This is a genomic window from Saccharopolyspora sp. 7B (assembly GCF_020177435.1).
GTDB lineage: Bacteria > Actinomycetota > Actinomycetes > Mycobacteriales > Pseudonocardiaceae > Saccharopolyspora_C > Saccharopolyspora_C gregorii.
On sequence record NZ_JAIUKC010000014.1, the window covers coordinates 1 to 57,133 of the forward strand.

Sequence of the window (57,133 nt, forward strand, 5' to 3'; positions counted from 1 at the left end):
CGCCCCCCCCCCCCCGGGCGGCGGCGCCTGGCGGCGGGCCGGGGGGGGGGCCCGCCCCCCCCCCCCCCCCCCCCCCCCCCCCCCCCCCCCCCCCCGCGGCGAGGTCACTGAACGACGTCGTCCACCGAGGGGGACTCGTTCCGGGACAGGTTGATGCCGAGGTTCGCCGCGGCACGCTCCAGGTCCTCGTCGTCTCCGTCGCGCATCTCGATGGCAGCACCGTCCGTGGAGAGCACCTCCACGTTCAAGCACAGCGACTGCAGCTCCTTGAGGAGCACCTTGAACGACTCCGGGATACCCGGGTCCGGGATGTTCTCGCCCTTGACGATCGCCTCGTACACCTTCACGCGGCCGATGACGTCGTCGGACTTGATCGTCAGCAGCTCCTGCAGGGTGTACGCGGCACCGTAGGCCTGCATGGCCCAGCACTCCATCTCACCGAAGCGCTGACCACCGAACTGCGCCTTACCGCCCAGCGGCTGCTGGGTGATCATCGAGTACGGGCCGGTCGACCGGGCGTGGATCTTGTCGTCCACCAGGTGCGACAGCTTCAGGATGTACATGTAGCCGAGGGCCACCGGGTACGGGTACGGCTCCCCGCTGCGGCCGTCGAACAGCTGCGCCTTGCCGTTGGCCTTGACCATCCGCTCACCGTCGCGGTTCGGCAGGGTGGAGCCGAGCAGGCCGGTGATCTCCTCCTCGCGGGCACCGTCGAAGACGGGGCTGGCGGTGTTGGTGCCGGCCTCCACCTCGTAGAGGTCCGCGGGCAGGCGCTTGGCCCAGTCCGGGTCGCCGTCGATGGACCAGCCCTGCGAGGCGATCCACCCGAGGTGGGTCTCCAGCACCTGACCGATGTTCATCCGTCGCGGCACACCGTGGGTGTTCAGGATGATGTCGACCGGGGTGCCGTCCTCGGTGAACGGCATGTCCTCGATCGGCAGGATCTTGCCGATGACGCCCTTGTTGCCGTGCCGGCCGGCGAGCTTGTCGCCGTCCTGGATCTTGCGCTTCTGCGCCACGTAGACGCGGACCAGCTCGTTGACGCCCGGGGGCAGCTCGTCGTCCTCGTCGCGGTTGAAGACGCGGACGCCGATGACCTTGCCGGTCTCGCCGTGCGGCACCTTCAGCGAGGTGTCGCGGACTTCGCGGGCCTTCTCGCCGAAGATCGCGCGCAGCAGCCGCTCCTCCGGGGTCAGCTCGGTCTCGCCCTTCGGCGTGACCTTGCCGACCAGGATGTCGCCGCCCTGCACCTCGGCACCGATGCGGATGATGCCGCGCTCGTCGAGGTCGGCCAGCACGTCCTCGGAGACGTTCGGGATGTCCCGGGTGATCTCCTCGGCACCGAGCTTGGTGTCGCGGGCGTCGACCTCGTGCTCCTCGATGTGGATCGAGGTGAGCACGTCGTCCTGCACCAGGCGCTGGGACAGGATGATCGCGTCTTCGTAGTTGTGCCCCTCCCACGGCATGATGGCCACGCGCAGGTTCTTGCCCAGCGCCATCTCGCCGTTCTGGGTGCACGGCCCGTCCGCGATGACCTGACCGACCTCGACGCGATCGCCTTCGTTCACGATCGGCTTCTGGTTGGTGCAGGTGCCGTGGTTCGAGCGGTTGAACTTCTGCAGCCGGTAGGTGTGCCGGGTGCCGTCGTCGGCCATCACCGTCACGTAGTCGGCGCAGATCTCCTCGATCACACCGGCCTTGTCGGCGGTCACCACGTCACCGGCGTCGACGGCGGCGCGGAGCTCCATGCCGGTGCCGACCAGCGGGGACTCGCTGCGCAGCAGCGGCACCGCCTGGCGCTGCATGTTCGCGCCCATCAGCGCGCGGTTCGCGTCGTCGTGCTCGAGGAACGGGATCATCGCGGTCGCGGCGGAGACCATCTGCCGCGGCGAGACGTCCATGTAGTCGATCTCGGTCGGGGCGAGGAGCTCGACCTCGCCGCCCTTCCGGCGACCCAGCACGCGGTCGTCGAGGAACACGCCGTCGTCGTCGATCGGCGCGTTGGCCTGCGCCTTGACGTAGCGGTCCTCTTCGTCGGCGGTCAGGTAGTCGATCTGGTCGGTGACCCGGCCGTCGACGACCTTGCGGTACGGCGTCTCGATGAAGCCGAACGGGTTGACCCGCGCGAACGTGGCCAGCGAGCCGATCAGGCCGATGTTCGGGCCTTCCGGCGTCTCGATCGGGCACATGCGGCCGTAGTGCGAGGGGTGGACGTCGCGGACCTCCATGCCCGCGCGCTCCCGGGACAGACCGCCCGGACCGAGCGCGGAGAGCCGACGCTTGTGCGTCAGGCCCGCGATCGGGTTGGTCTGGTCCATGAACTGCGACAGCTGCGAGGTGCCGAAGAACTCGCGGATCGCCGCCACCACGGGACGGATGTTGATCAGCGTCTGCGGCGTGATCGCCTCGACGTCCTGGGTGGTCATCCGCTCGCGGACGACGCGCTCCATGCGGGACAGGCCGACGCGGACCTGGTTCTGGATCAGCTCGCCGACGGTGCGCAGGCGGCGGTTGCCGAAGTGGTCGATGTCGTCGACCTCGACCGGCACCTCCAGGTCGCCCTCGCCCATCGAGGTCTCGCCCGCGTGCAGGCGGACCAGGTACTCGATGGTGGTGACGATGTCGTCCTCGGTGAGGACGCCGGAGTCGAACGGCAGCTCCAGGCCCAGCTTCTTGTTGACCTTGTAGCGGCCGACGCGGGCCAGGTCGTAGCGCTTCTCCTTGAAGAACAGGTTCTCCAGGAGGGTCTGCGCGCTCTCCTTGGTCGGCGGTTCGCCCGGGCGCAGCTTGCGGTAGATGTCGAGCAGCGCCTCGTCCTGACCGGCGGTGTGGTCCTTCTCCAGCGTCGCCATCAGCGTCTCGGAGAAGCCGAACCGCTCGCGGATCGCCTCCGCGCTCCAGCCCAGGGCCTTCAGCAGCACCGTCACCGGCTGGCGGCGCTTGCGGTCGATGCGGACACCGACGGTGTCGCGCTTGTCGACGTCGAACTCCAGCCACGCACCGCGGCTGGGAATGATCTTGACGCTGTAGACGTCCTTGTCCGTCGTCTTGTCGACCGAGCTGTCGAAGTAGACGCCGGGCGAGCGCACGAGCTGGGACACCACGACGCGCTCGGTGCCGTTGATGATGAAGGTGCCCTTGTCGGTCATGACCGGGAAGTCACCCATGAACACCGTCTGGCTCTTGATCTCGCCAGTGGTGTGGTTGGTGAACTCCGCCGTGACGAACAGCGGGGCCGCGTAGGTCATGTCCTTGTCCTTGCACTCGTCAACCGAGGCCTTGACCTCGTCGAAGCGCGGATCCGTGAAGGACAGGGACATCGATCCGGAGAAGTCCTCGATCGGGGAGATCTCGCTGAGGACTTCTTCCAGGCCACCGACAGGGCTTTCGTCGCCGGCGTCGACCCGGCGCTGGAACCAGGCCTCGTCGCCGACAAGCCATTCGAAGGACTGGACCTGCAGATCGAGCAGATCAGGTACTTCCAACGGTTCGCGGATGTTCGCGAACGAGACCCGCCTGGGTGCCCCAGCGATCCCCGACGTGTAGTTGGAAGCTGCAGAGACCTTGGTCGCGCGGGAGACTGCCAAGATGCGTCCTTCCGGGACTCTGAACTGGCTACAGCCGCGTCAGGAGGCGTTGGCAACCAGCTAACACGACTGTCAAGGGTGCAATGGCGCCCACGATCCTAGATCCCGTCATGGGGAGGGCGGAAAGAGGGCAGCGCAAAGTAGCAGTCTAGACGCTACGACGCCACCTGTCGAGGGGCCCGCCGACGAACCGTCCCGGAAGTCGTCTGCGGAGCCGCACCTCGCGAGGCCCTGCCCGTGTTGGGAACCAGAGTGAACCCGCCGCCGCCGACAGTCAAGAGATCACGCTCCGATCACCCTCGTGGCGCAAGACACGATCACTACACGTGATCGCCAACAGGCCCGTTCCGCCTGGTCAAGGCTTCACCGAGTGGTAGTTCAGGCGACTTTCCGCCAGGGTCGGCGCCCGCCGGAACCGACCGCTCCGATCGCGCACAGCACTCGGATTCACCGGTTTCCGCCACCGGGGAGCACCCCGGTTCGCCTATGATCCAGAAAGCCGCCGGCGTTGTCGGCCATCTCACGCCGCAGGCCTCCGCCCAGGTGTTCCAGCGGGGAGTGCGGCCGGGAAACGCCGCCCGGCTGACCTCGCAGGGGGTCGCGGTTCGTGCACGGAGCGGGTGCACCGGTCCTCGACTCCCCGCAGCGAACGCACGGGCTATTCGGTACCGGTGAACATCGGTACGGTGAAACGCCCCGCGACGCCGCGACGCTGGTAGTCGTGTGAGCATGCCACAGGAGAATCGGGATGAATGACGATGCGGGTCGGCCGGACGAACTCGCCGACGGGCGAGCGCGTTCGACCGGGGATCAGCAGCGCGCCGATGCCGGAGCGTCGTGGTTCAGCTCCGCGGAGGGCCAGGCCGCGGCGGACCGCTCCGGCGGCCAGGCCCGGCCCGGCGCCCCCGCGGACACCGCCCGAGCGACCGCGCAGGACCGCCCCAGCCCGCAGCAGCGGTACGCCGACGCCATCACCGCGATGAACGCCGTCATCTCCACCCTCGACTTCGAGCAGCTGCCCTGGGTGACCGAGGTGTTCCGCGCGACCGCGGGCGTGCTCGACGACCGCGATCCGGCGCGCGCGGGCGTGCTGAACAACCTCGGCAGCGCCGCCCAGCTGCGGTACTTGCAGAGCAAGCAGGTCGAGGACCTGGAGGACGCGGTCGGCTACTACCGGGACGCCTCGACCGGCGCGCACCAGGACGACCCCGACCTGGTGCTCTACCAGTGCAACCTGGCGCTGGCGCTGACCGAGCTCGCCGTCACCGGGGAGGACCCCGCGCACGCCGCGGAATCGGTGCGCGCGGCCCGGCTGGCCACCGAGCAGACGCCGCGGCGCGATCCGCGGCGGATCATGACCCTGGTCCGGCTGGCGAACGCATTGAAGACGCACGCGCGCCTCGCGGGCGACCCCCGCTCGGACGACGAGTCGATCGACGTGTTCCGGGAGGCGGCGCGGGCGGCCTCCCGCGGCGGGGGCACCGAGGCCGCGGAGCTGCGGATCAACCTGGGTGCCGCGCTGCTGCGCCGCTACCAGCGCAACGGCTCGGCGCAGGACCTGGACGAAGGCATCACGCACCTGCGGCGCGGGGCCGACGGGCTGGCCGACGGGGAGGCGCGCCGGGGAGCGCTGTGCCACCTGGCCAGCGCGTTGCGGCTGCGCTTCGAGCAGGCCGGGGACCTCGCCGACCTGGAGGCGGGCATCGGCGAGCTGATCGGCGTGCTGGGCGTGCTCAGCCCCGGGCACCCGCTGCTCGGGCGCGCTCTGGTGCTGCTGGCCGAATCGACCGCCGAGCACGTGGACAGCACCGGCGAGCCGGGCCCGCTGCGCCGCACGTTGCGCGCCTACGCGGTGAGCGCCCGCGGCATGGCGGCCGAGGACCCCGAGCGGTCGTTCGCGCTCGCCGGCTACGGGGCCTTGCTGCGCAGGCACTTCCTGCACGGCGCGGAGGCCGACGCGCTCGACACCGCGGTCGCCGCCGGGGAGGCGTCGGCCGAGGGATCGCTGGACGGCAAGGTGCTGCACTCGCTGGCGCTGACCCTGCTGACCCGCTACGAGAACACCGCGGACGAGGACGACCTGGACCGCGCCAAGCAGGTGTGCGACCAAGCGGCCACCGCGCCCGAGACCCCGCAGCACCTGGCGTGGGCGCAGCTCGGCGTGATCGCCGCGCACCGGTTCCGCCGCACCACCCGCACCGGCGAGTTGGAAGCCGCCGTGGAGTGGTTCGACCGCGCGCTGGAGGCGATGTCCGCCGACGCGCCGGAGCGGGCCGCCGTGGCCACCCACCTGGGCCGGGCCCTGCAGTCGCTGCACCAGCGCACCGGCAGGCGCCGGTTCTACCGCTGGGCGCGGCGGGTGCTCGCCGAGGCCGCCGCGCAGCCGTCCGCACCCGCCGATCAGCGGCTGCGGGCCGCGAGCCTGAACGGCAGGCTCGCCGCGGGTGCCCAGCGCTGGTCGGAGGCGGTGGAGTCATTCACCACGGCGGTGGAACTGCTGCCGCTGGTCACCCGGGCGAAGCGGGCGGTGGCCGCCCCCGCGATGCAGCAGCGGTGGGCGCGGATCGCCGCGGACGCGGCCGCGTGCGCGGTGGAGAACGGCGAACCGGAGCGCGCCGTGGAGCTGCTGGAACACGGCCACGCCGCGCTGCTGTCGGACTTCCTGCCCGCGGGCGGCGAGCTCGGTGCGCTGCACCGCGACCACCCGGAGCTCGCCGACGAAGCCGTCCGGCTTCGCCGGCTGCTGGACCGGCCACCGGGCGAGCCCGCGCTCACCGACCCGGCGGAGGGCGGCGCGCTGCGCGCCCGGCTGGTCGACGCATGGGAAGACCTGCTGCGCGAGGTGCGCTCCGATCCGGCGCACGCGAACCACCTGCGGTTGCGCCCGTTCGCCGACCTCGCCGGGGAGGGCGAGGAGGGCTCGGTGGTGCTGGTCAACCTGAGCCGGTACCGCTCGGACGCGCTGGTGCTGGTCGCGGGCCGGGTGCTGACCGTCCCGCTGCCGGGCGCGGGCCCGGAGGCGGCCGCCGAGCAGGCCAGGGCCGGGTTAGGCGTGACCGACCAGCGCGATCAGCGCGCGCTGCTGGAGGCGCTGGACTGGGCGTGGCACAACGTCACCCGCCCGGTGCTGGACCGGATGGGATACGTGCAGCCGCCGGCGGAGGGCCAGCGCTGGCCGCGGCTGTGGTGGTGCGTGCTGGGGCCGCTGGGCTTCCTGCCGCTGCACGCGGCCGCGGCGCGGGACGGGGCGAGCACCCTGGACCGGGTGGTGTCCTCGTACGCCCCGACGCTGGGCGCGTTGAACGAGACCCGGCACCGGCCGGTCCCGGACCAGGGCCGGGCGCTGGTGGCGGCGGACTCGCTGGAGCCGGGCGCGCGGGAGCTGCCCAGGGAGAACCAGATCCTCGCCCGTTACTGGCCGGACGCGGAGGTGCTGTCCCCGGCGACGACGTCGGCCACGGAGCTGCAGCAGCTGCTGCCCGGCGCGGCGTGGGTGCACGTGTGCGAACCGAGCGCCCAGTACCCGGCGCAGCCCGCGGCCGGACTGGTGCTGGACCGGGAACCGCCGCAGCGGGGGCTGGGGCTGGTCGAGATGGGCCAGCTGGGCCTGCACCAGACGGAGTTCGGCTACCTGGGCCGCTGCTCGACCTTCGTGGACGCCCCGTCGGCGGCGGCGGTGCCGCTGGCGACGGCCCTGGGCTTCGCGGGCTTCGCGCACGTCATCGGCTCGTTGTGGGAGGTCGACGAGGAGTGCGCGCTGGAGGTGCACTCGGAGGTCTACGAGGCGGTGTTCGGCGCGGAGGAGTTCGACACCGGCCGTTCCTCGCACGCCCTGCACGACGTGGCCCGGCGGCTGCGCGCCGAGTTCCCGGACATGCCGTCGCGCTGGTCGGCGCACCTGCACGTCGGGCCCTGATCGCGCTAGCCCAGACCGGCGGCCAGCCCAGATCGGCGAGCGCACCGGTGCGGGGCGCTCGCCGCGGGCGGTCAGTGCTGGCTGATGTTCGCGATCTTCCACTGGTCGCCGTGCCGCTCCGCGCTGATGACGACCTGCGCGGGCCCGACCGACGGTTCGCCGCCGATGTCGGTGCGGGTGGCGTTCTGGTCCACGAACAGCAGCACCTCGGCGCGGTCGCCTTCCAACCGGGTGACGCTGCTGGCCTTGACCGTGGTGGTGACGACCAGCTTCTGGATGGGCGCCTGCTGCTTGACGGTGGTGAACAGCTGCTCGTACTCACCGACGGCGCGGCCGACGAGCAGGTCCTTCGCCGCGCGCTCGGTCTTGCCGGTGTCGGCGAAGTCGTAGGAGAAGATCTTCTCGACGCCGTCGGTGATCTGCCCGTTCACCTCGCTGGTGCCTGCCTGGTCGGCGAGCGCCCGATTGCCGTAGAACGCGCCGTAGGCCTCGACGCCGAACCAGGTCGCGAGTCCGGCGAGCACGACGGTCACCGCGAGCAGGGCGGCGACGAGCCCGGTGTTCCGGCTCCGCTCGGCGTCGGCGCCGCCGTGCTCATCGGTGGGCTGGTCCGCTCCGGGCTCGGCCGCGCCGGACGGGTCGGCGGGTTCGGTGCCGGTCCGGTCGTCGGCGGGCAGGTCGGCGACGGCGTGGAAGCGCTGCTCGGTCCCGTCGGAGTCCGCTTCCCCGGAATCGTCCGGTTCGAGGGCGTCGCCGGTGCCTGCGGGCTCGCCCTCCGAGGCGGCCGTGGAGGACGCGGACCGAGCGGTCTCCTCGTCGGCGGCACCGGATTCCTGGTCAGCAGCAACGGAATCCTGGTCGTCGGCACCGTCCTGCTCGACCGCAGCAGCCCGGTCACCGGCGGCCTCCCGCCCGGCCTCCGCGGCGGACTCCCGTCCACCGGACGTCGAACCGTCCACATCGGACGATTCGGCACCCGCCGGCGTCGCCTCCTCCTCCGGCCGGTTCAACCCGATCCGCGAACCGGAGTTCTGCGAACCGGTGCGGTTGCGCTGACCGGCGACGCGCCGCCGCGACGTCGATCCGGGACGACGGGGATGGGGCACGGGAACCACTCCTAGTGCGTACGGGTTCGGCGGCTTGCTCGGGGGATCAGCCGACCGCGACGGGGCCGAGGACGCTGAGCTTCCAGTCCTGGCCCTCGCGGGTCAGTTCGGCCTGGTACCGGCTGCGCTTCTCGGCGGGCTGCTGGCCTTCCGGGGTGACGGTCACCTTCACCACCGCGATCATGCGGGCCTTGCCCGCGCGGTCGTTGAGCTCGGTGAGCCCGGCGGAGAGGACTTCCGCCTTGGTGACCGTCTTGGCCTGCGTGATGCTGTCGGCGTACTGCTGCCGCCCGCGCACCACGTCCTCGTGCAGCGGGCCGGTGGAGGACCGCTCCCACAGGTCGAGCCCGGGCTGCACGTCGCGGAAGTCCAGCGTGTTGAAGTTGATGATCGCCTGGGTGCCCGCCTGCAGCGCGTCGTCCCGTTCGGCCGCGTAGGCGGCGTTGCCGTTGCTGGCGGCGACGGCCCAGGTGATGCCGGTGACCAGGGCGGCCACCACGGCGACGGCCAGCGCGATTCCCGAGACCAGCACGGGCCACGGTCGTCTCGCGGTCGGGCGGTTCTCGGTCTCCGGGCCGGGTTCGGCCGCGTTCTCGGTCATCGGCTCACCTCGTTTCGCGGTGCCGTCGGGCTGGCTCACTGTCCGGGGGCGTTCTGAGCGCCGCGCACGTTGATCGGGCTGCCCGGCGGCTCCGCACAGTGTGCATCAGTGTTCAGCGGTGTCGGCGCCAGGTCGTTGCCCGCACGCTTCTGGGTCGCTTCGTAACCGGCCGTGCACGGCAGCGGGTCGAAGATGTTCAGCGCCAGCCCGAAGTGGGCGGTGCCGTCGCCGGGCACCACGCTGTAGCCGCCAGCGGAGACCATCGGGTAGGTGACCAGCAGCTGCTCGATCCCGTCGGTGTTCGCGGCGAGCAGGTCGGTGGTGCTGGTGAGGTTCCGCACCAGGGTGCCGAGCTGCGGCCCGGTCTCGTTGAGCAGCCCGCTGACCTGGCGCGCGGCGGGCGGCGCCTGCTTGATCAGGTTGCGGATGTCCGGGTCGGAGCTGCGCAGCTGCTCGGCCAGCAACCGCAGGTCGGAGCTGTAGGAGCGGATCGCGGAGCCCTGCTCGTTCTGGGTGGCGAGCACGGTGGTGCCGTCCTCCAGCAGCTTCCGGGTCTGCGGCAGGTGCTGCTGAGCTTCGGTGGTGAACTCGCGCGTGGTGTCGAGCACCCGCTGCAGGTTGCCGCCGTTGTTGCGGAACGCGGTGCCGAGCTCGTCGACGACGGTCCGCAGCGAGTCCGGGGGCACCGACTTGGAGAAGTCGTCCAGGTTGGTCATGAGCTCTTCGACCGGCAGCGGCGTGCTGGTGGCCTGCCGCTCGATGACCGACCCGTCCTTCAGGTACGGCCCGGAGCCGGTCCGGGGCCGCAGGTCGACGTACTGCTCGCCGACGGCGGACCGGTTGGTGACGACGGCGTCCACGTCCCGCGGGATGCGGTCGTGGCCCGCGTCGATGTCCAAGGGCACTTCGATGCCGTCGGAGGTCAGCTTCATCTCCCCGACGCGTCCGATGGGCACGCCCCGGTAGGTGACCTCGGCGTTGTCGAAGATGCCGCCGGAATCGGCGAGGTTCATGGTCACCACGTAGCCGCGGGGGCCGAGCAGCCGGTCCAGCCCGGCGTAGCGGGCGCCCGCGTAACCGATGCCGACGAACGCGATCACCACGAACGCGATGACCTGCAGGCGGGTTTTGCGCGTGAGCATCAGTCATCGCCTCCGAACAGGAAGTCGAGCAGCCCGCCGTCCTTCTCGTCCGGTTCGGTGCTCGGCTCGGTGGACGTCTCCGGGGGCGGCTGCGGGGCCGTGGTGCCGGGCTGGGGCTGCGGTTGCAGCGGCAGCGGCGGGGCGCCGGGCAGCTGGACCAGCGGCTGCCGGGAGCGGCCGATGTTGCCGAGGATGTTGGTGAGGTTGAGGTCCGCGTCGATGTACAGGTTGGTGTAGTCGCCCTTGATGCCCTGCACGGCGCCGTCGGTGAACGGGTAGGTCAGCAGGATCTCGAAGGACTTCGGCAGGTCGTCGCCCGCGGCTTCGAGCTGCGCGAGCGTCGGCTGCAGCGCCTGCAGGTTGTGCACCAGGTCGTCCTGGCTGCGGTTGACCACGTCGGTGGCGACCCCGGAGAGCTCGTCCAGCGACTGCAGCATGGTGACCAGCTGGGTCCGCTGGTCGTTGAGCACCTTCAGCCCGGGTTCGAGGTCGCGCAGCGCGGTGTCGATGTTGCCGCGCTGCGCGTCGAGGCTGGCGGAGAGCCGGTTGACGCTGTCCAGCGCGCGGGTGATGTCGTCGCGCTGCGCGTCGAGCCCGGCGACGAGTTCGTCGAGGTTTCCGAGCAGGCTGCGGGCGTCGGCCTCCCGCCCGTCGAGGGCGGTGTTGAGCTCGCGGGTGATGTTCTGCAGCTGGGCGACGCCGCCGCCGTTGAGCAGCAGGGACAGCGCACCGAGGACTTCTTCGACCTCGGGGTTGCGGCCGCTGCGGTCCAGACTGATCACGTCGCCGTTGATGAGCCGGCCCTGCGGTGCTTCCGGTGCGGGCGGCGCGGCGAGTTCGACGTACTTCTCGCCGAGCAGGCTGGACTGGCGGAGCCGGGCGATGGCGTTGCCGGGCAGCTTCACGTCCCGGTTGACCTCCAGAACGGCTTCGGCGTCCCAGGAGCCGTCGGCGAGCCCGATCGTGCTGACCCGCCCGACGGGCACGTCGTTGACCCGCACCCCGGCGTTGGGCACCAGGTCGAGCACGTCGTCGAAGCGCACCTTCACCCGGTAGGGCTTGTCGCCGAGGTCGGCGCCACCGGGCAGGGGTAAGCCGGAGACGCCGGTGAACCCGCAGCCGCTCACCAGCACGAGCGCGCTGGTGGCGAGGGCGAGGACCTTCCCGGCACGGCCGGCCGGGGTTGCACGGCCGATCACTGGCCACCTCCGGTGACGAGCGGGGTGCCGACGCCGCCGAGCGGCAGCGCCGGGTCGCCGGTGGCCGCGCCGTTCTGCTGCGCGGGCGGGTTGCCCTGCGCCTGCGAGAGCAGGTCGGCGATGCTGGTGAACGGCAGGATCCCGTCCAGCACCGGCTGGATCGCGTTGCACGCGTCGAGCACGTTGTCCGGCAGTTGCAGCGGGGTTCCGGCGGTGGGCTGGCGGACGAGCTTGCACACCCCCACCAGCGGCGGCTCGTTCAGCTCGTTGATGACCGCGCGGGTGTCGAGGGTCCCGGAGGCGGCGTTGTAGGAGTTCTGCAGGTTGCCCAGCGCCAGCGGCGCGTCCCGCAGCGATTCGGACAGGGCCGCCTTCTGGTTCACCAGCACTTGGGCGACGCCGTTGAGCTGGTCCACGTTGGACTTGAGCTGCCCGCGGTTCTCCCGCACGAACTGCTCGACCTTGCCGAGCGCGACGGCGAGTTCGGCGAAGGACGCGCCGAGGTCCTCCCGCTCCCCCGCCAGCAACGAGCTGACGTCCTGCATCTGGGTGTTGAACCGGCGCACCTGCTCGTCGTTGTCGTTGAGCATGGTGGTGAACCGCTGCAGGTTGTCGACGGTGGCGAACAGGTCCTTGCTGCTGCCGGAGAGCGTGCTGCCCGCCTGGCCGAGGTGCTGCAGCGTGTCGGCGAGCGCCTGGCCGTTGCCGTCGAGGTTGGCGGCACCGGTGTCGAGCAGCCGGGTCAGCGCCCCGTCCTTGTTCGCGCCGTCCGGCCCGAGCGCCGCGGTGATGTCGTTGAGGCTGCGGTACACCTCGTCGAGCTCGACGGGGGTGGCGGTGCGCTCCTTCGGGATGACGGCGCCGTCGGCTAGCTTCGGCCCTCCCTTGTAGACCGGGGCGAGCTGCACGTACCGGTCGCTGACGACGCTCGGCGAGACGAGCACCGCGTTCACCTCGGCGGGCACGTCCACGTCGCGGTCCAGCGACATGGTGACCTTCACGGTCTGCCCGTGCGGTTCGACCTGGTCGACGGTGCCCATCGGGACGCCGAGCATCCGCACGTCCCCACCGGGGTAGACGCCGACCGCGGCGGAGAAGTAGGCGGTGACGCGCTTCTCGTTCGCCCCGTAGAACAGCCACCACACGGCACCGGTGGCCAGCAGCGCCACCGCGCAGGCGATCGCGATCATGCTGGTGAGGGGTGGTTTCCGGGTGCTCATGGCTTGCAGCCCTCCGGGTTGATCGGGCCGACGCTGGGCGGCAGCAGACCGCAGATGTAGGTGTCGAACCAGCGGCCGGTGCCGAGCACGTTCGAGAACACCCGGGTGAACGGGCCGAACGCCTCGATGCTGCGGTCGAGGTTGTCCTGGTTGCGCTGCAGCATCTTGGTGACCTTGTCCAGCTGGGCCAGGGTCGGTCCGAGCTGCGCCTGGTTGTCGTCGACGAGTCCGCTCAGCTGGGCGGAGAGGGCCCGGGTGCCGTCGAGCAGCGAGCTGATCTGGTCGCGCCGCTCGCGGACCTCCTGCAGCAGCAGGTTCCCGTCGGCGAGCAGCTTCTCGAACTCGGCGTTGCGGTCGGCGACGGTGCGGGAGACGTTCGCGGTGTTCGCCAGCAGCTCCTTGAGCTGCTGGTCGCGGGAGGAGATGGTCTGCGACAGCGCGGACAGCCCGTTGAGCGCGCCGCGCACGTCGTCGGGGGTGTCGGAGAACGTGTCGGACAGCGTCTGGAAGCTCTCGGCGAGCTGCTCGGTGTCGATGCTGCCGACGGTGCGCTGCAGGCCGCTGAACGCCTCGATCACGTCGTAGGGAGCCATGGTCCGGTTCAGCGGGATCGGGTCCGAACCGGACTGCTCGCGGTCACCGCGCGGATCCAGCGCCAGGTACTTCTGCCCCAGCAAGGTCTTGATCTTGATGGCGGCGGTGGTGTTGTTCCCGATCCAGGTGTCCTTGACCCGGAACGAGACGGCCACGTGGTCGCCTTCGAGCTCGACGGAGCTGACGGTGCCGACCTTCACCCCGGCCACCCGGACCTCGTTGTCCGGCATCAGCCCGGCGGCCTCGCTGAAGTTCGCCTGGTAGCTGGTGCCGCTGATCAGCGGCAGCCGCTCGAAGTTCATCGCGATGACGAACCCGATCAGCAGCACCAGCAGGCCGGCGATGCCGATCTTCAGCGGATCGCGTTTCTGGAAAGACGTCATCCTTGGCACCTCGGCTGGGTCACGGGCATCAGCGGCAGCGGGATGTTGACGTCGCCGATGCCGACCTTCCCGGACAGCCCGCACAGGAAGAAGTTGAACCAGGCGCCGTGCGTACCGGTGCGCGTGATCGTCTCCAGCTTGTCGGGCATGTTCTGGAGGGTCCGCTCGGTGATGTCCTCGTTGTCGTTGAGGTTCTTGGACAGCTCGCCGAGCCCGGCGATGTCCTGCTGCAGCGGCGGTCGCGCCTCGGTCAGCAGGCCGGCGGTGGTGTTGGTGAGCCCGTCCAGCGCGCCCACCGCGTCCCCGATGGACTCGCGGTCCTCGGACAGCCCGGACACGACCTGCTGGAGCTGCACGATCAGGCCGGACAGCTGGTCGTCGCGGGCGTTGACGGTGCCGAGCACGTTGTTCAGGTTGGTGACGACCTCGCCGATCACCTGGTCCTTCGCGGCGAGCGTGGAGGTCAGCGACGCGGTGTGCGACAGCAGGCTCTGCACCGTGCCGCCCTCGCCCTGCAGGACCTGGATGATCTCGTAGGACAACTTGTTCACGTCGTCCGGCGACAGCGCCTGGAACAGCGGTTTGAACCCGCCGAGCAGCACCGTGAGGTCCAGCGCCGGTTTGGTCTGGGCGAGCGGGATGGTGCCGCCCGCGGGCAGGTAGTCGTTCGGCGCGCCCGCGCCCTGCTCCAGCGCCACGTAGCGCTGCCCCACCAGGTTCCGGTACTTGATCGTCGCCCGGACCGACTTGGGCAGCTTGCGCTCCGAGACGCTGAACTCGACCTCGGCGGTCCGCCGGTCCACCACCTGCACGTCCTCGACCTGGCCGACCTTGACGCCGGAGATGCGGACCTCGTCGCCCACGTTGAGGGCGGTCGCGTCGGTAAACCGGGCCTTGTAGTTCTCCGCGGACCGCAGGTCGTTGTTCGCGATGGTGATCACCAGGACCCCGGTCGCCAGCAACGTGACGAGCACGAAGATGCCGAACTTGACCAGGGGGCCGAAGACGCCGCGCGCGTTCACCGGTAGCTCACCTCCGCTCCGCGCAGGACCGGGCCCACCAGCAGCGAACCCCAGCCGGGCACGTTCTGGGCGGGCTCACCGATCGTGGGTGCCAGCACCGTCGAGACCATGTCCCGTTCGGCCGGCGAGTTCTGCACTCCGAGGTCGTCGGAGGCGGGCGCCGCCTGCGGCGTGGTGCTCGCGGGAGCACCGCCGCTGGGCAGCAGGCCGTCGTTGCCGGTGCGGGACGCCGGCGGCGGCACCGAACCGTCGTTGAGCGGGCCGTCCGGCGGGTACTGCGGGAAGGGCTTGGGGCCGTTCACGAAGTCGTAGCAGCGCGGGCCGCGCTTGTCGCCGTACACCGGCTCGTCCTGGTTCGGGACGTACTTGCCGCGGTTCGGCACGATCTCCAGCGTGATGTGCAGGCCCGGTTCCTCCGTGCCCACGCCGAACGCCTGGTCGATCAGCGGCACGTAGTCGGCCATGCCCTTGAGGAAGCAGGGGAACGCCGGGGAGTACTTCGCGAACACGTCCGCGGTGGGCCGCGCCGACTCGCCGAGCCGGATCAGGTCGTCGCCGTTGGCTTCGAGGAACCCGGTGGCGTCGTTCGACGTGGTCGTCAGCTGGGAGGTGAGTCTGCGCAGGTTCTCCTGCTGGTCCACCAACGTCCGCGAGGTCTGCGACAGATCACCCAGCGCCGCCAGCACGTCCGGCGCCGCCTGCTCGTAGGTCTCCGCCACCCCGACCAGCTGCCGCAGGTTCTCCTGCAACTGCGGCACCGACGGGTTCAACCCCGCCACGTACTCGTTCAACCGCGAGATCGTGTCCCCGATCGACTCACCACGACCGTCCAACGCCTGGCTCAACGAATTCAACGTCACCGCCAGATCGTCCGGGTGGATCGCCTCCAGCACCGGCATCGTGTCCGCCAGCACCGTCTCCAACTCCACCGACGCCCGCGTCCGATCCTGCGAGATCACATCACCCGAAGCCAACCGCACCGACGACGCCCGCTCCGGCACGTCCAACGACACGTACCGCTCCCCGAACAACGTCCGCGGCAACAACCGCGCCGACACGTTCGACGGCAACAACCGCGCCTTCTCCGGCTCCAACGCCAAGTGCAACTCCGCACCGCCGTCGACAGGCCGCACCTCGGAGACCCGGCCGATGATCATGCCGCGGGCTTTGACGTCCGAGTCCGGCATCAGCTGGTTCCCGGTGGACGCCGCCTTCAGCACCACGTTCACAGTGGACTCGAAGGCCCGCTGGTAGGTGGCGATCGAGAACGCCAGGAACAGCACGATGACCATCAGCAGCGCCAGGCCGAGCAGCCTGCGCCGCACCGTGAGCAGTGCCGTGCGAGTACTCATCCCGTGATCCGAACCGTCGTCGTGGTGCCCCAGATCGCGAGGCTGAGGAAGAAGTCGAGCAGGGCCGTCGTCACGATCGCGGTGCGCACCGCGCGCCCCACCGCGACGCCGACGCCCGCCGGACCGCCGCTGGCCCGGTAGCCGTAGTAGCAGTGCGTCATGATCACCACGACGCTGAAGACCAGCACCTTCCCGAAGGACCACAGCACGTCCTCCGGTGGGAGGAACAGGTTGAAGTAGTGGTCGTAGGTGCCCGCCGACTGCCCGTACAGCTGCACCGTCACCGTCCGCGCCGCCAGGTACGAGGTGAGCAGCCCCAGCACGTACAGCGGCACCACCGCCACGAACCCGGCCATCACCCGGGTCGTCACCAGGTACGGCAGGCTCGGCACGCCCATGACCTCCAGCGCGTCGATCTCGTCGGAGATCCGCATCGCGCCGAGCTGCGCGGTGAACCCGGACCCGACCGTCGCCGACAGCGCCAGCCCGGCGACCAGCGGCGCGATCTCGCGGGTGTTGAAGTAGGCCGAGACGAACCCGGCGAACGCCGAGGTGCCCAGCTGGTTCAGCGCCGCGTAGCCCTGCAGGCCCACCACGGTGCCGGTGAACAGCGTCATGCCGATCATCACGCCGACCGTGCCGCCGATCACCGCGAGCGCCCCGCTACCGAAGCTGACCTCGGTCAGCAGCCGCAGCGTCTCCTTGGCGTAGCGGGTGACGGACTTCGGGATCCAGCCCAGCGTCCGCAGGTAGAACGACATCTGGTCGCCCAGATCGTCGAGCATCTGAAGTGGCCGTCGAGCCACGCTCTTCACGCGCTGCGTCATCGTCGTCATGCCCGCTCACATCCCCTTGGGCGGCACGACCTGCAGGTAGATCGTGGTCAGAATGAAGTTCACCGCGAACAGCAGCAGGAAGGTGATCACCACGGCCTGGTTCACCGCGTCGCCCACGCCCTTCGGCCCGGGCGGCGGGTTCAACCCGCGGTAGGCCGCGACCACGCCCGCCAGGAAACCGAAGATCAAGGCCTTGAGCTCGCTGATCCACACGTCCGGCAGCTGCGCCAGCGCGTTGAAGCTCGCCATGTAGGCGCCGGGCGTACCGCCCTGCATGATCACGTTGAAGAAGTAGCCGCCGAGCACGCCGACGACGCTGACCATGCCGTTGAGCAGCACCGCCACCAGGATCGCCGCCAGCACCCGCGGCACCACCAGCCGCTGCACCACGGAGACGCCGAGCACCTCCATCGCGTCGATCTCGTCGCGGATCTTCCGCGAGCCGAGGTCGGCGCAGATCGCCGAACCACCGGCACCGGCGATCAGCAGCGCCGTCACGATCGGGCTGGCCTGCTGGATGATCGCCAGCACGCTCGCGCCACCGGTGAACGACTGGGCGCCGATCTGGCGGGTCAGCGAACCCAGCTGCAGCGCGATGACCGCGCCGAACGGGATCGCCACCAGCGCGGTGGGCAGGATGGTCACGCTGGCGATGAACCAGCACTGCTGGATGAACTCACGGAACTGGAACGGCCGGCTCGGGATGGACCGGACCACGTCCAGTCCCAGTGCGAACAACCGGCCCGTCTCGCGCAATGCTCCCGATCCCGGGAATGATCGTGCGCTGCTCGCCCGCGATCGCGTGGGCGGTGCGCTCACTGCTCACCACCTTTGCGGCGTCCGAACCAGCGGCGGCGCGCGCTCACCGGTTCGTCATCGGGCTGGAAACCGGACTGCAGCGGCGGTTCCCCGCGCGGGCGGGGCCGCGGCGAAGGGCGCGCCCCGTGTCCGGGTTGGGCGGGTCCGTGCGAACCCGGGGTCTGCTGCGGCCTGCCCTGCGGGGCGGGCGCCGGTTGCTGCGGGGCGGCGTGCCGGGTCGCGGGGTTCGGCGTCGTCGGGTTCGGCGTCGTCTGCTCGGCCGGTCCCTGCGGAGCCTGCTGCGCGGCCGCGGCGGGCTGCTGCGGTACCTGCGCGACCTCGCCCTGCGACAGGGTGCCGCTGCGCGCGCCCGCGGTCGCCGGGGCTCCTTCGCGGATCCCGTAGCGCTCCCGCTCCTGCGGGGTGAGGCTCTTGAAGATCTCCTGCTGCGCCGACGGGGTCAGCGAACCCAGGTTCGCCATCACCCGGTCCTGCCTGCGCCGCACCGCGGTGCGCTCCGGCAGGCCCGGCGTCGCCTCCAGCTGGGGCATGATGTGCGGGACGCCCTGCTCCCCGCGCAGCTCGGCGAGCTCGGCGGCCGCCTGGCCGGCGTCCTTCTCCTCGCTCATCCCGATCGGACCCTGCCTGCGGCCGTTGAGGAACTGCTCCACCACCGGTTCCGTCGAGGTCAGCAGCACCTCCCGCGGCCCGTACATCACCAGGTTGCGGCGGAACAGCATCCCGATGTTGTCCGGCACCGTGCGGGCCGTGTTGATGTCGTGCGTGACGATCAGGCAGGTCGCGTCGATCTGCGCGTTCAGGTCCACGATCAGCTGGTTCAGGTAGGCCGTGCGCACCGGGTCCAGGCCGGAGTCCGGCTCGTCGAACAGCAGGATCTCGGGATCGAGCACCAGCGCCCTGGCGAGCCCGGCGCGCTTGCGCATGCCGCCGGAGATCTCGCCCGGCAGCTTGGTCTCGGCACCGAGCAGGCCGACCATCTCCATCTTCTCCATCACGACCTGGCGCACCTCGGACTCGTTCTTCCGGGTGTGCTCGCGCAGCGGGAAGGCGATGTTGTCGTAGAGGTTCATCGAGCCGAACAAGGCGCCGTCCTGGAACAGCACGCCGAAAAGCTTCCGGATCTCGTAGAGGTCCTTCTCCGCGCAGTCGCAGACGTCGACGCCGTCGATCAGAACCTTGCCCTGCTCCGGCTTCAGCAGCCCCACCAAGGACTTCAGGAAGACCGACTTGCCGGTGCCCGACGGACCCAGCAGCACGCTGATCTCGCCGGTCGGCAGGGTCAGCGTCACGTCCCGCCAGATGGTCTGCGCGCCGAAGGACTTGGACAAGCCCTCGACCCTGACCTCGACACCCATCCGGCACCTCCGCGTTCCTTCGTTGGCCGCGTTACTCGCTGGCATCACTCCGCCAAGTGCAGTAGCGCACCCGAACGGGGAGCCTCGCATATGTGACTCGACTAACCGACGTCAGGAGCGTCACACCTATGCAACGAGCGAGACGCGCACAGGTTACTCACGAGTTCAGTTAGATTCCCAGAGCGCGGCGCAAATCGTTCCGAACTGTCCGGATCTGTGGTTTCGCAGACCGAAAAAATCAATGAAATGTGCACGGACCGCAAAAAGGCGGGCACCCGGGGTGGGTCCCCCCCTTCTCATGCCACTCGCGGAATGATCTTTTCAACGCGGGCCGGGCGGACGGGGAGATCCAGTGCACGGATCTCCCGCGACGATCGTTATCCGATCGATTCGCGGACCGCCCGGCGCCCTCCGCTGAGCATTCCGGTTCGCGGCGGAAGTGCATGCCGACCGTGACACCGCGTGAGCGGTGCCCGGCCGGCGGGAGATCACTTCAGGGTGATCTTGGCGCCGGACTCCTCCAGCTTGGCCTTGGCCTCGTTGGCCTTGTCCTTGTCGACCTTCTCCAGGAGGGCCTTCGGGGCGCCCTCGACGAGCTCCTTGGCCTCCTTCAGGCCCAGGCCGGAGACGACCTCGCGGACGACCTTGATGACCTGGATCTTCTTGTCGCCGGCGTCCTCGAGGACGACGTCGAACTCGTCCTGCTCCTCGACCTCGGCGGCAGCGCCACCGGCGGCCGGGGCGGCCACGGCCGCGACCGGGGCGGCGGCGGTGACGTCGAAGGTCTCCTCGAACTGCTTCACGAACTCGGAGAGCTCCAGCAGCGTCATTTCCTTGAAGACGTCCAGCAGCTCGTCGTTGCTCAGCTTGGCCATGACGGCGTTCCTTTCAGATCTGCGTCCGCCTCGGCGAACGGGTGCGATGTGCGGGCGGAATCCCGGCGCGCGCGCAGCGTTCCGGGCCGGGACGGATCAGGAGTCCGACTCGGCGCCCTTCTTCTCCTGCAGCGCGGCGGCCAGGCGCGCGACCTGGGACGCCGGAGCGGCGAACAGGCCTGCGGTCTGGTTCAGCTTGCCCTTCAGCGCGCCGGCCAGCTTGGACAGCGTGACCTCGCGCGAGTCCAGGTCGGCGATCCGCTCGACCTCGGAAACCGAGATCGCGCGGCCGTCCATGTAGCCGCCCTTGATCACCAGGGCCTGGTTGTCCTTGGCGAAATCGCGGAGCGCCTTCGCCGCGTCCACCGGCTCGCCCTCGATGAAGGCGATCGCGGTGGGGCCGACGAACAGGTCGTCGAGGCCTTCGACCCCGGACTGCTCGGCGGCCCGCTTGACGAGCGTGTTCTTCGCGACCCGGTAGGTCGTGCCCTCGCCCAGGGCGGTGCGCAGCTGCCCCAGCTGCGCCATGGACAGCCCGCGGTACTCGGTCACCACGGTGGTGGTCGCGGTGTTGAACCGCGAAGCGATCTCTTCGACCGCGTCGACCTTCTCCGGCTTTGCCATGTCGCCTCCTCTCTTCGATCGACTCGGAATCCCGCGAAAGCGGATTCGTAGCCGGTTGACGATCCCGAGGAGACGAAAAACGCCCCGGCGCAGCAGGCACGGGGCGGAAACTCAGCACCGGCGCGCATGCGCGCTCAGGTGCGGCCACGTCCTCCTGCGCGGGCCGCCCGCATCGCAACGGGACCTTCGTTTCCGCGCATCGCGAGCGACGCGTGGAAAGACCAGCGGTCTTGGGTGGAACTGCGACCAGAGTACTGCACCCCCGCGGCAGCTCGGACGGCACCCCCGCAGGTGGGCGGCCCGACGCAACCGCCGCGGCGCGGGACGATCACCACCCTTGCCCGGCACGGCAAGATGTCATTCGTGGCCGACCCGAACGAGTCGCACCGCGACGACCGAACCCCCCGCCCGGACGCGACCCCCGAAGTGGTGGACGCCGAACTCGTGCCGGATCCGCCGCGCACCCCGCCGGTGAGCGCGCCCGCACCCGACGACGAGCAGGCCCGGCAGTACGAGCAGTACCAGCGGTTCCTGGAGTTCCAGCGGTTCCAGGAGTGGCAGCGCGGGCAGGACGGCACCGGCGGGGGGGCCCCCCCCCCGCCCCCCCCGCCCGCCGCGCCGCCCCAGCCGCAGGGCAGGCCGTGGTGGAAGAAGGCGCTGGTCCTGCTGTGGTCGCTGCTGCGGCCGCTGCTCGGGAGGCTGCTGTTCCTGCTCGTGACGGTGGCGCTGGTCGTGCTGCTGCTGTTCTGGCTGCTGTCCAAGCTGCTCGGTGGCGTCACCGGCGGTGGCGGAGGAGGCGGTGGGACCGGCGGCGCTCCCCCGGACGCCGCGCCCGTCACCCCGCCGTCGCCACAACGCGTCGTCCGCGCCTTCTACGGCTACGTCGCGCACCAGCCGGAGCAGGTCTGCGCCCTGTTCACCCCCGAAGGCGGGAGCGCCTTCGCCTACTACTCGCAGACCGCCGACTGCGCCGCCGCCGCGGTCGCGGCGCACGAGAAGGTCACCGAACCGAACTCGTTCAGCAGCCCGCGCTTCACCAACGACGTCATCCAGGAGAGCGAGGGCACGGCCGTCGTCGACTCCTGCGCGCTGAGCGTGTCCGGTGGCCCGCCGCTCGGGAAGTTCAGCATGTCCCGCCAGCCCAACGGCGGCTGGCAGATCGACAACTACGAACCCGCCGCCTGCTCCTGAGAATGCGAAAGCGGGGCGCCCCCCGGAAGGGGACGGCCCGCTCGCAGCGGAAGTCCGCGTCAGGCAGGAGCCTCGGTGAGGTTCCGGGTCAAGCTCGGGTCCACCGGGATGCCCGGGCCCATCGTCGTCGTGAAGGTGACCTTCTTGACGTAGCGGCCCTTGGAGGTGGACGGCTTGGCACGCAGGATCTCGTCCAGCGCGGCCGCGTAGTTCTCCACCAGCTGCGTGGTGTCGAACGAGGCCTTGCCGATGATCAGGTGCAGGTTGGCCTGCTTGTCCACCCGGAAGCTGATCTTGCCGCCCTTGATCTCGGAGACGGCCTTCGTGACGTTCGGGGTGACGGTGCCGGTCTTCGGGTTCGGCATGAGGCCGCGCGGCCCGAGGACTCGCGCGATCTTGCCGACCTTCGCCATCTGGTCCGGGGTGGCGATCGCCGCGTCGAAGTCGAGCCAGCCGCCCTGGATGCGCTCGATGAGGTCTTCGGAGCCGACCGCGTCCGCGCCGGCGGCCTCGGCCTCGGCGGCCTTGTCCCCGGTGGCGAACACGATGACCCGGACGGTCTTGCCAGTGCCGTGCGGCAGGTTCACGGTCCCGCGGACCATCTGGTCGGCCTTGCGCGGGTCGACGCCCAGACGCAGGGCCACCTCGACGGTGGGGTCCATCTTGACCTTGGCGGTCTTCTTGGCCAGCTCGACGGCCTCCAGCGGCGCGTACAGCCGCGCGCGGTCGACCAGCTCGGCGGCCTGCTGATATGCCTTGCTGCGCTTAGTCATTCTCTGTCCTTAACGGTGGATCAGTCGTGGTCGCGTAGGGCTGCGCGAGCCCTCCCACACGTGCCGGTTCGTCAGCCTTCGACGGTGAGACCCATCGACCGGGCGGTGCCGGCGATGATCTTCGAGGCCTGGTCGAGGTCCTTGGCGTTGAGGTCGACCATCTTGGTCTGCGCGATCTCGCGGATCTGGTCCGCGGTGACCTTGCCGACCTTCGACTTGTGCGGCTCGCCGCTGCCCTTCTGCACACCCGCGGCCTTCAGCAGCAGCTTCGCCGCCGGCGGGGTCTTCAGGTTGAAGGTGAAGGAGCGGTCTTCGAACACGGAGATCTCGACCGGCACCACGTCGCCGCGCTGGCTTTCCGTGGCGGCGTTGTAGGCCTTGCAGAACTCCATGATGTTCACGCCGTGCTGGCCCAGCGCCGGGCCGACGGGCGGAGCCGGGTTGGCCTGGCCTGCCGAGATTTGCAGCTTGATGATCGCTGCGAGCTTCTTCTTCTTGGGCGGCATCTCTAGCTTCCTAGTGTCTTCGGTGTCCGTTCGCCCGACCCGAGGACGGGCCGGGCACGGGCGGGGACCACGACGGTGGCATCGCCCGTTCCCGCGGCAGGTCCTGCCAGAGCCTGCCGCAGCCGCCGGAATCCCCTCGTCGGCCCGTCGCCGGGCTTCCGGGGAACCGGTCAGATCTTGGAAACCTGGTTGAACGACAGCTCGACCGGCGTCTCCCGGCCGAAGATCGACACCAGCACCTTGAGCTTCTGGTTGTCGGCGTTGACCTCGCTGATCGTCGCGGGCAGCGTGGCGAACGGGCCGTCCATGACGGTGATCGACTCGCCGACCTCGAAGTCCACCTCGACCGAGGGCTTCGCGGACGCGGCGGGCTGGGCGGCCTTCTTGCCCTGCTCCGGCTTCGCTTCCTTCTCCGCCTGCGGCGCGAGGAACTTCAGCACGTCGTTGATGCCCAGCGGCGAAGGCTGCGAGGTCGCACCGATGAACCCGGTGACACCCGGGGTGTTGCGGACCGCGCTCCACGAGGCGTCGTTGAGCTCCATGCGAACCAGGATGTAGCCGGGCAGCACCTTGCGCTGCACCAGCTTGCGCTGGCCGTTCTTGATCTCGGTGACCTCTTCGGTGGGCACCTCGACCTGGAAGATGTAGTCCTCGACGTCCAGCGTCTGGGCGCGGGTCTCCAGGTTCGTCTTGACCTTGTTCTCGTAGCCGGCGTACGAGTGCACGACGTACCACTCGCCCGGAGCGCGGCGCAGCGCGGCGCGCAGCTCCTCGACCGGGTCGGCCTCGGCCTCTTCCTCGGCTTCGGCTTCCTCGGCCTCGGCGCTCTCCGCTTCGGCTTCGGTGCTCTCGGCGCCGTCGTCCTCGGTGGACTCCGCGGACTCGGCCGCTTCGTCGGTCGCCGCGTCGTCCGCCGAGGCCTCCTCGTCGGCGCCGGTGGTCGAACCGGTGTCCTCGCCGGAGTCGGCGCCGCGAGCGGAGTCGACGTCGTCGGCCACCGCCGACTCCTCGGCCTCGGCCGGCGCACCGGTCCGGCCGGTCAACTCCTGGTCCTCGTGGGAGGTCCCGTCTCCTGAGGTCACAGTGGGTCTCGCTTCCTCTCGTGCGTTATGCGCCGGGTCGATGGCGCGACAGCGGCCCGCTGTTCGCCGCGGGCCGTGGCGCTCAGCCGAACAACCAGAGCACGCCCTTGGCGAACAGCACGTCCAGGCCGGCGACGAACGCCACCAGAATGCTGACGAACACGAGCACCACGAGCGTGTAGGTGATCAGTGCCCGGCGTGTCGGCCAGATGACCTTGCGCAGCTCGGCGACGACCTCGCGCAGGAAGCGCCACACCTTGCGGAACGGCGAGACCCGACCCTTCCGGCCGTCTCGCGACGGAGTCGGCCGACCCTTCGACTCAGTTGTGCGGGTGGCACCGGAGTCCGGCCCGCCCGCACCGCCCTGCCGGGCGGAAGCGCGGGAGGCGCGACGCTCGCGTCGTGCGGCGGCGCTGGAGGGCTGAGCGGCATCCTGCTGCTCGTCCGGCCCCTGCTCGCGGTCGTCGCTCACGCCTGCTTCCTCCGCTCACCGTGTGCATCGACGCAGGGGTGACAGGACTCGAACCTGCAACCTGCGGTTTTGGAGACCGCTGCTCTGCCAATTGAGCTACACCCCTTCGCGACCGTCGGCCGCGTCGGAACACACCATACGCCAGCCCCGAAACCGGCCTACGCCGAGTTCGGGTGCGGGTGTACCGGCATCCCAAGACGGGAAGTGTACGGGATCGCTCCGCGCCTCCTGCACGGGCGGTCCGACAACGGCGAACGCCGAGGCGGGGAGCGTGCCGCCCCGGTTCGCGCTCTGCGAAGATGTTCCCATGTCAGCACCACTGGACCAGTCCGAGTCAGGCACCTCGAAGCGGCGCGTCTCCGCCCGCGTCGGCGGCATCAGCGAGTCCGCGACGCTCGCGGTCGACTCGAAGGCGAAAGCGCTCAAGGCGGCCGGGCGGCCCGTCATCGGCTTCGGCGCCGGCGAGCCCGACTTCCCCACCCCGCAGCCCGTCGTGGACGCCGCGATCGCGGCCTGCGCCGACCCGCGCAACCACCGCTACAGCCCCGCCGCGGGCCTGCCGGAACTGCGGGAGGCGATCGCGGCGAAGACCCTGCGCGACTCCGGGCTGACCGTCGACCCCAGCCAGGTGCTGGTCACCAACGGCGGCAAGCAGGCCGTCTACCAGGCGTTCGCCACGCTGCTCGACCCGGGCGACGAGGTGCTGCTGCCCGCTCCCTACTGGACGACCTATCCGGAGGCGATCGAGCTCGCCGGGGGCGTGCCGGTCGTGGTGCCCACCGACGACACCACCGGGTTCCTCGCGAGCGTCGAGCAGCTGGAGGCCGCTCGGACCTCGCGCACCAAGGTCCTGCTGTTCAACTCCCCGTCCAACCCCACCGGTGCCGTGTACCCGCCGGAGCAGGTCCGGGCCATCGGCGAGTGGGCGGTGCGCAACGGGATCTGGGTCATCACGGACGAGATCTACGAGCACCTGGTCTACGGCGATGCCGAGCACGTCTCGATCGCCGCGCAGGTCCCGGAGCTCGCCGACACCTGCGTGATCCTCAACGGCGTCGCGAAGACCTACGCGATGACCGGCTGGCGGGTCGGCTGGATGATCGGCCCGAAGGACGTGATCAAGGCGGCCGCGAACCTGCAGTCGCACCTGTCGTCGAACGTGGCGAACGTGTCGCAGCGGGCCGCGCTGGCGGCGGTGAGCGGATCGCTGGACGCCGTCGCCGACATGCGCGCCGCGTTCGACCGGCGCCGCCGCACCATCGTCGAGATGCTCTCGGCGATCCCGGGCGTGACCTGCCCGGAGCCCGAGGGCGCCTTCTACGCGTACCCGTCGGTGCAGGAGCTGCTGGGCAAGGAGATCCGCGGCGCCCGCCCGAAGACCAGCGCGGAGCTCGCCGAGCTCGTGCTGGAGCAGGCCGAGGTCGCCGTGGTGCCCGGGGAGGCCTTCGGCACCCCCGGCTACTTCCGGCTGTCCTACGCGCTCGGCGACGAGGACCTCGTGGCCGGCGTGCAGCGCGTCGCCGACCTGCTCGGCGAGGCGAAGTGAGCCGGGCCGCGCCCATGACGCCGCTCGGAGCCGATCAGCCGCTATTCCGGCAGCCGCACGACGGCGTTGGCGCCGCCGAGGACCGACTGGTCGTCGCTGCGGGCCGTGATGAGCACCTTCGCGGTGCCGTCCTCGTTCACCGCGGACACCTTGCCGCTCAGCTCCACCCGTGCCCCGACCCCGTCGTCCGGGACCACCACGGGGCGGGTGAACCGCACCGAGCAGTCCACGATCGCCGCCGGGTCGCCGGTCCACTCCGACACCAGCCGGCCGGCCAGCGCCATCGTGAACATCCCGTGCGCGATCACGTCGGGCAGGCCCACCTCGGTGGCGAACCGCTCGTTCCAGTGGATCCGGTTGAAGTCCCCGGACGCGCCCGCGTACCGCACCAGGTCCTCGCGGGTCACCGCGACGCTCAGCGCGGGCAGCTCGTCGCCCTTAAACACCTCGGACAGCCGCACCGTCATGCCTGTTCCCCCTGCTCCGCCGTACCGCGCGCCACCAGCGTCGAGATCGCCGTGCACACCGGTTCGCCGTCCGCGGTGGCGATCTCGGCGCGCACCGTGAGGAAGTCGTTGCCCGCGCGGGCCTTGATGTCGTCCACGACCACGGAGGTGCGCAGCACATCCCCGGCCCGGATCGGGCGGTGGTGGGTGAAGCGCTGGTTGCCGTGCACGACCTTGCTGTAGTCCAGCCCGAGCGCGGAGTCGGCCACCACCGCGTCGTGCGCGCGCATCGAGAGGATCACCGCGAACGTCGGCGGGGCGATCACGTCCGGATGTCCGGCGGCCTGCGCGGCCGCGGCGTCGCGGTGCAGCGGCGAGGAGTCCTTGATGGCGTCGGCGAACTCGCGGATCTTCTCGCGGCCGACCTCGTAGGGCTCCGTGGGCGGGTATTCACGTCCGATGAATGACTGGTCTAGCGGCACCAGCGCAGGCTACCGACCGCACCACCGGACTCCGGCACCAGACGCGAAGAACCCGCCGCGGCCAGCAGGCCGGGCGGGTTCTCCGAGTCCGTCGGGAGCGCTGTGGTCAGCGAGTCTCCTTGTGGGTGCGGTGCGTACCGCAGTGGGGGCAGAACTTCTTCATCGCCAAGCGGTCCGGGTCGTTGCGCCGGTTCTTGTTGGTGATGTAGTTGCGGTTCTTGCACTCCTCGCAGGCCAAGGTGATCTTGGGGCGAACGTCGGTGGCGGCCACGGAGGTGCCCTTCCTCTCTCGTACTGCGTCCTAGGAGGCTCGCTCGACAGGCGTGGGCGAACCGAAGTGGTAGCGGTGGCCGGACTTGAACCGACGACACAGCGATTATGAGCCGCTTGCTCTACCGACTGAGCTACACCGCCGAGGACAACCTGACAGGTTCTTCACCGAGGTTACCTCATGCAAAACAGCCGCAGCACCCAGATACCCGAGCACCGCGACTGTTTTCCGAGCCCCAATACGGAATCGAACCGTAGACCTTCTCCTTACCATGGAGACGCTCTGCCGACTGAGCTATTGGGGCATGTCCTTGCGGAGCGATTAGAACTCTACACACCCGCCGAACCGGCCTTGCGACGGGGGTCCTCTTTCGGGGTAGTCCCAGCTCAGCGGGCACTTCTCGACCGCAGGAGCCGGGATCCGGCCACCGCGGACGATCAGTGCACCAGTGTGAGCACCGTCTCGGACTTGGCGCCGCGGGCCTTCACCGTCCGGGCCTGCAGCCACGCCTCCAGCCGGTCCTCCGGCAGCGGCCGCGAGATCAAGTAGCCCTGCGCGATGTCGCAGCGCATCCCGACGAGCTGGTCCCGGGCGGCGTCGTCCTCCACGCCCTCGGCGACCACGACCAGGTCCAGCGAGTGCCCGAGTTCCACGATGGTGCGCACCACGGCCATGTCGCTGAGATCGGTGCCCATGCCGAGCACGAAGCTCTTGTCGATCTTCACCTCGTCGACGGGCAACGTCCGCAGGTACGCCAGCGAGGAGTAGCCGGTGCCGAAGTCGTCCACGGCCAGCACCACGCCGAGCGCGTGCAGCCGCCGCAACACCGGCATGGAGCGCTCCGGCTCCTCCATCACGGAGGACTCGGTGAGCTCGAAGGTGAGCAGTTCCGGCGGCACGTCGTGGCGGCGCAGCGCCTCCGCGACCCGGTCCGGGAAGGACTCGTCGTTGAGGTTGCGCACGGACAGGTTCACCGCGACCGACATCCGCAGGTCCCGGTCCATCCACTCCCGCACCTTGATCAGCGCGCGTTCCATCACGAAGGACGTCAGCGCGTCGACCAACCCGGTGGCCTCGACCACCGGCACGAACTCGTCCGGGTCGAGCCGGCCGTACTCCGGGTGCCACCAGCGCACCAGCGCTTCGGCGCCGACGACCTGCCTGCCGGGCAGCGCGACCTTCGGCTGGTAGTGCACTTCGACCTGGCCGGTGTCCAGCGCCTGCCGGAACTGGGTGACCAGCTGGAAGCGGCGCAGGAACACCTGGCCCATGGCCGGGGCGTAGCCGCGGACCACGTCCTTGGCGTTGCGCGCCGCGCGCACCGCCACGTCGGCGTGCTGCAGCAGCGTGTCGATGTCGTTCTCGGCCTCCGCATCGGCCGGAGCCGAGGAGGAGAAGCCCGCGACGCCGCCCGCCTCCACGACGAGCCGGTCCAGCGGGTACGACTCCCCGATGACCTCGCAGAGCCGGGTACCGACCGCGTGCGCCTGCTCCTCGGTGTGGTCGATGAGCAGCACCGAGAACGAGTTGGCCTCCAACCGGGCCAGCGGCACCTCCGGCCCGAGCTCGCCGAGCATCCGCTGCCCGGCGGCGACCACGATCCGGTCGCCCCAGGTGTAGCCGAGCGCTTCGCTGACCGTGGTCAGCAGGTCCAGGTCCACCCGCAGCACCACCGCGGTCCGCCCGGCGCGCAACTCCTCTGCCGCCATCTCGCGGAAGCCCGCGCGGTTCAGCAGCCCGGTGAGCAGGTCGTGGTAGGCGTCGTGGCGCAACCGCGCCAGCAGCCGCCGGTTGTCCATCGCGGTCGCCAGGTGGCTGGCGAGGGTGTGCAGCAACCGCACGTCGGCGCGACCGAACCCGCGCCACCGGCTGACCCGGTCGTGCGCCTCCACCGCGCCGAGCAGCTGGTTCGCGCCGCGCAGCGGCACCACCAGCGATTCGTAGGCGCCGCGCATCCGCAGCGCGCGGCGCACCTCGTCGGGCGCTTCGAGGGTGCGGAAGGACCGCACGTGGCTGCCCGGCAGCTGCAGCAGCGGGTCGTCGCGCAGCGCGTGCGGCCCCGCGATCCGGGCGGCTTCGGGGAGCGGTTCGCCCGCGACGAGGGTGCTCACCTCGCCGCGCGGGTCCAGCCGCAGGCGCAGCACCACGCGGGTGGCGTTGAGCTGTTCGCGGATGCGTTCCGCGACCGGTTCCCATTCGGTGACGGAGGTGGTGTCGTCCTCCGGTTCGGAGGGGTTGCGCACGGCGGCCTGGCCGGATCTGGCGACGCTGAGACTCACGTCGCTCAGCGCCTCCAGGTCGCGCTGCTCGCGCAGCAGCCCGGAGTAGGCGCGGTAGAGCCCGACGACGGCGACCGCGACCAGCGCCACCAGCAGCCAACCCCAGCGGGTGCTCTTGGCGACCTCGTAACCGATCAGTCCGACCGAGGTGTTGAGCAGGCCGACCGCGAGGGTGCGCACGGACAACCGCCCGGCGGCGCTGACCCGCATCGCCCCGCCGAGCACGTGCAGCGCGGCGAGCGCGAAGGCGCAGCTGATCAGCGGAGAGGTGAGGGTGCCGACGACCGGGCCGAACCAGTCCGGGGCGGTCTCCGGCAGGGAGCGCTGCACGGCCGTGGCGACCGCGAAGGGGACCGCGATCTCCAGGCACAGCACGCCCGCGTTGTAGACGACGTGGGTGGCGGCGCGCCGCCCGACCTGGGCGCCGAGCCCCGCGAGCAGGTTGGCCGCCAGCACCACTTCGAACGGCGCGGTCAGCAGGCCGAGGATCAGCGGGATCTCGGTGAAGGAGATGGTCCAGCCGACGCGCTTGACGTCGACGTCGATGGTGAGCTGCTCGGCGACGAGGAAGCCGATGGCCAGCAGCGGCCCGATGTAGAGCAGGCTGGCGTCGTAGCGGAACTCCAGCGCGGAGGACGTCAGACCGGAGACGAGCAGTCCGACCAGGAGCGTGACCGCGGAGAACGCGGTGAACACCCGCCGACGCGCCGGATCGACCTCGGCCCGCACCGGCGGACGCGGGGTGTCCAGCGTCGCCTCCGGATCGAGGGTGTGGTGACTCTCGATCATCCACCCTCCTCCTGCCCGGCGACACGAATGTCGCACCGGATTGCCGAGCCGATCGTGACTCACGACGGGCACGGTTGGCCAGGGCCGAGCGGCCCGCCGAGCGCCGTCAAGATCCGTTTTCCGGGCGACCGGCGCGCGGTGCGCGCTCGGACCACCTGCGCAGACATCGAACTGACCAGCGGCTTCGACCAGTACCATCCTGGCCGCTGCGGTGCCGCCACGTCCCGACGACCCGGCAGCGGGCGATGTGAAAAAGGCCGCAGCAACCGATCAGTGACCATGCGGAGAGTATCCACGAAACACGGGGAGTGACCGCAGTTCCGTCAATCGGAGCAACGGTCAGGTCAAGCCTAGTTCGTCTACGTAATCACGGACCGCTCGATCGAGATCAGCCAGCCCCGATTCCTCGGTCGGCAGGTGTCCCGCCCCGTTCAGCTCGGCGAACCGCCCCCGCGCGCCGAGCCGGTCGAAGAACTCCTGGGACAACCGCGGCGGGCTCCACCGGTCTTCGGCCGGGTGCGCCAGCAGCACCGGCGGACCCGCGTAGTCCTCCGGCTCCACCGCGGGCGCGGCGACGAGGTAGCTGCGCAGGAAGCCCAGCGACATCCAGTTCCCGCCCGCGAGCGGGTCGGCCCAGATGGCGTGCGCGAACTGGGCGTGGTTCGACATCGCGGCGATGTTCACCAGCCACCGCACCGGAGCCCACGCTGGAGGCAGCGGCATCGGCACCGAACCGGGCAGCAGCCCGAGGAGTCCGGACCACCGGCCCACCTCGGGCGTGGTCGCCAGCATGCGGCGCACCTCGTCGCGACGCGGATCCGCGAGCCCCGTCACCAGCACTCCGGCGACCGAACCACCGGCTCCCGCGCGCGCCGCCACGTCGTAGGCCAACCGCCCAGCCGATCCCACACCCATCAGGACCACGGGCCGCTGGTCCGTTCGCCGCTCGGCCGCGACCAGGTCGGTGACGCACCGCAGCCAACCGGCGTAGGTGACGTTGCGCAGTCCGCTGGAGGTCAGGCCGAACCCCGGCAGGTCGGGCGCGAGGAACTCCAGGTCGGCGAGCGCGGGCAGCCGCCCGTAGGGCGTGAGCATCCGCCCGTAGCCGCCGATCCCGTGCAGCGCGATGACCTTCGCCGGCGCGTCCAGGCGCGCGATCCGGTCCAGGTGCACGCGTCTGCCGCGCCAGGACCACCACTCCTCGACCGGCATGCCCGGGGCCGGTGCCTCGGGCTGCACCGCCGTGTTCGGCAGTGCCTCGGCCGGCAGGCCCCGGCCGGCCAGGCGTCGGCTCGCCGAGCCGCGCGGTTCCGCGTCCGGCTCGGGTTCCAGGCTGAGCCCGCTGGGGAAGAACTCCTGGTAGCGGAGCCAGTGCCGGTGCTCCGCGTAGCTGGGACCGACCGCGGTGTCGGATCCTGGTTCGGAAACTGCTCGCACACCACGAAGGTACGGAGTGGGCTCCACGATGCGCATCGGCCACGAGCAGGCTCGCCACTGGTTCCGGGAGTCCCGGGTGGCCCGGCTGGCGACCGCCGACCCGGCGGGCCTGCCGCACCTCGTCCCGGTCACGTTCGCGGTCGACGGCGACCTGCTGGTCACCGCCGTCGACCACAAGCCGAAGTCGACGACCTCCCTGCGGCGCCTGCGCAACATCGAGCGGAATCCGCAGGTCGCCCTGCTGGTGGACCACTACGCCGAGGACTGGGAGCGGCTGTGGTGGGCACGGGCCGACGGGCTCGCCGAACTCGCCGAGGCGGAACAGCACCCGCACCTGGTGGCGGCGCTCGCGGCGAAGTACGAGCAGTACCGGCAGCGACCACCGCACCTGACGTTGATCGTCGTGCGGGTGTCGCGGTGGAGCGGCTGGCGTGCGGCTGGTGATCGCTCTCACGGCTGAACCCCTCCTGTCGTCGGTTCCTCGCCTCGCCAGGTCGGGTGGCGAGTCCCGTCGGACTGCTCGTGGCGGTGGTGCGGGGCCCGCTGTCGGCCCGCTGGTTCGGCTCGGCCCCTCGGGCCTGTGGCCTCCGGGCCGATTCCCCGGGGCCGGCTTTTCGGATCTGGGTGGAGAGACCTGCGTGCCCGGCTATCGGGCGCGCTCGGCCCTGAGATCTCAGGTCCGGGTGGCCGGCCGCGGGAAGTCGGATTCGGATGTTCGGTTCCTGCGGATCACTCGGCGGCCCCCAGCAGGTAGAACGTCCGCCCCTGGTTGTCGGTGCAGGTCGCGAGCCGTCCGTAGGGCATGTCCGCGGGCTCCTCCGCGTTCCCGCCGTGCGCCCGCACCTCGGCGAGCGTGGCGTCCAGGTCGTCCGCGCGGAAGCACAGCGTCACCTCGCCGGTGTCGCTGCCGTGCATCCCCGCCATCGGCTGCACGTCCTCGATCTGCCAGCCGTCCTCGACGTTGCCGGGACCGAACCGCCAGCCGAGGACGGCGCCGTAGAACTCCTTCGCGAGCGCGGTGTCCGGCGTGGCGATGGTGATGTAGTCGATGTCCCCGTGCCGCGGTGGCCGCGGCGCCGCCGGTTCGGAGCTCACCTCGGCCCGCCCGGGTGGGGTCATGATCATCCACCGGTGGCCGAACGGGTCGTCGAACCGGCCGGAGCGGCCGTAGGGGTGCTCCTCGACGTCGCCCACCACGGTCGCGCCGTGCTCCCGCGCGCGCTGCACGACGGCGTCCACGTCGGGAACCTCGACGTGCAGGGTCGTGCTGGCGCCGCCGCGGTGCACCGGCGCGAGCATGTCGATCTCGGGGAACTCGTCGGCCAGGAACAGCGCGCTGCCACCGACGTCGAGCTCCACGTGCCCGAGCCTGCCGTCGGCCATCGCGTACGGCTCGGCGCGCAGCCGGGCACCCAGCACCGCGCCGTACCAGTCGATCGCCCGCTGCGCGTCCGACACGGCGAGGTACGGCGTCAACGTCATGGCCACCCGGTCGGACAGGTCCACCCGCTGCTCGCGGGCGGCGCCGGTGCGGGTGGATTCGGTGTCGGTCATGGTCACTCCTCGGTCGTCGAGCAGCGCGCGCTCCAGCCGGTCCCGCAGTCGTCCGGCGAACTGCGGAGACGGCTCGGCGGGCACGATCGGCTCGCGAAGAGCGTCGAACGGGTCGGTCATCGCCGTCGCCCTCCTCCGGTGCCCGATGCGTCGCTGGTTGCTTCGTACTCGCGGCGGAATGCCGCTCTGGCCCGGACCAGCAGCGCCTCGGTGGCGTGCACGGTCCGGTCGAGGTGCTCGGCGACCTCGGGCACGGGCAGCCCGTCGAGGTAGCGCAGCGTCAACGCCGCGCGATGGTGCTCGCCCAACCTCGCCAGCACCTCCCGTGCCCGCAACACGTCCAACCGGACGTCCCACAGGTCCTCGTCGTCCCGTGGTTCCTGCTGTTCCAGCCGTTCCAGCCCGCGTCGTTCCCGGCCGATCGCGCGCCAGTGGTCGGCGAGCTTGTGCCGGGCGATGCCGACCAGCCACGCCACCGTGGGGGGACTCCCCGACCGTTTCCGGGCGGCCTGCACCGCCGCGAGGAACGTGTCCGCGGTCAGGTCCTCGCTCAACGCGTGATCCCCGGAACGACCGAGCAGGTAGCCGTACACGTGCGGCAGCGCCTCGTCGTACATCTCGAGCAACGCCGCCGCCGGGTCCGGTTGCACCTGCGGTCGCTTCACATCCCCATAGTCGTTCGGGAGCGCGGTGCTCCGACGCCCTCGACCGCCCTCCGTTCGGGTGATGCGAGGTCGGCACCGCGCAGGGCGGGCTCGACCGCGACCTCTAACCTGCGGTGCGTGTCGGAAGAGCTGGTCCCCTCCCCCGAGCTGTCCCGCCTCGCGGCGGCGCTGGCCGTCCTCGACGAGCACGCCGAGCTCAACCACCGCTACCGGCGGCTGATCACCGATTCCCGGAGCGCGCTGAGCGCCCCGCTGCTCCGAACCACCCAGGCGCGCGGCATCGGCAAGAAGCTCCTGGTGCTGGTGAAGGCGGCCGGACCCGGGTTCCCCGACACCCTCGCCGCGGCGGACCGCACCGCCCTGGAGGACGGGCTGGCGCAGGCGGACGAACTCGTCTTCCACACCTGACCGCGCCCCGGCCGCTCAGGCGAGTTCGACGTCCTCGATGCCGGCGAGCGGCCTGAGCAGCGCATCGACCGATCGGGTCCGGACCGATCGCCCCTCCCGGGCGGCGCGGGCCCGGTCTCCCGCGCCGACGGTGCGGCCTGTGCTCGTCGATCCCCGCTTGACCGGGGACGAACACCAGCCGGTTCGCCTTGATCGCCAGCGAGATGCGGTACGGCTCGTACCGGTCGAGGTCGTGCGTCGCGCGGTGCATCGAAGTCAGGCCACCGACCAGCTCGAACGGTGGGCCGCGACTACCGGGGTGGGACCGCGAGCGGCGCGGGGGCACCGCGCACGACCACTCCGAATCAGAGCCCCGGCGCGCCGGTCCGGTGCCGCGGGACGAGCTCGACCACCACGCGTGATCGCGTCCCGGGGTGGGCACCCTCCGGCGGAGACCGGCGGAAGGAGACCCATGAACGCACCGGAACCGACCACCGAGCAGATCACCGCCTGGCGCAACCTGCTGGACGCGTTCGCCCAGGTCAGCGCGTCCTGGGACGCCGCGGTCGCGATCGACCGGGACGCGGGGCCCGACGAGGGCCCGACGAGCTCGGTGCCGGAACCGCTGCACGCGTCGTTCGCCCGCGCGGCGGCGGAGACCTCGGACGTGCTCACCGGGATCGCCGAAGCGCTCGCCGAGCACGAGGAAGGCGGGACGTTCGCGGAGGTGGCGCGGACGCAGCGCGCCGCGCGCGACGCCTGGTCGTCGGCCCACTCGTCCAGCAGCGGCTGACCGGATCAGCGCCCGGCGAAGCGGCCCGTCACCTCGACCAGCACGTCCGCCACGGCACCGCGCCCGCCGTGCCCCTGGTCGTCGACCAGGCGCAGTTCCGCGTCGGTCCGCACCTGCGCCAGGTGTCACGCGGTGTCCGGCGGCGTGCTCACGTCGCTCCGGCCGTGCACCAGCGCCCCCGGGATCCTGTTGAGCCGCACCGCGTTCCGCAGCAGTTCACCGTCCGCGAACCACGCGTCGTGCCGCCAGTAGTGCGTGACCAGCCGCGCGAACGCGAGCCGGAACTCCGGGTCGGCGTAGCGAGGATCGGGGCGGGCGTGGCCCACCGCCACGTGCGCTTCCTCCCAGCGGCACCAGTCCAGCGCGGCCCTCGCCCGCACGGTGGGGTCCGGGTCGTGCAGCGACCGGCTGTAGGCGTCGACGAGCCTGCCGTCCCGGTCGGCCGCGGGGACGCCGGCGCGGAACCGCTCCCACTGCTCGGGGAACACGCGCCGCATGTCCTGCGTGATCCACTCGACTTCGCGGTGCGTGGTGGTGCCGACGCTGAACAGCACGAGTTCGGTGACCCGCTCCGGGTGCAGTTCCGCGTACGCGAGCCCCAGCGTGGAACCCCACGCCCCTCCGAAGACCATCCACCGGTCGACACCGAGGTGGCGGCGCAGCAGTTCGACGTCCGCCACCAAAGATTCGCTCTGTCGTTCGCACCGGCCGACCGCGCATACTTCCCGTTGCTCACCGTCTCAGCAGAGGAGGTTCCGGTGCACCCGGAACGGCAGTCCGCGCCCGACCTGTCCGGCATCACCGGTAGCCCGGACACGAGCGGTCCGAACGCGGCCCGGATGTACGACTACTACCTGGGCGGCTCGGCGAACTTCGCGGTGGACCGCGCCACGGCCGACGAGCAGATCGCGGTGCTGCCGAGCGTGGCCTCCACCGCGCGCGCGAACCGCGCCTTCCTCGGCCGAGCCGTGCGGATGTGCCTGGAATCCGGCGTGAACCAGTTCCTCGACCTGGGATCCGGCGTGCCCACCGTCGGCAACGTGCACGAGATCGCCCACCAGATCGACCCGGAAGCCCGCATCGCCTACGTGGACCGGGAACCGATCGCGGTGGCGCACAGCCGCCGGTTGCTGCGCGGCGACGAACGGGTGTCCGTCACCCAGGCCGACCTGACCGAACCCGAGAAAGTGCTGTCTGCGCCCGGCGTGGCGAACCTGCTGGACTTCAGCAAGCCGGTCGCGGTCCTCGCGATCAGCGTGCTGCACTTCGTGCGCGACGACCAGGACCCGGCGGGAATCCTCGCCACCTACCGCGACGCCTGCGTCCCCGGCAGCTTCCTGGCCATCTCGCACACCACCGCCGAAAGCCTCGCTCGGTCCACTGTGGACGAAGGATTGGCGATCTACCAGCGCACCTCCACCCCGGTTTTCCCGCGCCCCATCGCGGAAGCCCCCGGGCTGCTGGGGGGATACGAGGTCCTGGAACCGGGCGCCACGCTCGTCACGAACTGGCGGCCGGACTCCGAACCCGACCCGGCATCACCCGTCGCCAACACCTGGGCCGTCGTCGGCATCCTGCGATGAGCGGCAGGAAGGCGCCCGTCTGACATCTCCCTTCGGAGGTGGAACACCCCCGCACGTCACGATTCCACTTGACTCCACTCCCCACGGAGCCCTGTCGGATCACGACCTGAGCCGGTACGGAGTTTCACGCCCTACGGGCGGACGCGAAGTGCCTCAGCCGCGACGGACAAGCCGCACGTGACGGTTTCGGAGCGGCTCGACTGCCAGAGAACGCCCAAACCCAGCCGACGCGGGGTCGTCGTCAGGCGACCGGACAACGCAGAACGGCCCGGTAACCCTGTTCTTGCAGGTCACCGGGCCGTTGTGGCTGGTGTGCCAGGTGGAGGATTCGAACCTCCGAAGCTTGCGCGGCCGATTTGCAGAGTGGCGCCTGTAAAGCTCTGACGTGCGGAGACTTTGTGGCGCGGGTCAATGTGACCATTGATTGACCGGGTGCTCCATCATGCGTCCACGCGAAGACCGATCCCATTTCATGTCGCCACTCAGAGGTGACCGCGTGAACTCACTCGCCCTGTGTCAGGCAGGGAGCCGCCACGTAGTGGATCCCGCCGAAATATTCGATCGGCCACCAGACATTGTTGGGTACGGCATGCCCGCAGACTGGGCCGAAGGTATCGCCGTGCACGCCCTGCTGCGGCATCACAACCCGGTCTCCCCTGTTCAGCTTGCCGGTCACCGGAGCGCCGAGGCTGGGAGCACTGCGGACGTTCACATTGTCATCGACCGCCACGTACCAGCCACCGTACGCGTGCGCCTGTGACGCGGGAGCCGTTGCCTCTTCGGGCGCAGCGGCTTGCGCTGTCGACCCGATCAGGCCGACCGTCCCGGCCACCGCGCAAGTCAGGATCGCCATCCGGGCCCTCTTGCCCGTTGTTCCAGTCATGTCATCCCCCAGCTGAACTTTGATGATCTGTGCAGGTCCGCCCACCGGATCAAGGTCAATGCGGAGATGATCCTACGGAAAACACGGCTGTCTCGGTGGTGGTTCGGGAAGTTCGGGCACGGTCTGGGCAAAGACGGCTCTGACGGACAACCCGTTGGAAGCGGTCAAGGGGAAGCGGCCTACCGCGCGTCTCCGCCAGGTCGATTCGCAGTCGGTGGCGAATCCGGTGCAGGCTCGAACGCTGCTGTCCTGCGGGTGTACGCGAAGTGCCTCGACGGGGGCGAGCAAGCCGCCCGGGATCGAGTCGGCGCAGCCCTCGGGCCGTGGCCAGGGATTGGCCAGAACTAGCCGTACAGAGCCGGTAGGGACCGTACACAGCCGGACAGCAGCAAACGGCCCGGTGACCCTGTTCTTGCAGGTCACCGGGCCGTTTCGGCTGGTGTGCCAGGTGGAGGATTCGAACCTCCGAAGCTTGCGCGGCTGATTTACAGTCAGCTCCCTTTGGCCGCTCGGGCAACCTGGCGTCGCTAGCCGGCTCGCGCTGGCTTGCGGGAACAAGGATACAGACTCGCGGCGACCGCTTCCCGAGGGGGTGGGGCCGGTAGCGTGTCCGGGCGACAGGGCCCGTTTCAACAGGAGGTGCGCGAGGTGGCAGACCCGTCGTTCGACGTGGTGAGCAAGGTGGACCGGCAGGAAGTGGACAACGCGCTGAACCAGGCGGCGAAGGAGCTCGCCAACCGGTTCGACTTCCGCGGCACCGGCACGAAGATCCAGTGGTCCGGCCAGGAGGGGATCGTGCTGGAGTCCGAGACCGAGGAGCGGTGCCGGGCCGCGATCGAGGTCTTCAAGGAGAAGCTGATCAAGCGGGGCATCTCGCTGAAGGCCTTCGACGTGGGTGAGCCCGCCAGCTCGGGGCAGATCTACCGGGTCAGCGGCAAGGTGGTGCAGGGCATCGAGCAGGACGTCGCGAAGAAGATCTCGAAGAAGATCCGCGACGAGGGCCCGAAGGGCGTGCAGGCGCAGATTCAGGGCGACCAGCTGCGGATCTCCGGCAAGAAGAAGGACGACCTGCAGAACGTCATCCAGCTGCTGAAGGCCACCGACTTCGACGTGGCGCTGCAGTTCGAGAACTTCCGCTGATCGTCGGACGCCCCGACGCGGACCGGCGCGGCCGGGCCGGGTGCCATCACGGGGAGGCAGCACCCGGTCCGGGATGTCGGAACGCACCCGCAGCACCGCCCACGATCGCCGCAGTCGCCCGAACGGGGGCGACGCGGGCATCGGGGCGACCGGGCCGCGGAGAAGACGATCCAGGAAGGTTCAGCGCCCGGCGGCCCAGGAGGCCCATCACCTGGCCCGCCCAGCGCGATGCGGCAGTGCGGCGGCCCACTGCCGCCGGGAAACCGCACGGATCCCCGAATCCGGTCGACTACCGTGGGGACCGACCCACGGGCTCTGGAGGGATGCCGGGTGAGAGGAATCGTGCTCGCAGGAGGCAGCGGCACCCGGCTGCACCCGCTGACGCAGGGCGTGTCCAAGCAGCTGCTCCCCGTCTACGACAAGCCGATGGTGTACTACCCGCTGTCGGTGCTGATGCTCGCCGGGATCCGGGACGTGCTGCTGATCTCCACCCCGGTGGACCTGCCGCTGTTCCAGCGCCTGCTCGGGGACGGCTCGCAGCTCGGGTTGAACATCGAGTACGCGGAGCAACCGCAGCCGAACGGGCTCGCCGAGGCGTTCGTGATCGGCGCCGACTTCATCGGCGGCGACCCGGTGGCGCTGGTGCTGGGGGACAACATCTTCTACGGCCAGGGCTTCTCGCGAGTGCTGCAGCAGTCCACCCGGGACCTGCACGGCTGCACGCTGTTCGGCTACCCGGTCCGCGACCCGCACCGCTACGGGGTGGGCGAGGTCGACGCGGACGGCAAGCTCGTCTCCATCGTGGAGAAGCCGGAGCGGCCGCGGTCGAACAAGGCCATCACCGGCCTGTACTTCTACGACAACGACGTGGTGGAGATCGCCCGCGGCCTGGCGCCCTCACCCCGCGGCGAGCTGGAGATCACCGACGTCAACATGGCCTACCTGCGGCAGGGTCGCGCCCACCTCACCGAGCTGGGGCGCGGCTACGCGTGGCTGGACACGGGCACGCACGACTCGCTGCTGGAGGCCGGGCAGTTCGTGCAGGTGCTGGAGCACCGGCAGGGCGTCCGGATCGCCTGCCTGGAGGAGATCGCGCTGCGGATGGGGTTCATCTCCGCCGACCAGTGCCATGCGCTCGGCAGCAAACTCGCGAAGTCCGCCTACGGCGAGTACGTCATGGAGGTCGCCCGCGCGGGGGGCGCCGGGACCTGACGCGTCAGGGCAGCAGCCTGCGGCCGGCCATCCCTTCGAGCCGCTGCACCCGATCGCTGATCGGCGGGTGGGTGGAGAACAGGCGGGCCATCCGCTCCCCCGGCCGGAACGGGTTCGCGATCATCAGGTGGGACTGCGAGACCAGCTGCGGTTCGGGGGCGAGCGGCGCCTGCTGGGTGCCGCGCTCCAGCTTGCGCAGCGCGGAGGCGAGCGCCAGCGGGTCGCCGGTGAGCTCCGCGCCGGAGGCATCGGCCTGGTACTCGCGGGACCGGCTCACCGCCATCTGCACCACCGCGGCCGCGACCGGCCCCAGCAGCGCGATCAGCAGCATCGCGACCGGGCTCGGCCGGTCCTCGTCGCGCCCGCCGAACATGCCGAACAGCATGCCGAAGTTCGCCAGGAAGGTGACCACGCTGGCCAACGCCCCGGCCACGCTGGAGATCAGGATGTCCCGGTTGTACACGTGGGACAGCTCGTGCCCGAGCACGGCGCGCAGCTCGCGCTCGTCGAGCAGTTCGAGGATGCCGGTCGTGCAGCAGACCGCGGCGTTGCGCGGGTTGCGGCCGGTGGCGAACGCGTTCGGCGCCCGGGTGGGGCTGATGTAGAGCGCGGGCATCGGCTGCCGCGCGGAGGTCGCCAGCTCCCGCACGATGCGGTACATCGCGGGCTGCTCCGCCTCCGAGACGGGTCGTGCGTGCATGGAACGCAACGCCAGCTTTGCCGAATTGAAATAGGCGTAGCCGTTCATGCCGAGCGCCACGACCAGCGCCACGACCAGGCCCAGCCGGCCGAACAAGGAGCCCACCAGAAGGACCAGGGCGCTCATCCCGCCCAGCAGCAGCGCGGTCTTGAGTCCGTTGAAGTGCCCACCCACCGCGCTGTGCCCTCCGTGCCTGTCGCCGCTCACCGCTCGTTCGCCTCCGGACCTTCCTGGGATCGCCCCCGACCTGCGGAATCGTTGCGCCGTCCCGGTCGGGATCCACTGGGAAAACGCGCGGCGCGCGGGTGAAGTTCCGCTGCCGCGGAGTGCCGCGCACCACCCGAGAGGTCCAGACCGGTTCGACCGTTGTGCAACGATGACCTGCACAGTTTGGATCAGTGTGCACGGGACCGGGACGCCGAGATCGTTTCGGCCTAGCATGACCCGCGCCACCGAAAGAACAACTTTCCCGCACAGGGGGTGGCGGGAGAGCGGAAAGGATCCAAGATGTTCGCCAAACTGCGCAGGCGCCGCGGGAACACCGGCGCCGCACCACGGCCCGGCGCCGGGAACGCCGGCTACCTGCCGGAAACCCCCCTCGATGGCGGCGTCATCAGCTGCCAGGTGCACGACGATATGGGCAAGCTGCTGCCGGGCGCCACGGTCACCATCACCGACCGGCTGAACCAGCAGATCGCACAGGCCGACACGGACAGCTACGGCTCGTTCCTCGCAACGGTGCAACCGGGCATGCACAAGATCTCGATCAACGCGGGTGGCTTCAAGCGCAAGAGCGCTCGCATCGAGGTCCGCGTCAACCAGCACACCTCGCTCGGCGGCGTGCGGCTGGAGTCGGACAACTCGCTGGCGCTGCCGCAGCCCGGCACCTGGACCTTCGACCCCACCCACACCGAGATCCACTTCGTCGCGCAGCACGTCGGCATGTCGAAGATCCGCGGCCGGTTCAACTCCTTCGAAGGCCAGATCCAGGTCGCGCGGCGCTTCGAGGACTCCCGGATCGACGTCGTCATCGACGCGGACAGCATCGACACCGGCGTCAACATGCGGGACACCCACCTGAAGTCCGCGGACTTCCTCGACGTGGAGAACTACCCGAAGCTGTACTTCAGCAGCACCAAGTTCCACCAGGTCCGCGGCGACCGCTGGCTCATCGACGGCGCGTTCACGCTCCGCGGCACCAGCAGCAACGTGCAGCTCGACACCGCCTACCTCGGGCAGCGGACCTGGCAGGGCCCCGGGTTCGAGAGCGACCGGCGGGCCGCCTGCCGCGCCACCACCACGCTGCGCCGCGAGGACTACGCGGTGAACTGGCAGGCCACCCTCGCCAAGGGCATCGCCGTCGTCGGTCCGACCATCGAGATCGAACTCGGCGTGCAGGCAGTGCTGGAGCAGTGATCGTTCCGCGCCGGCGGTTGCGGGGAACCGTCGGCGCCCCCGTCCGCGCGGCCGGTCAGCCGTGCAGCTCCATCGTGCAGCACTTCGGTCCGCCACCGGACTTGCGCAGCTCCGAGACGTCCACGTGGATCGGCTCGTAACCGCGGTCGCGCAGCTTCGCGGCCAAGCCCGTCGCCTCCAGCGGCAGCACCACGTGCCGCCCGTCGGACACGCCGTTCAGCCCCAGGCACTCCGCGTCGGCGGCGTCCGCGACCACCGCGTCCGGGAACAGCCGCTCCAGCACCCGCCGCGAACCCGCCGAGAACGCCTCCGGGTAGTAGGCGATCTGCGGGTGCTCACCCTGCGAGAGCACGAACAGCGCCGTGTCCAGGTGGTAGAAGCGGGCGTCGACCAGGCGCAACGACACCACCGGCACGCCCAGCGCCTCCTGCGCCTCCGCGTGCGCCTCCGGGTCGGTGCGGAAGCCGGTGCCCGCCAGCAGCAGGCCGCCGGTCCACGCGAAGTCGCCCTCCGCCTCGTTGATCCGCGACGGCATCACGATCTCGCGGTACCCGTTCCCGGCGAACCAGCGGCGGAAGTGCTCGGCCTCCGCGGCGCGCTGCTCGGCGCGGAACCGGGATCCCAGCACCCGGCCGCCGATGACCGTGCCCGAGTTCGCCGCGAACACCATGTCCGGCAGCCCCGGCTGCGCGGGCACCACCGACACCGAGTGGCCCAGCCGCTCGTAGGTGCGCTTCAGCTCCTCCCACTGGCGCAGCGCGAGCTCGACGTCCACCGGGCGGTCCGGGTCCATCCACGGGTTGATCACGTACTCCACGGCGAAGTGCTCCGGCGGGCACATCACGTAGTCGCGCGGCGTCGGCGTGCGGGATCCGGTCCGGGTCTCGGCGCGCGGATCCACAAGGGCGGTCGTCATGATACGAAATCTAATCCCGCCTCCGGCGACCTTCAACAACGCTCCATTGCGCGAAATGCGGCAGTATGTTGCGCATGGACACCTTGGATCAGCGAATCGTTTCGCAGCTGGTGACGGACGCCCGCGCGAGCTACGCCGAGATCGGCGCCGTGGTGGGTCTGTCCGCGCCCGCGGTGAAGCGGCGGGTGGACAAGCTGCTGGACCAGGGCGTGCTGCGCGGCTTCACCGCAGTCGTGGACCCCGAGGCGCTGGGCTGGGGGACCGAGGCCTTCGTCGAAGTGCACTGCCACGGGAACGTGCCGACCCACCGCATCCGCAGCGGGCTCGAACCGCTGCCCGAAGTCGTCGCCGCCTACACGGTGTCCGGGCCCGCGGACGCGATCGTGCACCTGCGGGCCGCCGACATCCACCACCTGGAGACGGCGCTGGAACGGCTGCGCGGCGTCGAGTTCATCAGCCGGACCGTGTCCACGGTCGTGCTGTCCCGGCTGCTGGAGCGCCCGCCGCAGCCCTGAGGCGCGCACGACGAAGCCGCCCCCGCGACGTGGCGGAGGCGGCTTCGGGTCACGTCAGGAGCCGGAGTTCCAGTGCTGGAAGCCCGCTTCCTCCGCGTCGGCCTCCGTCCGGAACCACACCTCGGCGACGACGCGGTCGTAGTGCGGCGAGTCCGGGGCGTGGTAGCGGCGCGAAGCGAAATCGCCCTTGACCATGTGGCCGTCCTGCTGCGACGGCTCCTGCGGCGCGGCCAGCGACTCGCGCCTGCGGTTCGCCTGCGCCTGCGGGTCGGCGTGCCAGGCCGCCTGCGACCGGCCAGGGCGCTGCTGCATGCCGGGGCGCGGGCCGGCGCCGGGAGTGCGGCGCGGCAGCGGGGTCTGCTCGGACTCGGCGATCACCGGGACGTCCGAGGCCTGCTCGGGCGCGGCCTGGTCGGTGAACTCGTGCGCCCGGCTCTCCACCAGCGCGCGCAGGTTCCCAGCGAAGCCGTGGTCGTCCCCAGCACGGGCCGGTTCCGGTTCGGTCCAGGTCGGTTCGGCTTCCGGCTCGCGGGCCGGTTCGGCGTCGCGCGGGGCCTCCGAGGCGGGCCGCGGCGCATCCGACAGATCCGACAGGCCCAGCGCGGCGGACAGCTCGGCGGCGCCGGAGAGCCCGGGCGGGCCCGGGCGCAGCGGGGTCTCGGGCCGGGTGAAGATCTCGGTCCCGTCGCCGGTCGGCGCGGCCGACCGGGCGGGGCGGGCGATCTCGGACTCGTCGGCGGCGGCGTACTTCTGGAACCAGGTGCTGGCCGATTCGGCGGGCCGGTCGGCCACCGGGTCGGTGTTCGCGCCGCGCCCGAGCGCTTGGCCGATGTCCGCGGAGGTGGGGCGTTCGGCGTCCTCGCCGCCGTCCTGGTCGTTCGGGATGGTCCACGGCGCTCCGGCGGGCTGGCGGCTCGACTGCGCGGCGTCGGAACGCTGGGGCTGCTCGGGGCGCTGATCCTGCTCAGGACGTGGGGACTGCTCGGGACGCTGGGCCGTTCCCGGCCGCGGACCGCTGTCCTCGTCCTCGCGGACGCGGCTGGGCCACCAGCCACCGCTGGACCGGCCCGCGTAGGGGCTGTCGTCCTTCCAGGCGCCCGGGTTCCGGACCGGGAGGGACGGATCGCCGGGGGTGCGGGCGGGCTGCTCGGCGGGCTCGTGCGCGCAGGTGGCGCCGTCGTCCACCACCAGGTCGGCGACCTGGGAACCGCCGCGCACCGAGACCTCGGCGCGCGCGTCGGTGGTGGCGGTGGGCGCGGGTTCAGCCGCGGGCTGAGCTGCCGGGGTGCGAGCAGCCGAGGTCTGCGCGGCCGGCGCCGTGGGCCGCTCCGGCTCCGGCAACCGCGCGGTGCGCGGCTCGTCGTCCTCGTCCGGCTCGGCGAGCTGCCCGGCGTCCTGCTCCCAGCGCGGCTGCACCGCGGTGCGCTCCACGCCCAGCGGGGGCGAGGGCTGGTGGCTGCGCCAGATCTGCCGGTCGTGGCGCGCGTCCTGGTGCTCCACGTACTCGGTGAACTCGGAGGTCACCTTCCGCAGCCGGCGCCGCAGCGGCAGCACGAACAGCAACCAGGTGATCACAGAACCGAGCAGGAACGCGGCGACACTCCACAACCACACCTGCGTAAACAGCCACACCACCGGCGACGCCCTCCCTCAAAGGCCACGTGGGGCACCGTGAGCGTGGACAGGCTACTCCGCGCACGCTCCACCCCGTACCTCGACGCAACACTCCACCCGACCGGGACCAAGATCAGCCCCGGTGGAGTGACTCACCCACGCCGAGCGTTCACTGTCCGACACCGCAGACGTGCCGAGCTCCGAGCGGTCCCCGACGGCCGCGCCCGGGCCGTCAGCGGGTCCGGGCCACCACGTAGTGGACCAGAGCCTCCAGCGCGGTCCGCGCGGAGCAGTCCGGGAGCTCCGCCAGCACCGCCCGCGCCTCCTGCGCGTACTCGTCGAGCGTGGCGCGGGCCCGCCGCAAGCCGCTGGACTCGCGCAGCAGCTTCAACGCCTCCGCCACGTCCTCGTCCGCGTGCAGCGGTTCGCCCAGCAGCTCCAGCAGCCGCGGATCGGTGTCCGCCGCGTCCCTGGCGTAGATCATCGGCAGCGTGAGCACGCCCTCGCGCAGGTCGGTCCCGGGCGTCTTGCCGGAGTCCGCCGCGGGCGAGGCGATGTCGATCACGTCGTCGGAGATCTGGAAGGCGATGCCGATGCTCTTGCCGAACGACTCCAGCGCCGCGACCTGCTCCGGGGTCGCACCCGCCGCGGTCGCGCCGAACCGGCCGGAGGTCGCGATCAGCGAACCGGTCTTCTCGTAGATCACCTGGAGGTAGTGCTCCTCCAGGTCCTGGCCCTCACCCGCGCCGATCGTCTCGCGCAGCTGCCCGGTGACCAGTGCTTCGAAGGTGGTCGCCATCCGCCGCACCGCGTCGGCGCCGAGGTCGGCGACCATCCGGGAGGCGTGCGCCATCAGGAAGTCGCCGGTGAGGATCGCCACCGAGTTGTCCCAGCGCACGTTCGCGCTGGCCGCGCCGCGGCGCATCGTGGCCTCGTCCATCACGTCGTCGTGGTACAGCGTCGCGAGGTGCACCATCTCCACCACCGCCGCCGAGGTGATCACGTCGTCCGGCGACGGGTCCGCGAAGTGCGCCGCCAACAGCGCGAACAGCGGCCGGAACCGCTTTCCTCCCGCGTCCACCAGGTGCAGCGAAGTGCGGGTCGCGAAGTCGAACTCGCTGCGCACCGACTCGTGCAGCAGCGCTTCGACCCGGGCCATGCCCGCGGAGATCGACTCGGCCAGCGCCGGATCGTCGATGTCGAACCCGCTCGCAGCAGTACTGCCAGCCACGTTCCTGACCGGTTCACCAGATGGGCTGCTCACGTCACCGTCGCCTTCGCTCCCCCACCGAGTCGCCCTACGGGCGGGCACTCTACGACACGAAACCACCCACACCGGCCCAGTCCAGGGCCACCGTGGGCAGCACGCCCAGCAACAGCGTCACGACCACGCCCAACGTGATCGCCGCGGTTGTGAACGCACCCGGCACGCTGACGGTGGGCCCGTCGGCGGCCGGCTCGCTGAAGTACATCAGCACGATGACACGAAGGTAGAAGAACGCCGCAACCGCACTGGCCACCAGGGCCACCACCACCAGCGGGGCCATCCCGTCCGACAGCGCGGCCTCGAACACCACGAACTTCCCGATGAAACCGCTCGTCAGCGGGATTCCGGCGAGGGCGAACAGCAGGAACGTGAACACGGCGGCGAGCACCGGTGAACGCTTCGCCAACCCGGCCCAGTCGGAAAGGTGAGTAGCCTCACCCTCCGCGGTGCGCACGAGGCTGATCACACCGAACACGGCGACCGTGGTGAAGCCGTAGGCCAGCAGGTAGAACATCGTGCCCGACAGGCCGCGCTCGGTGAGGGAGATCGACCCGATGAGCAGGAACCCCGCGTGCGCGATGGACGAGTAGGCGATCATCCGCTTGATGTCGTTCTGGGTGAGCCCGAGGACCACGCCGATCACCATGGACACGATCGCGACCGCCCACATCACGCCGCGCCACTCCCAGCTGGACGCCTGCAGCGCGACCTGCAGCACCCGCAGGATCGCGCCGAACGCGGCGACCTTGGTGCAGGCCGCCATGAACCCGGTGACCGCGGTGGGCGCGCCCTGGTAGACGTCCGGCGTCCAGGTGTGGAACGGGCCGACGGAGGCCTTGAACAGCAGGCCGACGACGAGCAGCCCGATTCCGGCGAACAGCAGCGTCTCGGATCGGTCGCTGGTGGAGGTGGCCTCGGCGATGTCGGCGAGCCGCACCGAACCGGCGTAGCCGTAGAGCAGCGCCAGCCCGTACAGGAAGAACGCGGAGGCGAACGCGCCGAGCAGGAAGTACTTCACCGCCGCTTCCTGCGAGAGCAGCCTGCGGCGCTTCGCGAGCCCGCACATCAGGTACAGCGGCAGGCTCAGCACTTCCAGCGCGATGAACATGGTGAGCAGGTCGTTCGCGGCGCAGAACACCATCATGCCGCCGAGCGAGAACAGGGCGAGCGGGAACACCTCGGTGCGCATCCCGGTGCCCCCGCCGCGGTTGCCGGGGTCCTGCTCGGCTTCGGCGGCGGTCTCGGCGACGAACGCGCCACCGGGTTCCACCGAGCGGTCCGCGATGAGCAGGATCGCCGCGATGCCAAGGCCGAGCAGCGTCCCCCACAAGAACAGCGTGGACGCGTCCACGGCCAGCGCGTCGGACAGCGTGGTGACGCCGGTGCCGCCGGAGCGGGCGTGCAGCCCGAGGGCGATCCCGGCGGCGACGAGGGCCAGCAGGCTCAGCGCGACCTGGGTGGTCCAGCGGGACCGGCGGGGCACGAACGCCTCGACGAGCACGCTGATGCAGGCGGCGCCGAGCACGACCAGCACCGGTGTGATGGCGGCGTAGTCGATCGGCGGGATCGGAATCTGCTGCGCGTGGACCGCGACCTGAGTGGCACCCACTGTTCAGTTCCCTCCTTGCGAGGTCACGGGGTCGGTGACGCCGACCTCGCTCATGGTCGCCCCGACCGACGGGGTGATCACGTCCAGCACCGGTTTCGGGTACACCCCGAGCGCGAGCACCAGCACGATCAGCGGGGTCAGCACGGCGATCTCCCGCGGGCGCAGGTCCAGCACCCGCGCCCGGTGCGCGCCGGGCCGGTTCGGGTCGGTGACGGCGCCCGGACCGCCCGCGGTGCCGACGAGGGCGTCGCCGCGCACCGGCCCCTGCATGATCCGCTGGTAGAGCCGCAGCACGTAGACGGCGGCGAGCACCATGCCGATGGTGGCGAGCACCGTGTACACCGGCTGCGTCGGGAAAGCGCCCAGCAGCACCAGGAACTCACTGATGAACGAGTTGGTGCCCGGCAACGACAGGGTGCTGAGCCCGGCGATGAGCAACGTCCCGGCCAGCAGCGGGGTGATCTTCGCCATCCCGCCGTAGTCGGCGATCCGGGTCGACCCGCCGCGCGCGATGATCATGCCGATGACCAGGATCAGCAGCCCGGTCGCCAGGCTGTGGTTGAGCATGTACGACACCGCGCCCACCTGGGCCTGCGAGGTGTAGGCGAAGATCCCGAGCGCGATGAACCCGAAGTGCGCGATGGACACGTAGGCGATGAACCGCTTGAGGTCGGTCTGCCCGAACGCCTGCAGCGAGCCGTAGAGCACGCCGAGCACCGCCAGCACCAGCACCAGCGGCGCCAGCAGCTGGGAGGCGTCCGGCGTGAGCGGCAGGCTGTAGCGCAGGAAGCCGAAGGTGCCGACCTTGTCCAGCACGCCGACGACGATCACCGCGACGCCGATCGGGGCCTGCTCGGCGGCGTCCGGCAGCCAGGTGTGCAGCGGCACCAGCGGTGCCTTGATCGCGAACGCGGTGAAGAAGCCCAGGAAGATCCACACCTGCACGGCGATCGGCGCGTCGGCCAGGATCGGCACCAGCCGCGCCCAGTCGAAGGTGCCTTCGCCGGTGGCCTGCAGCGCGTAGGCGTAGGCGCCGATCGCGGCGGCCAGCATGATCAGGCCGCCGAGGAACGAGTACAGGAAGAACTTCACCGCCGCGTACCGGCCGCGTTCGCCGCCGTAGCCGCCGATGAGGAAGTACATCGGGATCAGCATGATCTCGAACAGCACGTAGAACAGGAACACGTCGGTCGCCGCGAACACGGCCACCGTCAGCGACTGCTCGACCAGCAGCAGCGAGAAGAACCCGCCGTGGCTGCGCCCCGCCGGCAGCCGCTCGCCCCAGCTGAAGCCGAGCACCAGCGGCATCAGCAGCGCGATCACGGCGATCATGACGAGCGCGATGCCGTCGACGGCGAAGGACACCCGGATGTCGAACGCCGGGATCCACTCGACGGAGCTGGCCAGTTGCAGCCGCGGCCCGGCCGGGTCGTAGGCGGCCCAGGCAGCGATCGCGACGGCGAACTCGGCCAGCGACACGGCGAGCGCGGTCCACTTCGCCACCGGCGCGTTGCGGCGCAGCAGCCCGACGGCGACGGCGCCCGCCAGCGGCAGCAGGACGAGCACGAGGAGCAGGGTCATCGGATCTCCTCTTCCCCCGGGAGGTTCGGCTGGGTTCGGGTGCGGTCGGTCACGGCGTGCCCACCACCAGCAGCGCCCCGATCAGCAGCACGCCGCCGCAGAGCATGGACAGCGCGTAGGAGCGGACGAACCCGTTCTGCCTGCGCCGCGCCCAGCCGGAGCCGAGCTGCAGCGCACCGGCGAGACCGGTGACGGCTCCGTCCACGGCGGCGCGGTCGAAGGCGACCAGGCCGCGGGTGAGCCCGGCGGTGGGTTTGACGGCGACGGCGTCGTTGAGCGCGTTGCCGCCGAGGTCGGCGCGCGCGGCGCGCACCACCGGCGACACCCGCTCGGGCCGGGTGACCGGCACCGGTTTCCGGCCGACGAGCAGCCAGGCGGCGAGCGCGCCGAGCGCGGAGAGCACCACGGTCAGCACCGGGATCACCGAGTGCGGCAGCGCCCCGCCGTGCGATTCCTCCAGCGCGCCGAGCGACGGCGCGAGGAAGGTGACCAGCCGGTCCCCGGAGGCGAGGAACATGCCCGCCCCGACCGAGCCGACGGCCAACACGATCATCGGCCCGGTCATGATCGCCGGGGATTCGTGCGGGTGGTAGTCCTGCCCGTCCGCGGTCTTGAGGTCCTGCCAGCGCTTCTCGCCGAAGAAGGTCATCAGCACCAGCCGCGTCATGTAGAACGCGGTGAGCGCGGCACCCAGCAGCGCCGCGCCGCCGAACACCCAGCCCCGCCAGCCGTCCTGGCCGAACGCGGCCTCGATGATCGCGTCCTTCGAGTAGTAGCCGGACAGGAACGGGAACCCGATCAGCGCCAGGTAACCGAGCGCGAAGGTGGCGAAGGTGATCGGCAGGTGCTTGGCGAGCCCGCCGAACCGGCGCATGTTCACCTCGTCGCGCATCGCGTGCATCACCGACCCGGCGCCGAGGAACAGCCCGGCCTTGAAGAACCCGTGGGTGAGCAGGTGCATGATGCCGAGCGCGTACCCGGCCGGCCCGAGCCCGACGGCGAGGATCATGTAGCCGATCTGGCTGACCGTGGAGTAGGCCAGCACCTTCTTGATGTCGTCGTAGGCGCAGCCGATGACGCAGCCGACCAGCAGCGTCACCGCGCCGATGATGGTGACGACCAGCCTGCCGTCCGGGGACAGCGTGTACAGCGGGTTGGCGCGGGCGATCAGGTAGACGCCCGCGGTGACCATGGTCGCCGCGTGGATCAGCGCGGACACCGGGGTGGGGCCTTCCATCGCGTCCGGCAGCCACGCCTGCAGCGGGACCTGGCCGGACTTGCCGCACGCCCCGAGCAGCAGCAGCAGCGTGATCGCCAGCAGCACGCCCGGGGTCAGCTCCCCGGCGCGGGCGAAGACCTCGGTGTACTGGGTGGTGCCGAGCTTCGCGAACAGCAGGAAGATCGCGAGGGCGAGCCCGACGTCGCCGACCCGGTTCATCACGAACGCCTTGGTCGCGGCCGCGGCCGCCGAGGGCCGCTGCTGCCAGAACCCGATCAGCAGGTAGGACGCCAGGCCGACGCCCTCCCAGCCGAGGTACAGCGTCACGAAGCTGTTGCCCAGCACCAGCACCAGCATGGCCGCGACGAACAGGTTCAGGTAGGCGAAGAACCGCCGCCGCTCGGTGTTGTGCCTGCCGGTGCGGCCTTCCTGGTCGTGGGCCATGTAGCCGATCGAGTAGAGGTGGATCAGCGCGCCCACCCCGGTGATCAGCAGCACGAACACCATCGACAGCGGGTCCAGCCGCAGCCCGAAGTCGACCTGCAGCGCCTCGACCGGGATCCAGGAGAACACGTGCAGCTCGCGCACCGGTTGCGCGTCGCCCGCGATGCTCGTGAACAGCGCCACCCCGTAGGCGAACGCCGCGATCACGGTGGCGCTGCCCAGCAGGTGGCCCCACCCGTCGGCGCGGCGGCCCGCGATCAGCAGCACGGCCGCGCCGAGCAGCGGCAGCGCGATGAGCAGCCAGGCGCCGCCCTGCACGGGACCTTGCGCGGCCTGCACGGCGAGGAGATCGGGACTGGCCGGGAACGTCGTCGTCACGCCAGGCTCTCCCTACTGTGAGTGCGAACGGGGGTTCGGGTGCGCGGCGCGCCGGCCGCGGGGGCGGGCATGGCGCTAGTACTTGAGGAGGTTGGCGTCGTCGACCGAGGCCGAGCGGCGGGTCCGGAAGATCGACATGATGATCGCGAGGCCGACCACGACTTCCGCGGCGGCGACGACCATCACGAAGAACGCCATCACCTGCCCGTGCACCGAGCCCTCGATGCGGGCGAAGGTGACCAGCGTCAGGTTCACCGCGTTGAGCATCAGCTCGATGCACATGAACACGACGATGGCGTTGCGCCGCACCAGCACGCCGACGGCGCCGATACTGAACAGCAGCGCGGACAGCAGCAGGTAGTAGGTGGGGGTCATCGCCGGACCTCCTCGGGGGACGCGTGGCCGGAGCCGGAGCGGCCGTTGCTGCCGTCCTCGCCGCGGTCGTCCGGGGTCCCGGGCTCCGGCGCGTCGAGGTCCGGTGCCGGTTCCCCGGGGTCGCGGGGCCGATCGGTGAGCGCGTGCGGATCGGCTCCGCCGTCCTTGCCCGCGATGGCGTCGCGTTCGGCGGTGAGCCGTTCGACCGGCAGGTTGTCGAGGATCTCGGACAGCGACTCGGGCGCCACCGAGCCGTCCGGCAGCAGCGCCGGGGTCGCCACCGAGTTCGCGGTGGCGTACACGCCGGGGCCGGGCAACGGCGAGGACCGGTCGCCGCGCAGCCGCGCTTCGACGCGTTCCCGCTGGCTGATCCGCGCGGCGCGTCCCTTGCCGCCGTAGGCGAGCACCATCGCGCCCAGCGCGGCGGTGATCAGCAGCGCCGAGGTCAGCTCGAACGGGAACAGGTAGTCGGTGAAGATCAGCGCGCCGAGCCCGCCCGCACCGCCGCCGCGCGCGGACCACGGGTCCAGCGGTGCAGCGACCGGCACGTCGGTGAGCGCCCTGGCCAGCCCGGTCACCAGCAGCAGCGCGAACGCGACCCCGGCGACGGCGGCCCACAGCCGCTGCCCGCGCAGCACCTCCACCACCGAGTCCGAGGAGTCGCGGCCCACCATCATCAGCACGAACAGGAACAGCATCATGATCGCGCCGGTGTAGACGATGATCTGGGTGAAGCCGAGGAAGGGCGCGCTCTGCGCCATGTACAGCACGCCGAGGCTCAGCATGGTCAGCACCAGGAACAGCGCGGAGTGCACCGCGCCGCGCGAGAACACCATGCCCAGCGCCCCGACCAGGGCCAGCGGCCCGAGGATCCAGAACGCCGCGGCCTCGCCCGCGCCGACCACGTCCGCGGCCTGCTGCTGGGCGAGCACCGCAGTTGCCGTGAGCATCACCGCCGCGCCTCCTCGTGCCCGGTCTCCACGGTTTCGCCTTCGGGCACGCCGCTGCGCCGCGCGAGCTCGGGCCCGCGCACGTAGTAGTCCTGCTCGTCCTCGCCGAGCCGCATCGGGTGCGGCGGCTGCTCCATGCCGGGCAGCAGCGGGGCCAGCAGGTCCTCCTTGGTGTAGATGAGGTGCTGCCGGTCGTCGTCGGCGGTCTCGTACTCGTTCGTCATGGTCAGCGAGCGGGTCGGGCACGCCTCGATGCACAGGCCGCAGCCGATGCACCGCAGGTAGTTGATCTGGTAGTCGGCCCCGTAGCGCTCCCCCGGCGAGTAGCGCTCGTCCTCGGTGTTGTCCCCGCCCTCGACGAAGATCGCGTCCGCGGGGCAGGCCCAGGCGCACAGCTCGCAGCCCACGCACTTCTCCAGCCCGTCCGGGTGCCGGTTGAGCTGGTGGCGGCCGTGGAACCGGGGTGCGGTGACCTTCTTGACCTCGGGGTACTCCTCGGTGACGACCTTCTTGAACATCGTCGAGAAAGTGACGCCGAAACCTTTCAGCGGATCAAACACGGCCCGCTCCCTCCTTCGAGGCGTCGTCGGCCCCGGACGGCGGCACCGGGGTGCGCCGCGGTGGGGTCGGGGGCACTTGCAGGTCCAGCGGCGGGACGGGGAACCCGCTGCCCGCCATGGGCGCTTCCGGTTCTTCCGGTTCGGGCCGCTTGCGGTCCGGGACGAGGAAGGCCGCGGCGATGAGCACCACCAGCACCTCGCCGCCGACGACCCGGAACGTCGTCGAGTCGACGCCCTGCTCGTTGCGGACCGCGCGGATCACGGTGACCACCACGATCCACACCAGGCTCAGCGGGACGAGGACCTTCCAGCCGAGGTTCATGAACTGGTCGTAGCGCAGCCGCGGCAGCGTGGCGCGCAGCCACACGAACACGAACAGGAACGCCAGCGTCTTCCCGAGGAACCACAGCACCGGCCACCAGCCGGTGTTGAGCACCCCGCCGCCGATCAGGCTCAGCGGCCACGGCGCGTGCCAGCCGCCGAGGAACAGCGTGGTGGCGAGGGCGGAGACGGTGACCATGTTGATGTACTCGGCGAGGAAGAACAGCGCGAACTTCAGCGAGGAGTACTCGGTGTGGAAGCCGCCGACCAGTTCGGATTCGGCTTCCGGCAGGTCGAACGGGGCGCGGTTGGTCTCGCCGACCATCGCCACCACGTAGACCAGGAAGCTGAACGGCAGCACGAGCGCGAACCAGCCGCTGGTCTGCGCTTCGACGATGCCCGCGGTGGACAGCGTGCCCGCGTACATGATCACGGCGACGAACGAGAGGCCCATCGCGATCTCGTAGGAGATGACCTGCGCGGCGGAGCGCAGCGAGCCCAGCAGCGGGTACGGCGATCCGGAGGACCAGCCGGCGAGCACGATGCCGTAGACGCCGATGGAGGCACTGGCCAGCACCACGAGCAGCCCCACCGGCAGTTCGACCAGCTGCAGCGCGGTGCGCTCGCCGAAGATCGTGACCTCCGGGCCGATCGGGATCACCGAGAACGACACCAGCGCGGGCGTCGCGGAGATCACCGGGGCGAGGAAGTACACCCACTTGTCGGCCAGCACCGGCCGGATGTCCTCCTTGAACGCGAGCTTCAGCCCGTCGGCCAGGGATTGCAGGATGCCGAACGGTCCGGCGCGGTTCGGTCCGGGACGGTGCTGCATGCGGCCGATGACGCGGCGCTCGGCCCAGATCGTCAGCAGCGTCATCAGCACCAGGAAGGCGAAGATCGCCACGACCTTGATCAGGATCAGCCAGATCGGGTCGTCGGCGAGCAGTTCGGCGGTGCGTGTCATGACCGGCTCCTCTCCGGGCCGCCGAAGCCGAGCCCGGTGCCGCCGTGGCCGTTCGCACCGTGCCCGTTGGTCCCGTGCCCGTTGCCGCCGTGCCCGTTCGCGAGCGGCCCGGCGGGGGCGAGCGCGACGGGCGCGCCGTGCCCGACGCCCAGCAGCCGGTTCACCTTCGACGGTCCGGAGTCCATCGGCAGCCACACCACGTCGTCGGGCATGTCGGTGAACCGCGCTTCGAGCGTGATCGACCCGCGGTCGCCGCGGACTTCGACCTGCTGGCGCTCCAACAGCCCGAGCCGCCGCGCGGTGGCCGGGGACAGCATCGCCACGGTGTCCCGCCGGGTGCCCGCGAGGTTCGGTTCGTCGTCCTGCAGCGAGCCGTCGTCCAGCAGCCGCCGCCAGGTGGCCAGCAGCACGCGGCCCGGCCCGGGTGGCGCGACGGGCCGCACCTGCTCGTCCGGGGCGGGTGGCCGGGCGCGCCCGCCGGTGCCGAGCCGGTCCAGTTCGGCGCGGACCGCGGCGGGGCTCTGGGTGAACAGGTCGGCGTCCATCTCGACCGCGAGGGTGTCCAGCACCCGGCAGTCCGGCAGCGCGCCGGTTCCTTCGATGGTGATGCGGAATTCGCGGCGGCGGCCCTCCCAGTTCAGGTAGGTGCCGGACTTCTCCGAGCTCGGCGCGATGGGCAGCACCACGTCGGCGCGTTCGGTGACTGCGCTGGGACGCAGTTCGAGGCTCACCACGAAGTCGGCGCGGTCCAAGGCCTGCCGAGCCAGTTCCGGGTCGGGCAGGTCGTCCGGGTCGACGCCGCCGACGAGCAGTCCGGCGAGGTCGCCGCGCGCGGCGGCGCGCAGGATGCCCTCGGTATCCCGCCCGGGCGCGCCGGGCAGGCTGTCGGCGTCCACGCCCCAGGTCTGGGCGACCTCGGCGCAGGCGGTGAGGTCGCCGACGGCGCGGCCGCCGGGCAGCAGCGTGGGCAGCGCACCGGCTTCGACGGCGCCGCGTTCGCCCGCGCGGCGCGGGATCCACGCGACCCGCGCGCCGGTGCGGGCCGCGGTGCGGGTGACCTCGGAGAGCAGTCCGGGGATCTGCGCGGCCCGCTCGCCGACGACGAGCACCGCTCCCCCGGCCCGCAGCGCTTCGTCCACTTCGGACGGGAGCTCGGCCAGCGCGGCGGCCTCCCCGCCGGGCGGGCACGGCAGCAGCGCGCCGGTGCGCACCGGACCGCCACCGCTCATGATCCGCGTCGTCTTCTCCACGCCCGGCGAGTTCCACTGCCCGAGGTGGAAGACCTTCGTGCTCCCCTTGCGGGCCGCCTTGCGCAGCCGCAGGAACACGCTCGGCGACTCCTCCTCCGGTTCGAAGGCGACGCACAGCACGGCGGGCGCGGCCTCCAGGTCGGCGAAGGTCACCGCGCCCGCACCGGGCCCGGTGCCGACGACGGCGGACTCCAGGAACGCGAGCTCCTCGTCCGAGTGCGCCCTGGCGCGAGCGTCGACGTCGTTGGTGCGCAACGCGATCCGCGCGAACTTCGCGTAGGCGTAGGCGTCCTCCTCGGTCAACCGGCCGCCGGGCAGCACCCCGACGCCGCGGTCGTCGCGCGCCCGCAGCAGCCCGTCGGCGGCGACGCGCAGCGCCTCCGTCCAGGACGCGGTCCGCAGCTCACCGCCCTCGCGCACCATCGGCCGCAGGAAGCGGTCCGCGGCGGTGGCGTAGCGGAACGCGAACCGGCCCTTGTCGCAGAGCCACTCCTCGTTGACCTCCGGGTCGTCCCCGGCGAGCCGCCGCATCACCTTGCCGCGCCGCCAGTCGGTGCGCGTCGCGCAGCCCGACGAGCAGTGCTCGCACACGGCCGGCGTGGACACCAGGTCGAACGGCCGGGAGCGGAACCGGTAGGCGGCGCTGGTCAGCGCGCCCACCGGGCAGATCTGGATGGTGTTGCCGGAGAAGTACGACTGGAACGGCTGCTGCTCGGCGATGCCGATCTGCTGCACCGCCCCGCGCTCCAGCAGTTCGATGAACGGGTCGCCCGCGATCTGCTTGGAGAACCGGGTGCAGCGCTGGCACAGCACGCAGCGCTCCCGGTCCAGCAGCACCTGGGTGGAGATCGGCACCGGCTTGGCGAAGGTCCGCTTGGTGTCGTGGAACCGGGATTCGGCGCGGCCGTGCTTGAGCGCCTGGTTCTGCAGCG

Annotated in this window: 50 protein-coding genes and 4 tRNA genes (1 of these 54 cut by a window edge); 11 read left to right on the forward strand and 43 right to left on the reverse strand. The window is 70.9% G+C overall.

What is annotated here, in order from left to right:
* Nucleotides 1-104 precede the first annotated feature (104 nt).
* The gene (rpoB, locus tag LCD33_RS02520) at nucleotides 105-3,587 is read right to left on the reverse strand and encodes a DNA-directed RNA polymerase subunit beta (protein ID WP_224956687.1); all 3,483 of its coding nucleotides are present in this window, start codon (nucleotides 3,585-3,587) and stop codon (nucleotides 105-107) included.
* A 748-nt stretch (nucleotides 3,588-4,335) separates the two neighbouring features.
* Here rpoB and LCD33_RS02525 point away from each other — a divergent pair.
* Complete coding sequence (locus tag LCD33_RS02525; RefSeq protein ID WP_224967145.1) at nucleotides 4,336-7,503, forward strand: CHAT domain-containing protein; 3,168 nt, start codon at nucleotides 4,336-4,338, stop codon at nucleotides 7,501-7,503.
* 71 nt (nucleotides 7,504-7,574) lie between these two features.
* Here LCD33_RS02525 and LCD33_RS02530 read toward each other — a convergent pair whose 3' ends face one another.
* From LCD33_RS02530 to rplJ, 13 genes are all read right to left on the reverse strand, one after another.
* Nucleotides 7,575-8,609 (reverse strand): hypothetical protein, encoded by a 1,035-nt coding sequence (locus tag LCD33_RS02530; RefSeq protein ID WP_224977471.1) that lies wholly within the window; start codon nucleotides 8,607-8,609, stop codon nucleotides 7,575-7,577.
* A gap of 46 nt (nucleotides 8,610-8,655) precedes the next feature.
* Nucleotides 8,656-9,210 (reverse strand): hypothetical protein, encoded by a 555-nt coding sequence (locus tag LCD33_RS02535; protein ID WP_224956690.1) that lies wholly within the window; start codon nucleotides 9,208-9,210, stop codon nucleotides 8,656-8,658.
* Between the two features lie 35 nt (nucleotides 9,211-9,245).
* The gene (locus LCD33_RS02540) at nucleotides 9,246-10,352 is read right to left on the reverse strand and encodes an MlaD family protein (RefSeq protein ID WP_224956691.1); all 1,107 of its coding nucleotides are present in this window, start codon (nucleotides 10,350-10,352) and stop codon (nucleotides 9,246-9,248) included.
* On the reverse strand, nucleotides 10,352-11,548 hold the full coding sequence (locus LCD33_RS02545; RefSeq protein ID WP_374228405.1) for an MCE family protein: 1,197 nt from the start codon (nucleotides 11,546-11,548) through the stop codon (nucleotides 10,352-10,354). The genes LCD33_RS02540 and LCD33_RS02545 overlap by 1 nt, the downstream gene beginning before the upstream one ends.
* Nucleotides 11,548-12,771: an MCE family protein gene (locus LCD33_RS02550; protein ID WP_224956693.1), complete on the reverse strand. Its 1,224-nt coding sequence runs from the start codon at nucleotides 12,769-12,771 to the stop codon at nucleotides 11,548-11,550. Before LCD33_RS02550 ends, LCD33_RS02545 begins: the two co-directional genes overlap by 1 nt.
* Complete coding sequence (locus tag LCD33_RS02555) at nucleotides 12,768-13,748, reverse strand: MCE family protein (protein ID WP_224967148.1); 981 nt, start codon at nucleotides 13,746-13,748, stop codon at nucleotides 12,768-12,770. Before LCD33_RS02555 ends, LCD33_RS02550 begins: the two co-directional genes overlap by 4 nt.
* Nucleotides 13,745-14,770, reverse strand: a complete 1,026-nt coding sequence (locus LCD33_RS02560) for an MCE family protein (RefSeq protein ID WP_224956697.1) — start codon at nucleotides 14,768-14,770, stop codon at nucleotides 13,745-13,747. The genes LCD33_RS02555 and LCD33_RS02560 overlap by 4 nt, the downstream gene beginning before the upstream one ends.
* Complete coding sequence (locus LCD33_RS02565) at nucleotides 14,767-16,122, reverse strand: MCE family protein (protein ID WP_224967149.1); 1,356 nt, start codon at nucleotides 16,120-16,122, stop codon at nucleotides 14,767-14,769. The genes LCD33_RS02560 and LCD33_RS02565 overlap by 4 nt, the downstream gene beginning before the upstream one ends.
* On the reverse strand, nucleotides 16,119-16,949 hold the full coding sequence (locus tag LCD33_RS02570; RefSeq protein ID WP_373690092.1) for an MlaE family ABC transporter permease: 831 nt from the start codon (nucleotides 16,947-16,949) through the stop codon (nucleotides 16,119-16,121). The genes LCD33_RS02565 and LCD33_RS02570 overlap by 4 nt, the downstream gene beginning before the upstream one ends.
* Nucleotides 16,950-16,964: 15 nt before the next feature.
* Complete coding sequence (locus tag LCD33_RS02575; protein ID WP_224956703.1) at nucleotides 16,965-17,714, reverse strand: ABC transporter permease; 750 nt, start codon at nucleotides 17,712-17,714, stop codon at nucleotides 16,965-16,967.
* A gap of 59 nt (nucleotides 17,715-17,773) precedes the next feature.
* Nucleotides 17,774-19,132, reverse strand: a complete 1,359-nt coding sequence (locus LCD33_RS02580; RefSeq protein ID WP_224977473.1) for an ABC transporter ATP-binding protein — start codon at nucleotides 19,130-19,132, stop codon at nucleotides 17,774-17,776.
* 488 nt (nucleotides 19,133-19,620) lie between these two features.
* A complete protein-coding gene (gene rplL / locus LCD33_RS02585) occupies nucleotides 19,621-20,007 on the reverse strand; it encodes a 50S ribosomal protein L7/L12 (RefSeq protein ID WP_224956898.1) in 387 nt (128 codons plus the stop codon).
* Between the two features lie 96 nt (nucleotides 20,008-20,103).
* Entirely contained in the window at nucleotides 20,104-20,631 is a 528-nt protein-coding gene (gene rplJ / locus LCD33_RS02590) for a 50S ribosomal protein L10 (protein WP_224956899.1), read from the reverse strand.
* A 363-nt stretch (nucleotides 20,632-20,994) separates the two neighbouring features.
* Here rplJ and LCD33_RS02595 point away from each other — a divergent pair, with 363 nt between their 5' ends.
* The gene (locus tag LCD33_RS02595) at nucleotides 20,995-21,822 is read left to right on the forward strand and encodes a hypothetical protein (protein WP_374228403.1); all 828 of its coding nucleotides are present in this window, start codon (nucleotides 20,995-20,997) and stop codon (nucleotides 21,820-21,822) included.
* Between the two features lie 59 nt (nucleotides 21,823-21,881).
* Here the strand turns inward: LCD33_RS02595 and rplA are convergent, their stop codons facing one another.
* The 5 genes from rplA to LCD33_RS02620 form a co-directional block, all read right to left on the reverse strand.
* Nucleotides 21,882-22,595 (reverse strand): 50S ribosomal protein L1, encoded by a 714-nt coding sequence (rplA, locus tag LCD33_RS02600; RefSeq protein ID WP_224956901.1) that lies wholly within the window; start codon nucleotides 22,593-22,595, stop codon nucleotides 21,882-21,884.
* 71 nt (nucleotides 22,596-22,666) lie between these two features.
* The gene (gene rplK, locus LCD33_RS02605) at nucleotides 22,667-23,101 is read right to left on the reverse strand and encodes a 50S ribosomal protein L11 (protein WP_224956902.1); all 435 of its coding nucleotides are present in this window, start codon (nucleotides 23,099-23,101) and stop codon (nucleotides 22,667-22,669) included.
* A gap of 170 nt (nucleotides 23,102-23,271) precedes the next feature.
* On the reverse strand, nucleotides 23,272-24,144 hold the full coding sequence (gene nusG, locus LCD33_RS02610; protein WP_255614194.1) for a transcription termination/antitermination protein NusG: 873 nt from the start codon (nucleotides 24,142-24,144) through the stop codon (nucleotides 23,272-23,274).
* A 121-nt stretch (nucleotides 24,145-24,265) separates the two neighbouring features.
* Nucleotides 24,266-24,655, reverse strand: coding sequence for a preprotein translocase subunit SecE (secE, locus tag LCD33_RS02615; protein WP_224956905.1), 390 nt, complete (start codon nucleotides 24,653-24,655; stop codon nucleotides 24,266-24,268).
* Nucleotides 24,656-24,688: 33 nt separating this feature from the next.
* Nucleotides 24,689-24,761 (reverse strand) — tRNA-Trp (locus LCD33_RS02620).
* Between the two features lie 201 nt (nucleotides 24,762-24,962).
* Here LCD33_RS02620 and LCD33_RS02625 point away from each other — a divergent pair.
* A complete protein-coding gene (locus tag LCD33_RS02625; RefSeq protein ID WP_224967095.1) occupies nucleotides 24,963-26,201 on the forward strand; it encodes a pyridoxal phosphate-dependent aminotransferase in 1,239 nt (412 codons plus the stop codon).
* 41 nt (nucleotides 26,202-26,242) lie between these two features.
* Here LCD33_RS02625 and LCD33_RS02630 read toward each other — a convergent pair whose 3' ends face one another.
* The 7 genes from LCD33_RS02630 to LCD33_RS02660 all read right to left on the reverse strand — a co-directional run bounded on the left by LCD33_RS02630 (nucleotide 26,243) and on the right by LCD33_RS02660 (nucleotide 31,905).
* Nucleotides 26,243-26,668 carry a MaoC family dehydratase gene (locus tag LCD33_RS02630; protein ID WP_224977475.1) on the reverse strand — a complete coding sequence of 142 codons (426 nt, stop codon included), beginning with the start codon at nucleotides 26,666-26,668 and terminating at the stop codon, nucleotides 26,243-26,245.
* Entirely contained in the window at nucleotides 26,665-27,129 is a 465-nt protein-coding gene (locus LCD33_RS02635; protein WP_224956908.1) for a MaoC family dehydratase N-terminal domain-containing protein, read from the reverse strand. The genes LCD33_RS02630 and LCD33_RS02635 overlap by 4 nt, the downstream gene beginning before the upstream one ends.
* A gap of 106 nt (nucleotides 27,130-27,235) precedes the next feature.
* A complete protein-coding gene (gene rpmG, locus LCD33_RS02640; RefSeq protein WP_224956909.1) occupies nucleotides 27,236-27,400 on the reverse strand; it encodes a 50S ribosomal protein L33 in 165 nt (54 codons plus the stop codon).
* A 67-nt stretch (nucleotides 27,401-27,467) separates the two neighbouring features.
* Nucleotides 27,468-27,543, reverse strand: a tRNA-Met gene (locus LCD33_RS02645).
* Nucleotides 27,544-27,631: 88 nt separating this feature from the next.
* Nucleotides 27,632-27,704 (reverse strand) — tRNA-Thr (locus LCD33_RS02650).
* Between the two features lie 133 nt (nucleotides 27,705-27,837).
* Nucleotides 27,838-30,468 (reverse strand): bifunctional diguanylate cyclase/phosphodiesterase, encoded by a 2,631-nt coding sequence (locus LCD33_RS02655; protein ID WP_224956910.1) that lies wholly within the window; start codon nucleotides 30,466-30,468, stop codon nucleotides 27,838-27,840.
* A 339-nt stretch (nucleotides 30,469-30,807) separates the two neighbouring features.
* Complete coding sequence (locus LCD33_RS02660; RefSeq protein ID WP_224956911.1) at nucleotides 30,808-31,905, reverse strand: alpha/beta hydrolase; 1,098 nt, start codon at nucleotides 31,903-31,905, stop codon at nucleotides 30,808-30,810.
* Nucleotides 31,906-31,933: 28 nt separating this feature from the next.
* On the opposite strand from LCD33_RS02660, the gene LCD33_RS02665 reads away from it, so the two are divergent.
* Complete coding sequence (locus tag LCD33_RS02665) at nucleotides 31,934-32,365, forward strand: TIGR03668 family PPOX class F420-dependent oxidoreductase (RefSeq protein ID WP_224956958.1); 432 nt, start codon at nucleotides 31,934-31,936, stop codon at nucleotides 32,363-32,365.
* Between the two features lie 269 nt (nucleotides 32,366-32,634).
* On the opposite strand, the gene LCD33_RS02670 is transcribed toward LCD33_RS02665, so the two are convergent.
* Complete coding sequence (locus LCD33_RS02670) at nucleotides 32,635-33,579, reverse strand: VOC family protein (RefSeq protein WP_224956912.1); 945 nt, start codon at nucleotides 33,577-33,579, stop codon at nucleotides 32,635-32,637.
* Entirely contained in the window at nucleotides 33,576-34,076 is a 501-nt protein-coding gene (locus LCD33_RS02675) for a sigma-70 family RNA polymerase sigma factor (protein WP_255614190.1), read from the reverse strand. Before LCD33_RS02675 ends, LCD33_RS02670 begins: the two co-directional genes overlap by 4 nt.
* Before the next feature lie 165 nt (nucleotides 34,077-34,241).
* Here LCD33_RS02675 and LCD33_RS02680 point away from each other — a divergent pair, with 165 nt between their 5' ends.
* Together LCD33_RS02680 and LCD33_RS02685 are read left to right on the forward strand one after the other, a co-directional pair.
* On the forward strand, nucleotides 34,242-34,532 hold the full coding sequence (locus tag LCD33_RS02680; protein WP_224956916.1) for a hypothetical protein: 291 nt from the start codon (nucleotides 34,242-34,244) through the stop codon (nucleotides 34,530-34,532).
* A gap of 451 nt (nucleotides 34,533-34,983) precedes the next feature.
* Nucleotides 34,984-35,304: a hypothetical protein gene (locus LCD33_RS02685; protein WP_224967094.1), complete on the forward strand. Its 321-nt coding sequence runs from the start codon at nucleotides 34,984-34,986 to the stop codon at nucleotides 35,302-35,304.
* A 125-nt stretch (nucleotides 35,305-35,429) separates the two neighbouring features.
* Here the strand turns inward: LCD33_RS02685 and LCD33_RS02690 are convergent, their stop codons facing one another.
* Entirely contained in the window at nucleotides 35,430-35,984 is a 555-nt protein-coding gene (locus tag LCD33_RS02690) for an alpha/beta fold hydrolase (RefSeq protein ID WP_224977476.1), read from the reverse strand.
* 78 nt (nucleotides 35,985-36,062) lie between these two features.
* On the opposite strand from LCD33_RS02690, the gene LCD33_RS02695 reads away from it, so the two are divergent.
* The gene (locus tag LCD33_RS02695; RefSeq protein ID WP_224977477.1) at nucleotides 36,063-36,887 is read left to right on the forward strand and encodes an SAM-dependent methyltransferase; all 825 of its coding nucleotides are present in this window, start codon (nucleotides 36,063-36,065) and stop codon (nucleotides 36,885-36,887) included.
* A 502-nt stretch (nucleotides 36,888-37,389) separates the two neighbouring features.
* On the opposite strand, the gene LCD33_RS02700 is transcribed toward LCD33_RS02695, so the two are convergent.
* Entirely contained in the window at nucleotides 37,390-37,815 is a 426-nt protein-coding gene (locus LCD33_RS02700; protein WP_224956919.1) for an SH3 domain-containing protein, read from the reverse strand.
* A gap of 397 nt (nucleotides 37,816-38,212) precedes the next feature.
* Nucleotides 38,213-38,293 (reverse strand) — tRNA-Tyr (locus LCD33_RS02705).
* A 125-nt stretch (nucleotides 38,294-38,418) separates the two neighbouring features.
* Between LCD33_RS02705 and LCD33_RS02710 the strand changes: the two genes are divergently transcribed.
* Nucleotides 38,419-38,910: a YajQ family cyclic di-GMP-binding protein gene (locus LCD33_RS02710; RefSeq protein WP_224967093.1), complete on the forward strand. Its 492-nt coding sequence runs from the start codon at nucleotides 38,419-38,421 to the stop codon at nucleotides 38,908-38,910.
* Nucleotides 38,911-39,240: 330 nt separating this feature from the next.
* Nucleotides 39,241-40,122: a glucose-1-phosphate thymidylyltransferase RfbA gene (gene rfbA / locus LCD33_RS02715; protein WP_224977478.1), complete on the forward strand. Its 882-nt coding sequence runs from the start codon at nucleotides 39,241-39,243 to the stop codon at nucleotides 40,120-40,122.
* 4 nt (nucleotides 40,123-40,126) lie between these two features.
* Here rfbA and htpX read toward each other — a convergent pair whose 3' ends face one another.
* Nucleotides 40,127-40,996 (reverse strand): zinc metalloprotease HtpX, encoded by an 870-nt coding sequence (gene htpX / locus LCD33_RS02720; protein ID WP_224956922.1) that lies wholly within the window; start codon nucleotides 40,994-40,996, stop codon nucleotides 40,127-40,129.
* A gap of 333 nt (nucleotides 40,997-41,329) precedes the next feature.
* On the opposite strand from htpX, the gene LCD33_RS02725 reads away from it, so the two are divergent.
* Nucleotides 41,330-42,238 (forward strand): YceI family protein, encoded by a 909-nt coding sequence (locus LCD33_RS02725; protein ID WP_224967091.1) that lies wholly within the window; start codon nucleotides 41,330-41,332, stop codon nucleotides 42,236-42,238.
* Between the two features lie 55 nt (nucleotides 42,239-42,293).
* Here the strand turns inward: LCD33_RS02725 and ddaH are convergent, their stop codons facing one another.
* Nucleotides 42,294-43,154, reverse strand: coding sequence for a dimethylargininase (gene ddaH, locus LCD33_RS02730; RefSeq protein WP_224956925.1), 861 nt, complete (start codon nucleotides 43,152-43,154; stop codon nucleotides 42,294-42,296).
* Nucleotides 43,155-43,228: 74 nt separating this feature from the next.
* On the opposite strand from ddaH, the gene LCD33_RS02735 reads away from it, so the two are divergent.
* Complete coding sequence (locus LCD33_RS02735) at nucleotides 43,229-43,669, forward strand: Lrp/AsnC family transcriptional regulator (RefSeq protein WP_224956927.1); 441 nt, start codon at nucleotides 43,229-43,231, stop codon at nucleotides 43,667-43,669.
* A 54-nt stretch (nucleotides 43,670-43,723) separates the two neighbouring features.
* Here LCD33_RS02735 and LCD33_RS02740 read toward each other — a convergent pair whose 3' ends face one another.
* The 10 genes from LCD33_RS02740 to LCD33_RS02785 all read right to left on the reverse strand — a co-directional run.
* Entirely contained in the window at nucleotides 43,724-45,304 is a 1,581-nt protein-coding gene (locus LCD33_RS02740) for a hypothetical protein (RefSeq protein ID WP_224977479.1), read from the reverse strand.
* A 211-nt stretch (nucleotides 45,305-45,515) separates the two neighbouring features.
* The gene (locus LCD33_RS02745; RefSeq protein ID WP_374201751.1) at nucleotides 45,516-46,547 is read right to left on the reverse strand and encodes a polyprenyl synthetase family protein; all 1,032 of its coding nucleotides are present in this window, start codon (nucleotides 46,545-46,547) and stop codon (nucleotides 45,516-45,518) included.
* 49 nt (nucleotides 46,548-46,596) lie between these two features.
* A complete protein-coding gene (gene nuoN / locus LCD33_RS02750; RefSeq protein WP_224967089.1) occupies nucleotides 46,597-48,159 on the reverse strand; it encodes an NADH-quinone oxidoreductase subunit NuoN in 1,563 nt (520 codons plus the stop codon).
* A gap of 3 nt (nucleotides 48,160-48,162) precedes the next feature.
* Nucleotides 48,163-49,740, reverse strand: a complete 1,578-nt coding sequence (locus tag LCD33_RS02755; protein WP_224956930.1) for a NuoM family protein — start codon at nucleotides 49,738-49,740, stop codon at nucleotides 48,163-48,165.
* A gap of 49 nt (nucleotides 49,741-49,789) precedes the next feature.
* Nucleotides 49,790-51,721, reverse strand: a complete 1,932-nt coding sequence (gene nuoL / locus LCD33_RS02760; protein ID WP_224967097.1) for an NADH-quinone oxidoreductase subunit L — start codon at nucleotides 51,719-51,721, stop codon at nucleotides 49,790-49,792.
* Between the two features lie 135 nt (nucleotides 51,722-51,856).
* A complete protein-coding gene (gene nuoK, locus LCD33_RS02765; protein WP_184476123.1) occupies nucleotides 51,857-52,156 on the reverse strand; it encodes an NADH-quinone oxidoreductase subunit NuoK in 300 nt (99 codons plus the stop codon).
* Complete coding sequence (locus LCD33_RS02770) at nucleotides 52,153-53,106, reverse strand: NADH-quinone oxidoreductase subunit J (RefSeq protein ID WP_224967088.1); 954 nt, start codon at nucleotides 53,104-53,106, stop codon at nucleotides 52,153-52,155. The genes nuoK and LCD33_RS02770 overlap by 4 nt, the downstream gene beginning before the upstream one ends.
* Nucleotides 53,106-53,666 (reverse strand): NADH-quinone oxidoreductase subunit NuoI, encoded by a 561-nt coding sequence (nuoI, locus tag LCD33_RS02775; protein ID WP_224956932.1) that lies wholly within the window; start codon nucleotides 53,664-53,666, stop codon nucleotides 53,106-53,108. Before nuoI ends, LCD33_RS02770 begins: the two co-directional genes overlap by 1 nt.
* Entirely contained in the window at nucleotides 53,659-54,951 is a 1,293-nt protein-coding gene (gene nuoH / locus LCD33_RS02780; RefSeq protein WP_224977480.1) for an NADH-quinone oxidoreductase subunit NuoH, read from the reverse strand. Before nuoH ends, nuoI begins: the two co-directional genes overlap by 8 nt.
* Nucleotides 54,948-57,133 carry the 3' portion of an NADH-quinone oxidoreductase subunit G gene (locus LCD33_RS02785; protein WP_224967086.1) on the reverse strand. Its footprint extends 385 nt past the window's final position, so only the last 2,186 of its 2,571 coding nucleotides appear in the window; its start codon lies beyond the right edge, outside the window — the gene reads right to left on this strand; it ends in the stop codon at nucleotides 54,948-54,950. The genes nuoH and LCD33_RS02785 overlap by 4 nt, the downstream gene beginning before the upstream one ends.

Coding starts and splice junctions, on each gene's coding strand:
- LCD33_RS02625 (WP_224967095.1), top strand. CDS start 24,963: ATGTCAGCACCACTGGACCAGTCCGAGTCAGGCACCTCGAAGCGGCGC.
- LCD33_RS02655 (WP_224956910.1), bottom strand. CDS start 30,468: ATGATCGAGAGTCACCACACCCTCGATCCGGAGGCGACGCTGGACACC.
- LCD33_RS02570 (WP_373690092.1), bottom strand. CDS start 16,949: ATGACGCAGCGCGTGAAGAGCGTGGCTCGACGGCCACTTCAGATGCTC.
- LCD33_RS02535 (WP_224956690.1), bottom strand. CDS start 9,210: ATGACCGAGAACGCGGCCGAACCCGGCCCGGAGACCGAGAACCGCCCG.
- nuoK (WP_184476123.1), bottom strand. CDS start 52,156: ATGACCCCCACCTACTACCTGCTGCTGTCCGCGCTGCTGTTCAGTATC.
- rplA (WP_224956901.1), bottom strand. CDS start 22,595: ATGACTAAGCGCAGCAAGGCATATCAGCAGGCCGCCGAGCTGGTCGAC.
- LCD33_RS02670 (WP_224956912.1), bottom strand. CDS start 33,579: ATGACCGACCCGTTCGACGCTCTTCGCGAGCCGATCGTGCCCGCCGAG.
- rplJ (WP_224956899.1), bottom strand. CDS start 20,631: ATGGCAAAGCCGGAGAAGGTCGACGCGGTCGAAGAGATCGCTTCGCGG.
- LCD33_RS02555 (WP_224967148.1), bottom strand. CDS start 13,748: ATGACGTCTTTCCAGAAACGCGATCCGCTGAAGATCGGCATCGCCGGC.
- LCD33_RS02755 (WP_224956930.1), bottom strand. CDS start 49,740: ATGACCCTGCTCCTCGTGCTCGTCCTGCTGCCGCTGGCGGGCGCCGTC.
- LCD33_RS02565 (WP_224967149.1), bottom strand. CDS start 16,122: ATGAGTACTCGCACGGCACTGCTCACGGTGCGGCGCAGGCTGCTCGGC.
- LCD33_RS02675 (WP_255614190.1), bottom strand. CDS start 34,076: ATGTACGACGAGGCGCTGCCGCACGTGTACGGCTACCTGCTCGGTCGT.
- rplL (WP_224956898.1), bottom strand. CDS start 20,007: ATGGCCAAGCTGAGCAACGACGAGCTGCTGGACGTCTTCAAGGAAATG.
- LCD33_RS02630 (WP_224977475.1), bottom strand. CDS start 26,668: ATGACGGTGCGGCTGTCCGAGGTGTTTAAGGGCGACGAGCTGCCCGCG.
- LCD33_RS02580 (WP_224977473.1), bottom strand. CDS start 19,132: ATGGGTGTCGAGGTCAGGGTCGAGGGCTTGTCCAAGTCCTTCGGCGCG.
- LCD33_RS02550 (WP_224956693.1), bottom strand. CDS start 12,771: ATGAGCACCCGGAAACCACCCCTCACCAGCATGATCGCGATCGCCTGC.
- LCD33_RS02735 (WP_224956927.1), top strand. CDS start 43,229: ATGGACACCTTGGATCAGCGAATCGTTTCGCAGCTGGTGACGGACGCC.
- ddaH (WP_224956925.1), bottom strand. CDS start 43,154: ATGACGACCGCCCTTGTGGATCCGCGCGCCGAGACCCGGACCGGATCC.
- LCD33_RS02685 (WP_224967094.1), top strand. CDS start 34,984: ATGAACGCACCGGAACCGACCACCGAGCAGATCACCGCCTGGCGCAAC.
- LCD33_RS02725 (WP_224967091.1), top strand. CDS start 41,330: ATGTTCGCCAAACTGCGCAGGCGCCGCGGGAACACCGGCGCCGCACCA.
- LCD33_RS02525 (WP_224967145.1), top strand. CDS start 4,336: ATGAATGACGATGCGGGTCGGCCGGACGAACTCGCCGACGGGCGAGCG.
- LCD33_RS02540 (WP_224956691.1), bottom strand. CDS start 10,352: ATGCTCACGCGCAAAACCCGCCTGCAGGTCATCGCGTTCGTGGTGATC.
- rplK (WP_224956902.1), bottom strand. CDS start 23,101: ATGCCGCCCAAGAAGAAGAAGCTCGCAGCGATCATCAAGCTGCAAATC.
- LCD33_RS02665 (WP_224956958.1), top strand. CDS start 31,934: ATGCGCATCGGCCACGAGCAGGCTCGCCACTGGTTCCGGGAGTCCCGG.
- LCD33_RS02770 (WP_224967088.1), bottom strand. CDS start 53,106: ATGCTCACGGCAACTGCGGTGCTCGCCCAGCAGCAGGCCGCGGACGTG.
- nuoH (WP_224977480.1), bottom strand. CDS start 54,951: ATGACACGCACCGCCGAACTGCTCGCCGACGACCCGATCTGGCTGATC.